This is a genomic window from Flaviaestuariibacter flavus (assembly GCF_004337505.1).
GTDB lineage: Bacteria > Bacteroidota > Bacteroidia > Chitinophagales > Chitinophagaceae > Flavisolibacter > Flavisolibacter flavus.
Genome location: NZ_SJZI01000008.1, coordinates 180,318 through 237,988, shown reverse-complemented (window position 1 = coordinate 237,988; position 57,671 = coordinate 180,318). Strand labels below are relative to the sequence as shown.

The following is a 57,671-nucleotide window of genomic DNA, read 5'->3' as shown; positions in this document are numbered from 1 at the left end:
ATGATCGACCGGGTGGTGGACGGCGTGCCGGTAGCGCCGGGGCTCAACCGCCTGAAAGGCGAGGGGGTATGGTTTGCAAACGCCTTTGCCTCGGGCGACCGGACCGACAAGGGCGTGCCGGCCGTATTGAGCGGTTACCCGGCGCTTCCGCTATCGTCGATCATCCGCCTGCCCAATAAAGCACGCAAGCTGGCGACGCTGCCCGGGCTATACCGGCAGCAAGGCTATCACACCGCTTTTTATTAGGGCGGCGAGCCCGAGTTCGCCAACCTCAAAAGCTACCTGCTCGGAGCCGGCTTCGACCCGCTGGTGCAGAAAAGCGATTTCGCCGCAAAGGACCAGAACTCGAAGTGGGGCGCCCACGATGGGGTAGTGGCCGACCGGATCCTTTCCGACCTGTCGCGGCAGGACAAGCCTTTTTTCATCACCTGGCTCACCCTGAGTTCGCACGAGCCTTTCGAAACACCAGCGGCCCCCGCGATCCGGGGCGGGGACGATGTGCACCTGTTCCTGAATTCCCTGCATTATACCGACAGCGTTTTGTACCGCTTCGTACGCCACTGCCAGCAACTGCCCCTGTGGGACAACACGATCATCGCCATCGTGGCCGACCACGGCCATCCTTTACCGGAGACCGGCAGCCGGCTCGATAATTTCCGGATCCCGATCCTGCTGCTCGGGGCACACCTGCAGCCGCAGACCGTAACGCAAACCGTGTCGCAGCTCGACCTGGCGGCGACCTTCAACCCGGGGCTTCGCGCAGCCGGGCGCCCGCTTTTCCCTTTCGGCAACGACCTCTGGGCGCCCCCCGGCCGTGCTTTCTTCACCTTCAACAATGGCTTTGGCTACGTGCAGGACAGCAACTGGATCCTGTACGATAATATCGGGCGGCGCCCCCTCGGGCAAAGCCCCGGCGCCACACCCGCCATGCTCCGCGCCGGCCAGGCCCTGCAGCAGCAGACTTTCCAGGATTACCTGGCTAAATGATTGGTAACGAACGGCTCATCCCTTTATTACGCAGGCAGGACCGCTGCCCGTACCGCTCATCAGCTTTGCCGGGAGCCGCACCATTTTATTGACGCACCTTGCGTGCCCCGCCCTGAGATTTTCGCGCAGTTACCCAATCGTTAACAAAAACTAAAAGAAAAAAGTGTGTGACAAGCGGTAACTCCGAACGAGTTAGTACGTCTAATTTCGTAAATGACCTCCGGCGCATAAACCAAACACCGATGCTGAAACAGATATTTTGCTTGCTGCTGACGGCCACGTCACTTTTGGCCACTGCACAGAAAGAGCAGCGCAGGCTGCCCGCTACCCGCACGACCGCTTCTTTTAAGATCGACGGCGAACTCAACGAAGCCGCATGGAAGACCGCCGTGCCGGCAAAGGACTTTTTCGAATGGCGCCCCAATGCGGGTAAGCCCGAGGACCCTGCGACCGGCACCGAGGTCTATATCCTGTACGATAACTTTTCCATCTACATTGCCGGCATCTGTCACGAGCGCACCCGTGACTCGGTTAGCCGCGACCTGGTGGGACGCGACGTGGTAGGCGTGAACGACTTCGTAGGGGTGATCTTCGATACCTATAACGACAAGATCAACGCCTTCGGCTTTTATGTGACGCCCCACGGCGAGCAGTTTGACGCGAAGTACTCGACCACCAATGGCGAGGATCCCACCTGGAGCGCCGTATGGAACAGCGCCGCCAAGATCACCGACGGCGGCTGGACCTTCGAGATGGAGATCCCGTACTCGGCCCTTCGTTTCGTGAGCAAGCCGAACCAGACCTGGGGCCTCAACATCACGCGGCAGCGCCGCAAGAGCGGCAAGCAGTATATGTGGAACCCGATCGACCCGCAGGTGAACGGCTTTGTAAACCAGGAAGGTCTCTGGACCGGCATCGAGCAGATCAAGGCGCCGCTGCGTCTTTCCCTGTCGCCCTACCTGGGCGTGTATGCCACCAACAATTCAAAACCCGACCCGGGCAAGAAACCCTGGAATACCTCGGTGACGGGCGGTATGGACGTGAAGTGGGGCGTATCCGACGCCTTTACCCTCGACATGACGCTGGTCCCGGACTTCGGCCAGGTACGCTCCGACAACCTCGTACTCAATATCTCACCGTTTGAGCAACGCTACCAGGAAAACCGACCCTTCTTTACCGAAGGCACCGAACTGTTCAACAAAGGCAACCTGTTTTACTCGCGCCGTGTGGGTATTGACCCCGGCCCCCTCCATACTGATCGCGCCGACGATCTCGCCGCAAGCCTGAATGGTGAGGTGATCGACAACCCGGCGCAAGCAAAATTGATCAACGCCACCAAGTTCTCCGGCCGTACCTCTAAAGGCCTCGGCATCGGGGTGTTCAATGCCGTGGAGCGGCGGACCTATGCGACCGTTACCGACGCAACCGGTAAGGAGCGCATCAAGGTAGAGACCTCGCCGCTCACCAACTACAACGTGTTCGTGCTCGACCAGACGCTGAAGAACAACTCCTCGGTGTCGCTGATCAACACCAACGTGCTCCGCGACGGCAACGAGACCGACGCCAACGTCAGCGCCTTCCTGTTCGACTTCAACAACAAGAAGAATACCTACAACTGGAACGGCAACGTTTCGGTAAGCAACCGCTTTTTCCCGGGCCAGGTGGAAACCGGCTACGCGCATGTGCTGGGCTTTGGTAAAACCGGCGGCCGCTTCAATTTCCAGCTGGGGCAGGAGCTGTACGACGACAAGTACAACAAGCGCGACCTCGGCTTCATGAACAACAACAACTATCTCGATCACTATATGTGGGTGGGTTACAAATGGGTGAAGCCCACCAGGCATTTCAACTCACTTTACCTAAACTTCAACCAGGGTTACAGTATGCGCTACAACCCGCAAACCTACCAGCAGTACTGGGTGAACGTAAATGCAAACGGGCAGCTGAAAAACCTCTGGTATGTAGGCATGTACGTGGGCTGGAATGCCGATGGTCATGACAACTACGAGGCGCGCGATTACCAGCAGAAGGTGCCCCAGTTCTTCCTGGCGGAAAGCAAGCTGATGACGAACTTCTGGTTTGAAACCAACAGTGCCAAGAAGTACAAGGTGAACGTTAATGCCGGCGTGGATTTCAATGAGCAGTTCGGCGGCCATCGCTTCGACTTCTCCGTCTTCCAGCGCTACCGCTTCTCCGACCGGTTCACCATCGACCACAACATCTTTTACAATCCCTGGATCGACAACGCGGGCTATCATAGCTTTTATTTCCCGATCAATCCGCTCACCAATAAGCCGGAGCCCTATTACACGGATATCCTGTTCTCGCGCCGCAACCGCAACACGATCGAAAACACGCTCAACCTGAAGTACAGCTTCTCCAACCGTTCCTTCATTAACTTCAACGCCCGCCATTACTGGAGCGATGTCGAAGTGAAGGAGCTCTTCGACCTTCAGCCGGACGGCAGCCTGGCACCGACGAAGCATAATGATGTGGCGAAGCGTAGCAACAACGTGAACTTCTTTAATATCAACGCTACGTATACACTTCAGTTCGCGCCCGGCTCCTTCCTCAACATCATGTGGAAGAACCAGGTGGAGGACTTTATGTTCCTCGACTACCAGAGCCGCTATGGCAAGAACCTGGGCCGCACCTTCGAGGCGCCGATGCTCAATAACTTCTCGGCCAAGGTGATCTGGTATATCGATTACCTCGACTTCAAGAAGTGGGGCCGGAAGAAGCGTGCACCGATAACGGGGGCAGACCTGCCGCAACAACTGCAGCAGAGCGGTCCGCAGAACGGGCGGAACCGGTAAAGAAAAAGCCCTCACCAACGTGAGGGCTTTTTGTATGCCTAAACGCGCTTATTTTTTTCCGAACATTTCTTCAATCCAGGAAGTGCCTTCGGAAACAAGCAGGCGCTTCGTGATCTTTTGTGAAAGGTCAACAGAAACGTACATCCGCGCCGTGCCATTACCCTCGTAGCCGTTGTTTATTCCGGTAGGGTCATGAAAAACCTGGTCGGCGCAAAGGCTGTCGATCTCGAAGGAAAGGTGATCGTAGCCGGGGGAGGTGACTTCAACGTCGAAGTGGAGGAAATAGGTGATGCCGTCAACCGGATAGGGATTGCGCGGCGTGGTCATCGTCGCCACGGCCGCGCTGCTTCCGTCGGTGAGCAGGAGGGTGGCCATACCCGGTTGTGGTACGCCTTCCTGCGGCACCACTCCGGCTTCGGTCAGCGCGTAGTTGGAAAGACAGAAGCCGCCGGCGAACTGCATGTCCTGCAACATCCAGGTAACGCTCCCGCCGCCCTGGCGGGCAAACACACCGTATTCATGATCCATCCAGGTAGTGCCCTTTACAGCGTACACTTCGCCATCGATGGTAATGTTGCCCCGGGCGGCCAGGTTGGTAAAGGAGTAATAGTAGTTGTATTGTTCCACCGGCGTTTTGCCCTCGGGGTTGATCATGGGGCTTCGGCCGGTGCCCCAAACCAGCATTTCCTTACCCTGCTGCTGCAGGTCGAGCGAGACGCTGCAAGCTTTGCCGGTCTTCGCGTCCACAAAGCTTGCCTGCACGGCCATATGCCGCACATCGCCGTCAACCGATTGCATGGCGATCCGGCCGTTGTCGCCGCCGCCTTTGCCGGGAATGCTGACGGTCCAGGGCTTCGACGTATCGGCCTCCGCCCAGTTGGCGGGCAGTGGCTGGGTGAAGTTGACCAGCTGGTAGTGCTGCTGTTGCTGCACGTCGGTGATGGACAGGGCCGCCATCGTACCGCTCATTACCGATACATCAATTCCGCAACCGTTCACTTCGAAGCCAAAGCGGCGCCCTTCGGCGGTTACAAGGGTACCGATATGCCACCACCATTCGGTCGGTGCACCGGGATGACGGTAGTGGTCGTCGGGCAGGTTGATAAAGCCCGTTTCAGTTGTGGGTGCGAGGGTTTGTTCTGCGATCATGGTTTTGATTTTTGTGATTGATATTTCCAGATTTTTTGATGCTGACTATGTTCCGGGCAGGCGGAGGTTTCGGTCGTGCCTGTATTTATACAATACGAGCCCAATGCCGCTCAGGCCTTTGAAAAGACTCAGATTGTCCAGCGGTAACGTTGTTCCAGGTATAGTGTTGAAGTTGGTGTATCGCTCGTACTGCCCAAAAAGCTCATTCAGGACTCGGTCAGCGCCGGCTTGTAACATCTTGGATTGCAGCACCTCGGCTGCGTCCAGAAGAAAGCCAAGCCGACCGGCGCTACCGCAGCAGTAGGAACCGGAATGCGCCGGGGGAGCAGCGACGATGGCTGCCGCAGCTGCGCGCGCATCATCCAGCAGGGATGGCGTCTGAAGGATGCGGTAGGCCGACAGGCGCGCAGAACCGATACCTGCAGCGCCATGGCACCAGGCGTGGGCGAATCCCCCCGACTGCTTGCGCAGATCACGCCAATTCCCGGTTTTTGTACAAAAGTGTTGTTGCTCGAAACGCACCGAGTCAAGATATGCGTCCAGGTATCTGCCATCCCTGCTGAGCTCCCAAAAGCGCAGCAGTGCAAGACCAATTCCCGCGGCTCCATGCGCCATGCCGGTGAGTCGCTGGCCGCCAATACCTGTCCACCACCGTGTTTTAGTTTTCAAATCATAGTGTGACTGTGCGACAAGGTGTGCAGCGATGAGGCGGCATCCGTCCAGCACTTCGTTATCACCGGTAAGTCCATACAGTGTAGTCAGGGCTTGTAGTGTGCCGGCACTGCCGCCTATGATATCGGGCAGTCGGTTATTGTCCCGGAGCCGGAACCTATAGTAATGCGCCAACCGGAGCGCTTCGTCTATGTGATGAACCTGGCCGGCCTGGCAAAGTGAATCGATCAGGCCAGCGACCCCGGAACTCCAGGATGCGTCAGCCGACCGTGATAGCCGTTGGAAAAACCTTGCGTCGGCTGCAAGACTTTCCTGGGCAAGATCTGCGATTGCGCCCAGCCCTTTTCCACGGCCGGCGACTTCGAGGAAAAAGGCGATTCCGGTGCTTCCCAAATAAAGGTTGCGGGGCGCGAGCTGGTAGGCGATTGCCAGTCCATCCTGTACGGGTTGGCGCCAGACGGGGCCGGTACGGGTTAGCACCGCTGCCTGGCTCACCTGCGTTAAAAGCCGTTCAAGTTGAATGTCTGCACGCGTCGCCAGGGTCGATTCGGGTGCGGGAGAAAAGGCGGCTTGTTTTATTATGATGGGAGCCAGCGATGCTTCAATTAGACTCATCTCTTCTTCCGTGTCTTCGTCGCGGAGCATTTTCATTCTATCCTGCAACATGTCAATGGCTGGCCGTGAAAAAAAGCCGGGCAACTCCGGGCTGCTTCCGGATCGCAGGCCAGTGCTGTGGCTGTTCGCAGAAAAATAAGGGATGTCGCCGTTTTCAAGCGCTTCCAGTTCGAGCGCTACGATGGACTCTTCCAAGGCTTCATCACCACCCGGGTTGTAAAATCCGGATGTCAGGAGACGCGCCCGCAGCCAGTTGCGACGATGACCGGGCTCCAGTTGCGCCGGCATCAGTGAACCGTTGAGCAGATCGTAATAATATTGGGTAGGGCGTAGGATGACACGGTGCTCGCAGGCGCTCAGTGCTTTTATCAATGAGCCGCAATCTTTTTGCTCCCGCAGCCAGTTTGCTGCGATGCGGAATCCTGAAATTAGTTGCAGTTGGTAGTCGGCCGGTGCGATCGGGTTGCTATGTAGGCGGGGCTGATTGTAACGTGCTTCGTAATAGCCGCTGCTGCGCACCAGATTCACCGCGTCGGTACCGGCGTCTATCCATTTCCAGGTTTTGTGGGGCGCTTCCTTTCGGCCTTGGGCTCCCAGCCCGCTCATGTCTACCAAACGTCCGTCAGGAAGGAAATAGCAGTACGGAAGCAGACCCGTATCGGTAACCCGAAATGGTGCCTGGTCAGCATAGTGAAACAAGCCTTCCAAGTCAATAAGAACCGGGTTGCTACCCTGTGCGATAATATTTTCAAAATGAAGGTCTGTGCCTTTATTTAAGTGAACAAAAGCGAGAAGTGCACCGGCTTTTTCATAGTACGTGCTTACTTCGGCGTCTGAGCTACACGCGTCCGGCTCAACAAAGGCACACCAGCAATAGGCGCCGCGGTCGACCACTACCGGCAATTCAATTGACGGCAACCGTCCGCTGCGGTTGAATTGCGCGATCCACTGGTGAAAGCCGGCATCAAGGGCACCGGAACGGGGCTTGTAAACAATTTTTTTGCCCGAGTGAAATTGCAGGACAGTGGTTGCCCGGCCGCCGTTATGGAGGTCGCCGGCAACCGTTACCTCGAGGAGCGGCTCACCGGCATTGATGTTAAATATCTTTTCAAGAAGGGCGGCGTCGGAAAGCAGACGTGCTTCGCGTTCCTTCGCCGCTGCGACAGATACAGTGATTTTTTCCTTGGCCAGGTGTTGCAGGAGTGGATATTTCCCGAAGAATGCTGCCAGGTCGAAGCGGGAGTCGAATTGGTGGTACAGCTCTTGTGAGCCGCGTAGGTGCGCACGCATGGAGTCGAACATCGCGGCCAGCGGATAGTGCTTGGAAAGCAGATCGGTGTATTCGTGATTCAGGGCGAAGCGAAACAGGTTGGCTAACGCAGGGTCGGTACGGTTGGCAGGCGCGGCACCGGCGGGAAGGGCAGGGGAGCAGCGCCTTACATAATCGCTGATGGCCCGGCTGATCGCGGGAAAAGGTAGCAGGGACTCATTCATGGCATAGGAAGGAGGAGCGAAGAAAAGGAAGGTCCCTGCGGACCTTCCTCGGTGCTTTAGGCAGTGCAAACGGCTGTCCACAGCGTGCTCACGCAATCCGCGGCGGAGCTTACACTGGCGCCGCCCGACTGGGCCGGGAGGGAGAGGTTGTGTTTTTGAGCAATTTGCTGGATCGCCTGGGCTACTTCTTGCTGGAGGCCTTTGTCTGTTTTGATGGCTTCCTGGAACGATTGGTTTTGCATGTTCATGCGTTTTTTGTGGTGAATAATGAGTGAAAAAATCCGATAGTTGGTGATCGCCCTTCCATATCGGCATAGCGGAACAGGTCCGGCATCATGGCCCGATCATGTGGAACAGCGAAAGAAAAAGGAGGTGGTTTAAGGTTGCAGTTGGTATTTTTCAATATCCCGAAAATGAACCGGGATTGGGACAACAGGACAAGATTACGACGATCTAATGACGACCACAAGAGTATTAATACTGAATTTTTTGTACCCTTTTTCAGTATTTATACCTAGTATTTATACGGAAGGAAAGCTATATAGTATGTGAGCTGATTCCGCAGCCGGCACCCATCACCCTGCCCGGAGCCACCGCCCGCCGCAGGCGGTTCAGGGTCCCCGACGCGCAAGGCCAACGGCGCGGAGGGGCTACCCGGGGGCCTTCTTAACAAAAAAAGTCCGGTTTGCTGAGTGAATTCACCGAGTGAATCGTTACCTTTGCGCTCCCAAAAGTTAGTTCTTTCCCGTCCTGTAACAGGGACAAACTGAGAAAAAGCCGCCGAAACCCCGGTGGAAGCGGCTTGGAAGATGAACTTGGGAGACTTCTGTGTCGCTGAGATGCCGGAGTCGCTTGAACCAATAAATCACGTAGAAAATGGCTAAAGAAATCACGGGCTATGTAAAGCTCCAGTGCAAGGGTGGCCAGGCCAACCCCGCACCCCCGATCGGTCCTGCCCTCGGTTCCAAAGGTGTCAACATCATGGAATTCTGCAAGCAGTTTAACGCCCGCACGCAAGACAAGCAGGGCAAGGTACTCCCCGTACTGCTGACCGTTTATTCCGACAAGTCGTTCGACTTCGTTATCAAAACGCCCCCGGCTGCCGTTCAGCTGAAGGATGCCGCCAAGATCCAGAGCGGTTCCAAAGAGCCCAACCGCAACAAGGTAGGCAAGGTAACCTGGGATCAGGTAAAGGCAATCGCCGAAGACAAGATGGCCGACCTGAACGCCTTCACCCTCGACAGCGCCATGAGCATGGTTGCCGGCACCGCCCGCTCCATGGGCCTGACCGTAGAAGGTGACGCTCCCTGGGCAAACAAGTAATTGAAGTCAGAACTACTTAAAAGAATTTACAATGGCATTCGTTCCTAAAAAAAGAAAGGCAGTCAACGGCAAGGTTGACGCCAATAAAGCTTACTCCCTGCGCGAGGCTTCGACCCTGGTGAAGGAAGTGGTTACCTGCAAGTTCGACGCTTCCGTTGACCTGCACATCCGCCTCGGTGTAGACCCCAAGAAGGCCGACCAGGCAATCCGCGGTACCGTTACCCTGCCCCACGGCACCGGTAAGACCAAGAAGGTACTTGTTCTCTGCGGCCCCGACCAGGAAGCTGCAGCGAAAGGCGCCGGCGCCGACTATGTTGGCCTCGACGAATTCATCCAGAAGATCGACGGCGGCTGGACCGACGTTGACGTGATCATCGCTACCCCCGCGGTAATGCCGAAGATCGGCCGCCTCGGTAAGGTGCTCGGTCCCCGCAACCTGATGCCGAACCCCAAGACCGGTACCGTTACCAACGACGTAGCCGGTGCTGTGAACGAGGTTAAAGGTGGTAAGATCGCCTTCAAGGTGGACAAGGCTGGTATCATCCACGCCTCTATCGGCCGCGTAAGCTTTACCCCCGAGAAGATCGCCGGTAACGCCCAGGAGCTGATCAACGCCATCATCAAGGCCAAGCCGTCTACCGCCAAGGGTACCTACCTGAAAGGCCTGACGATCGCCGCCACGATGAGCCCCGGTATCAGCGTCGACACCAAATCGTTCGTTCAATAAGAAAGCCCCTCCGCAGGCCTCAGCCGAAAGGGTGGGGGCTTTGAGGAGTGTAACAATAACACTCAAAAGCGTTTAAAATGACCAAAGAGCAAAAGAATGAAGTCATTGCCGCACTGAAAGAGAAATTCTCGCAGTACGACAACTTCTATGTAACCAATACCGAGAGCCTCTCCGTAGAGCAGGTTTCGAGCCTCCGTCGCGCCTGCTTCAACAAGAAGGTGGAAATGAAGGTGGCCAAGAACACCCTCATCCGCAAGGCCCTCGAAGGTCTCGACGAGCAGCGTTACAGCGGCATGTTCGAGAGCCTCAACAACGTAACCGCCCTCCTGTTCTCCGAGAACCCGAAGGAGCCGGCCCTGATCATCTCCTCGTTCCGCGACGCCGCCAAAGGCGAGAAGCCGGAGCTGAAGGCGGCCTTCATCAACGGTGATATCTACACCGGCGACAACAACCTGAAGACCCTCACGAAGATCAAGACCAAGAACGAGCTTATCGGCGAAGTTATCGGCCTGCTGCAGTCGCCCGCATCGCGTGTACTGGCTGCCCTGCAGAACTTCCATGAGACCGGCGGCGTTATCCGCAAGCCGGGCGAAGAAGCCGCTGCACCTGCTGCTGAAGCTGCCGCCCCGGCCGCTGAAGCACCCGCTGCCCCGGAAGCTTCCGCGGGAGCTCCTGCTGCTGAAGGCGAAACGCCCGCAGCTGAATAAGACCCATCCCCAAACCTTCCCAAAGGGAAGGGAGCAAGATACTCCTGCCTTTTCCCTTCCGCCAGCTGCCGGAGAGGGCCAGGGTGGGGGCCCAGGCCCGAGGGAAAATAAAGGCAGAATTTTTTTAAACCCTCCGACGGATCCCCTCCTTAAACCGGGGAGATGAAGCCGGAAAAAATTTTAAACAAAATGGCAGACGTTAAAAATCTCGCAGAACAACTGGTAGGCCTCACCGTTAAAGAAGTACAAGAGCTGGCCGATTTCCTGAAATCCGAATACGGCATCGAGCCCGCAGCTGCTGCTGTAGTGGTATCGGGTGACGGTGGCGGCGGTGCTGCTGCTGTTGAAGAGAAGACTTCCTTCAACGTAATCCTGAAGAGCGGTGGTGCTTCCAAGCTCAACGTGGTTAAGATCGTTAAAGATCTGACCGGCCTGGGTCTGAAAGAAGCCAAAGACCTCGTTGACGGCGCTCCGAAGCCCGTTAAAGAAGGTGTTGACAAGGCTACTGCCGAAGACATCGCCAACAAGCTGAAAGAAGCTGGTGCTGACGTAGAGATCGCTTAATTGCATCCCACGTTCAAACGATAAAGAGCCCCGACGGAAACGTCGGGGTTTTTTATTGCGCCTTGGCTTCGGCTGCGCCCAGCCTGACAGCGGATTGTCATCCTGAGCGAAGCGTAGCGTAGCCGAAGGGTGCCCCCGGGTGGCATTACCCCAGGCCCTTAGCTTTCGGGTCGGGGACCCTGAACCGCCTTCGGCGGGGTATCCCTGGCCCGGGGAAGGCCCTCTCCTGGCCTCCCGCCTCTGGTGGCACAGGCTCATCTCTGAGGAAATGGGAGAAGAGTCTCTCAACTAACGCAATACGCACCTGTACTCCCGCACAGCGATAACGTCTTGGGGACTCCGCAGGTATCGTAAAGATGATGCCGACGCGCCCCGTTGGAAGGCCGTTTAAGAGCCTGAGGTTACCAGTGGGTACGATGAAAGGCGCATCCCTCCGGGATGCCTTATCAACCACCTTTGCTGTACAATGTGTTCCTAAGCTTTTGCCGCAGTCGAGGGCGAAGGTTGCACGCGTAGCGCCGCTGGGCTGAGGGTCCGCCCGCTCCAAACACCGGCCCAAACCCCGGCGGGGTCCTGGCCCGTCCCGGCAGCCGGACCGATTGTTGCTGTTTTTATAGGGTTATGGAAGCACGCCCGATCAACTCCCGGCTGGTCCCGATCCTGTTGCTGCACCTCCCGCTGGCGGGTTCTTATATGGTGCTGACGGGCTTTGCCTTCGTGGTGATGGCGGTACCCAACCCCGTGCTGATCGGCATCATCCAGGGCGCCTGCATCGGTCTTCACCTGGCCCTTACCCCCTGGCTTTGCTTCCGCCTACAGGTAGCCCGCTCCCTCGTAATGGCTCACCTGGCCACCGTCTTCCTGGTCATTGCAGTGCTGCAACTGACGAACCACGCCTATTGGAACATGCTCTGGCAACTACGCCATTCGTGACATCCTGGCATAAGTACGGGCATCCTGATATACCCATCTTTCCTTCCGTTCCGCGCAGGGGGTCGTGTTTATCCAGATTCAAAAAGCTTTCCCACGCCAGGAGTTTGTTCAACTTTAAGTGCATCAGGATGGCGTTTGAGGAAATCCGAAGATGTTTATTGGACCAGGTAGGAGGGAGGTGTTTTCCAATTTTCCGTCGAATTATGGTTGCGCATCCTGGTCGCTGTATTGGCGCGCCAACGGCAATGTGCACAAAAGTGCACTTTTCCTCAATTTAACCTAATCGTTTGTAAATCAACATCTAGTTGATGATGACGTTAATTGGCACTGCCAGGTGTGAAACATGATATTTAATCACGTACATCCGGTGTGGAACTACTGTTAATCAGTACAATATAAAAATAATTGTTGATTTTTAAGCCTTAGGAAAGTTAGGATGACACAGGAAACCGGGCAAGCCATCATCAAAGCGAGGCCTGGCAAGGATGAAGCGGCAATTACCACTGCTATCTGATCAACTTTTAATCGAGTAGCCTGGAAAACGAGCCGGGTCCATTTTTCTGCGCTTTTGATGGATGTGAAAATAAGGTGTCCGTTATTATATCATGAAAATGAGGTGTTTATGAAAGGATTAAAAAAAATCGACATTTTTCGGGGTGATTTCTCTTCACATTCGTTGATCAAACTGGATTTAGTAAAGCTATATAGTTGTCCTGATGTTCAGGATATTAGGTTATTCAACAGTGAAATAGGGAGCTATGCGTTCGTAAAGGGAATCTGACACCAAAAGGACCTTTTTGAGATCGGCTACTGACTGGAAGTTTCCATGCCGGTTCCGGTACTCAATGAGGGCATTTACCAGGTTCCACCGCAGGTAAGGGTGTACTTTCAATTCTTCTTTAGTTGCAGAATTCAAATTAAACTTCCGAACGCCCGGGTGACTTCCACTTAAAGTTAAGTAGGGCTGAATCCGCCGGAAGGTGCTGTCGGGCAACCCCCAGGTTTCGGCAACCTGCTCCACCCGGTGGAAGCCGCCGAGCCGATCGCGGAAGCGGATGATACGGGATGCCAGTTTGGCACCGATGCCCGGGAGGCGTTCGAGAGCTGCCGAGTCGGCTTCATTGAGTGCCACCGGTCGTGGTCCCTCCCGCCCGGCGGGCGGACGGTGCTCCGAAAAGGCGGTGCGCAACCCCGGGGCTTCCGCGCCCGCGATCCGGATATAAGGTGCCACCTCCTCATAGAAGCCCGGCGGCAGGCTCCAGATCTTTCTGAGGTCTTCGGGCCGGCGGAAGCGCCCGCCCCGGTCCCGGTATTTCAGGATCGTGCCGGCCACCCGCCCGGGAAGACCCAGCCGAACCCAGCCGGCAGCGTCGAGCTCATTCGGGTCGAAGGGGAAGCGCTCCGTCACCCGCGGCGGCCCGGGCCGATGCCCTACCTGCCGGGGCGCCCATGCCGGCTCCTCTGGCTCCTCCCCGGGAGTGCGGCCCGCCCGCACCGACACCAGCGAGTCGGGGAGGGGCTGCAGCACCGGTGGCCGGTCGGGCATCAGATAGGGTAGTCCGATCAGTCCGCCCAAAACCAGGAGCAGGGCGCCGGCCGCCAGCCTGTCTTTGCGGCTGAAGGTGAAATAGTCTTTGACAGGGTGGGTCTTTTTCATATTGTGAGCCGTTAGTGGCAACCAGGCCGATATCCTAATAGTTGAAGACAAGGCCAGGGCGTTGCTGACCACTAAAGCTCAGAACTGGTGTCAACCCCGCCATGATGTTTTACCACACGATTTGTGGTTTTTTCCCGCGGCTCCGATGACCGGATGCATTCCGATAGGGTTTGCTCTTCAGGAAAGGGGGCACGGTTTACGGCTCCCGGGTCTCGTTCCTGATAGGGCATTCTCACAATAAAGTCAAAAAATTTATCGGCACATTCTTTGCGAAGCGCGAAAACTTGTTTGTAACGGCTTTTTCATTACTTTTGCCCTCCTTAAGTTTTGGCCAAAAACAATTTTGACGTCGGTAATTCAAGCTTAATTCATTGAAAATCATCGCTTTTTTCGTTTCTACGAAAGAGGCCTGGTAGCTTATTGTCCGCGTCTGAAACTCATTAAACCGGTTTTTTACTTATGCCCGCAGCACAAACGAAAGAACGGATCAATTTCGGGAAGATTGGCAACATCGCCGAAACCCCTGACTTGCTCGCCGTTCAGATTCAGTCGTTCAAAGAGTTCTTCCAGTTAGAGACCACGCCGGATAAGCGCAACGTAGAAGGCCTCTTCCGCGTGTTCAAGGAAAATTTCCCGATTACCGATACCCGTAACATCTTCGTCCTGGAGTTCCTGGACTACTTCATCGACCCGCCGCGCTATACCATTGAAGAGTGTATGGAGCGCGGGCTTACCTATGCCGTTCCGCTGAAGGCGAAACTCCGCCTGAGCTGTAACGACGAGGAGCACATTGACTTCCAGACGATCGTGCAGGACGTGTTCCTGGGCAACATCCCCTACATGACCCCGCGCGGTACCTTTGTGATCAATGGCGCCGAGCGTGTTGTCGTTTCCCAGCTGCACCGCTCCCCCGGTGTATTCTTCGGTCAGTCGGTGCACCCCAACGGCACGAAGATCTATTCCGCCCGCGTGATCCCCTTCAAGGGCGCCTGGATGGAATTCGCCACCGACATCAACAACGTGATGTATGCCTACATCGACCGCAAGAAGAAGTTCCCCGTAACGACCCTTCTGCGTTCGATCGGCTTTGAAACCGATAAAGACATCCTCGAGCTCTTCGGCATGGCCGACGAGGTAAAGGGTGAGAAAAAAGCCCTCTCCGCATTCCTGGGCCGCCGCCTGGCCGCCCGCGTGCTGCGCAGCTGGGTGGAAGACTTCGTGGATGAGGACACCGGTGAAGTGGTGTCGATCGAGCGGAACGAGGTGATCCTCGAGCGCGACTCGATCCTCGACGAAGAAGCCATCGACACCATCTCTGAAATGGACATCAAATCGGTGTTCGTTCAGAAAGAGGATGTTGGCGGCGATTACGCTATTATCTATAATACCCTCAACAAGGATACTTCGAACTCCGAGCTCGAGGCCGTGCAGGTGATCTATCGCCAGCTCCGCGGCGCCGACGCTCCGGACAACGAAACCGCCCGCGGTATCATCGACAAGCTGTTCTTCTCCGACAAGCGCTACGACCTTGGCGAAGTAGGCCGCTACAAGATCAACCGCAAGCTCGGTCTCAACTCCGCCATGGAGCAGAAGACCCTGACGAAGGAAGACATCATCGAGATCATCAAGTACCTCGTACGCCTTACCAACGGTAAAGCGGAGATCGATGACATCGATCACCTGTCGAACCGCCGCGTACGTACGGTAGGCGAGCAGCTCTACGCCCAGTTCGGCGTGGGCCTTGCCCGTATGGCCCGCACCATCCGCGAGCGGATGAACGTGCGTGACAATGAAGTGTTCACCCCGGTGGACCTCATCAACGCCCGTACGCTGAGCTCCGTGATCAACTCCTTCTTCGGCACCTCGCAGCTGTCGCAGTTCCTCGACCAGACCAACCCCCTGTCGGAGATCACGCACAAGCGTCGTATCTCGGCACTCGGACCGGGCGGTCTCTCCCGCGAGCGCGCCGGCTTCGAAGTACGTGACGTACACTACTCCCACTACGGCCGCCTCTGCACCATCGAAACCCCGGAAGGTCCGAACATTGGTCTGATCTCGACCCTTTGCGTTCACGCCAAGATCAACGAGATGGGCTTTATCGAGACGCCCTACCGCAAGGTGGACAATGGCAAGGTGAACATGAAGGAACTGACCTTCCTGAGCGCCGAAGAAGAAGATACCGCCAAGATCGCCCAGGCCAACGTGCCGCTCGACAAGAACGGCGCCTTCGCCGAAGAGCGCATCGTTTCCCGCGAGACCGGTGACTTCCCGATCCTCGACCGCGCCGAGGTACAGTACATGGACGTAGCCCCCAACCAGATCGTAGGTCTGTCGGCTTCGCTCATTCCGTTCCTCGAGCACGATGACGCCAACCGTGCGCTCATGGGATCGAACATGCAACGCCAGGCCGTTCCGCTGCTGCGCCCCGATGTTCCGACCGTAGGTACGGGCCTCGAAGGCAAGGCTGCCCGCGACGCGCGGATCCAGATCCACGCCGAAGGCGAGGGCGTAGTTGAGTTCGTGGATGCCAACGAGATCCACGTGCGCTACAACCGCAACGAAGACCAGCGTCTTGTTTCTTTTGAAGAAGACCTGAAAGTATACAACCTCACCAAGTTCATCAAGACCAACCAGGAAACGTCCATCAACCTGAAGCCTGCCGTTAAGAAAGGCCAGAAGGTGAAGGAAGGCGACTTCCTCACGGAAGGTTACGCTACCAAGCAAGGTGAGCTGGCGCTCGGTAAGAACCTGAAAGTGGCCTTCATGCCCTGGAAAGGTTACAACTTCGAGGATGCCATCGTGATCTCCGAGCGCGTCGTAAAAGAAGACATGTTCACCTCGGTGCACATCTCCGAATACGAGCTCGAGGTGCGCGACACCAAGCTCGGTGAAGAAGAACTGACGCCGGATATCCCGAACGTTTCGGAAGAGGCCACCAAAGACCTCGACGAGAACGGTATCATCCGCATCGGTGCCCACATCAAGGAAGGCGACATCCTGATCGGTAAGATCACCCCCAAAGGTGAGAGCGACCCGACGCCGGAAGAGAAGCTGCTCCGCGCCATCTTCGGCGACAAGGCCGGTGATGCGAAAGACGCCTCGCTGAAAGCACCCAACGGTGTGGAAGGTGTGGTGATCGGCAAGAAGCTGTTCCAGCGCGCCAAGAAAGACAAGAATGCCAAGGTACGTGAGAAGGCCGCCCTCGAGAAGCTCGAGAAAGTTCACGAGAAGAACGAGAGCGACCTGAAGGAAGTGCTGATGGACAAGCTGCTGACCCTGCTGAAGGACCGCCCGTCGACCGGCGTGAGCAACAACTTCGGCGAAATGCTGATCGGCAAGGGTGCCCGCTTTACCCAGAAGAACCTCTCCGGCCTCGACTACCAGAACGTGAACCCGCTCGGCTGGACCGGCGACGCCAAGGTTGACGAGCAGATCAACATCCTGCTGCACAACTACAGCATCAAGTACAACGAAGAGCTCGGTCGCTACAAGCGCGAGAAATTCAATATCTCGATCGGTGACGAACTGCCCGCGGGCGTTCTGAAGCTGGCCAAGGTTTACATCGCCGTGAAGCGTAAGCTGAAGGTGGGTGATAAGATGGCCGGTCGCCACGGTAACAAAGGTATCGTTGCCAAGATCGTACGTGCCGAAGACATGCCGTTCCTCGAGGATGGTACTCCGGTAGACATCGTACTGAACCCGCTTGGTGTACCCTCGCGTATGAACCTGGGCCAGATTTACGAGACCGTTCTCGGCTGGGCAGGGGAGAAGCTGGGTCTGCGCTTCGCCACGCCGATCTTCGACGGGGCGAGCACGGAAGACATCGCCGGATACATCGAGCAGGCGGGCCTCCCGACCTTCGGTCACACGCATCTCTACGACGGTGAAACCGGCGAGCGCTTCCACCAGAAGGCTACCGTGGGTATCATCTACGTGATCAAGCTGCACCACATGGTGGACGACAAGATGCACGCCCGTTCGATCGGACCCTACTCGCTCATCACGCAGCAGCCCCTCGGCGGTAAAGCCCAGTTCGGTGGCCAGCGTTTCGGTGAGATGGAGGTATGGGCACTTGAGGCTTACGGTGCTGCCAACATCCTGCAGGAGCTGCTCACGATCAAGTCGGATGACATCATCGGCCGCGCGAAGACCTACGAGGCGATCGTGAAGGGCGAGAACATCCCGCGTGCCGGCCTGCCGGAGTCGTTCAACGTACTCGTGCACGAACTGCGCGGACTTGGTCTGGACCTGAACTTCCACGACTAGGCTTCGGCAAGCTCAGCCTGACAAGCTTGTCATCCTGAGCAAAGCGTAGCGAAGTCGAAGGGTGACGCACGTTTTGAGAAAAGTTCTTTTGAAATAACAGTCAGATAGCCCGCGGCGTGAAAGCGTCGTGGGCGAATCTGAAATCTGACATCTGAGATCTGACATTAAATCAGGCATCAGACATCAAACATCAAGAAATCTTCTTTATGGCTTTTAATAAAAAAGACAATCGTCCGAGACCGCAATTCTCCAAGATTACGATCGGACTGGCCTCTCCCGACAGCATCCTCGAGAAGAGCTTCGGTGAGGTGCTCAAGCCGGAGACCATCAACTACCGCACGTACAAGCCCGAGCGCGACGGCCTGTTCTGCGAGCGGATCTTCGGCCCCGTAAAGGATTACGAATGCGCCTGCGGCAAGTACAAGCGTATCCGTTATAAAGGCATCGTGTGCGACCGCTGCGGTGTGGAAGTAACCGAGAAGAAGGTGCGTCGCGAGCGCATGGGCCACATCAAGCTCGTGGTGCCCGTAGTGCACATCTGGTACTTCAAGTCGCTGCCGAACAAGATCGGCTACCTGCTCGGTATGAGCTCCAAGAAGCTCGAGAGCATCATCTACTATGAGCGCTTCGTGGTGATCCAGAGCGGCCTCCGCGCCGAGAAGGGTCAGAACTACGGCGACCTGCTCACGGAAGAGGAGTACCTCGACATCCTGGACGCCCTGCCGAAGGACAACCAGTACCTCCCCGACGAGGACCCCAACAAGTTCATCGCCAAGATGGGTGCCGAGGCCGTGCACGACCTGCTCAGCCGCATCGATCTCGACCAGCTCTCCTTCGACCTGCGCAACGCCGCTGCCACCGAAACCTCGCAGCAGCGTAAGGCCGACGCCCTCAAGCGCCTGTCGGTAGTAGAAAGCTTCCGCGATGCACAAACCCGCATTTCCAACCGTCCCGAGTGGATGGTGATGCAATACATTCCCGTGATCCCGCCGGAACTGCGCCCGCTCGTTCCCCTGGATGGCGGCCGTTTCGCGTCTTCCGACCTGAACGACCTCTATCGCCGCGTGATCATCCGCAACAACCGTCTCAAGCGCCTGCTGGAGATCAAGGCCCCCGAGGTGATCCTGCGTAACGAAAAGCGTATGCTGCAGGAAGCCGTCGACTCCCTGTTCGACAACAGCCGTAAGAGCAATGCGGTGAAGGCCGAAGGCGGCCGCGCGCTGAAGTCGCTCTCCGACGTGCTGAAAGGCAAGCAGGGCCGCTTCCGCCAGAACCTTCTCGGTAAGCGTGTCGACTACTCCGGCCGTTCGGTAATCGTAGTAGGCCCCGAGCTGAAGATCCACGAGTGCGGTCTGCCGAAAGACATGGCCGCCGAGCTGTTCAAGCCGTTCATCATCCGCAAGCTCATTGAGCGCGGTATCGTGAAGACGGTAAAGAGCGCCCGCAAGCTCGTTGACAAGAAGGAAGCCGTGATCTGGGATATCCTGGAAAACATCCTGAAAGGTCACCCGGTGATGCTCAACCGCGCCCCGACGCTGCACCGCCTCTCCATCCAGGCCTTCCAGCCCAAGCTGGTAGAAGGCAAGGCCATCCAGCTGCACCCGCTCGTAACGACGGCCTTCAACGCCGACTTCGACGGTGACCAGATGGCCGTGCACGTGCCCCTCAGCAACGCCGCCGTGCTCGAAGCTCAGCTCCTGATGCTGGCCGCACACAACATCCTCAACCCCCAGAACGGTACGCCGATCACCCTGCCTTCACAGGACATGGTACTCGGTCTGTATTATATTTCGAAAGGCAAGAAATCCACTGAAACCGAGAAGGTGCGTGGCGAAGGCAAGGCCTTCTACAGCGCCGAAGAGGTGATCATCGCCTACAACGAAGGCGTGGTGGACCTGCATGCCCACATCAAGGTGCGCACCAACGTGCGTATCGATGGCCAGCTGCAGTACAAGCTGATCGAAACCACCGTGGGCCGCGTGATCTTCAACCAGCACGTGCCCAAGGAAGTAGGCTTCGTAAACGCCCTGCTGACGAAGAAGAACCTCCGCGAGATCATCGGCGACATCATCCGCATCACGAATGTGCCGAAGACCGCCAAGTTCCTCGACGATATCAAGCAGCTCGGTTTCCGCACCGCCTTCCAGGGTGGTCTCTCGTTCTCGATCAACGACCTCATCATCCCGGACATCAAGCAGGAGCTGGTGGACAACGCGAAGGTGGAAGTTGACGAGGTGTGGGAGAACTACAATATGGGTCTCATCACCAACAACGAACGCTACAACCAGACGGTAGACATCTGGTCGCGCGTGGATACCCGCATCACCGAAACGCTGATCCGCGAGCTCGCTGCCGACAAGCAAGGCTTCAACTCCGTGTTCATGATGCTTGACTCCGGCGCCCGTGGATCGAAGCAGCAGATCAAGCAGCTTGCCGGTATCCGGGGACTGATGGCCAAGCCGCGTAAGAGCGGTTCCACCGGTTCGGAGATCATCGAAAACCCGATCCTTTCCAACTTCAAGGGCGGCCTGAACGTACTGGACTACTTCATCTCCACCCACGGTGCCCGTAAGGGTCTGGCGGATACGGCCCTTAAGACGGCCGACGCCGGTTACCTCACCCGCCGTCTGGTAGACGTTGCCCAGGACGTGGTTGTTACGGAAGAAGACTGCGGCACCCTCCGTGGTATCGCCACTTCGGCCCTGAAAGACAACGAAGACGTTATCGAGCCGCTGGCCGACCGTATTGAAGGTCGTACCTCGCTTCACAACGTATATGACCCGATCTCTGACGAGCTGCTCGTAGAAGCGGGTTCCGAGATCACCGCCGACATCGCCGAGAAGATCGAGGAGCGCGGCATCGAAACGGTGGAAATCCGCTCGGTGCTCACCTGCGAAGCCAAGCGCGGTACCTGCGTGAAGTGCTACGGCCGCAACCTGGCAACAGGCGCGGTGGCCCAGCGCGGCGACGCCGTCGGTATCATCGCCGCCCAGTCGATCGGTGAACCGGGTACGCAGCTGACCCTCCGTACCTTCCACGTGGGTGGTGTGGCCGGCTCGGCTTCGGTAGAATCGACCCTGCAGGCCAAGTTCGACGGTACCATCCAGTTCGACGGCGTGCGCTCGGTAACCACTACCAATAATGAAGGTGAAAAAGTCCAGGTCGTTATTGGCCGTACGGGTGAAGTGCGGATCGTGGACGAGAAGAACGACCGCCTGCTGATCACCAACAACGTTCCTTATGGCGCGACCCTCAATGTGAAGGACGGCCAGAAGATCAAGAAGGGCGACGTGATCTGCACGTGGGACCCCTTCAACAACGTGATCATCGCCGAGATCAACGGTTCCATCAAGTTTGAAAATATCATCGAGGGTGTTACCTACCGCGAAGAGGCCGACGAACAGACCGGTCACCGCGAGAAGGTGGTAATCGAAACCCGCGACAAGACCAAGATCCCGTCCATCCTCGTTGGTGGCAAGGAGATCAAGTCGTACAACCTCCCCACGGGCTCGCACATCGTTGTGGAGAACGAGGAGGAAGTAAAAGCCGGCCAGGTGATCGTGAAGATCCCGCGCGTGCTCGGCAAGCTTCGCGACATCACCGGTGGTCTGCCGCGTGTAACGGAACTCTTCGAAGCCCGTAACCCGAGCAACCCCGCCATCGTATCCGAGATCGACGGTGTGGTGACCATGGGTGCCGTGAAGCGTGGTAACCGCGAGATCATCATTGAAGCAAAAGATGGTGTGACCCGCAAGTACCTCGTTCCCCTGACCCGCCAGATCCTGGCGCAGGACGGTGACTTCGTGAAAGCCGGCTCGGCCATGTCCGACGGCCAGATCGCACCGCAGGACATCCTCAACATCCAGGGTCCCTTCGCCGTACAGCAGTACGTGGTGAACGAGATCCAGGAAGTGTACCGACTCCAGGGTGTAAAGATCAACGACAAGCACATCGAGGTGATCGTTCGCCAGATGATGCGCAAGGTGTCGATCGTAGACCCGGGCGATACCAAGTTCCTCGAGGAAGACCTCGTAGACAAGTTCGAGTTCCTGGAAGAGAACGACTATATCTTCGACAAGAAGGTGGTGACCGAGTCTGGCGCTTCTACCAAGATGCGCGCCGGCCAGATCGTTAGCCTCCGCGAGCTGCGCGAAGAGAACTCCACGCTCCGCCGCAACGACATGCAGCTGGTAGAATACCGCGACGCCAAGCCGGCCACCTCGGCCCCGACGCTGCTCGGTATCACCAAGGCATCGCTGGGTGTAACGAGCTGGATCTCCGCCGCATCGTTCCAGGAAACGACCAAGGTGCTTTCTTCGGCAGCCATCCAGGGCAAGACCGACGACATGCTCGGCCTGAAGGAGAACGTGATCACCGGTCACCTCATCCCGGCCGGTACCGGTCTGCGCGACTTCGAGAACATGATCGTAGGCTCGAAGGAAGAGTACGAACTCCTCCAGACGACCCGCGAGGCGATGTCTTTCGACGAAGAAGAGTAAGGAATATTGAATATCGATCAAGGAATATCGAAATAAGAAGTAAGGCCGCTCCTTCCGGAGCGGCCTTTTTATGTTTGGATTATTGCCGGTTGCGGCGTAATGACCAAAGGCCCGCACGGCGGGCCTTTGGTTTATTTCCGTTATTTACGCGTTTTTCTGCGATCCTAATCCCGGCGTCTTCCGGACACAGCGCCCCAGATAATGAGCGCCAGGAAGGCGCCGCCGGTTGCCACCAGGATGCTGTAGAGGTTAAACCCGTTGACCGTGCCCCAGCCCAGCATCGTGGCGATCCAGCCACCGAGAATAGCACCCACGATACCGATGATCATCGTTACGATACAGCCTTGCGGATCTCGTCCGGGCTTGAGCGCCTTGGCGATGGCGCCGGCCACAAGGCCGAGGAGGATCCATGATAGAATGCCCATAGCTATTGATTTTCGCTACGAAAAGCAAAGTCCGTACCCGCTGTTAATCGTTTGAAAAAGTTGACGCAAACCCCTGCCACTCCGGCTTTTGCCCTTTAATTTGCACAAAAATTCCCTTCATGAAGAATGGCCTGCTTGTCCTGAATCTCGTTCTGCTGGTTGCCGTCGGTGTCCTTTTCTGGCTGCATTTCTCCAAACCTGCCGCCGTTGCCGCCGCTAACCTGCCGCAGGCGCGTACAGAAGGCGGAACCGCAGGTCAGTGCCGCATTGCTTATTTTGAAATGGACTCGATCGAGAACGCCTTTTCGATGGTTAAGGATGTGAAGTCGGAGCTCGACCGCAAGGAAGGCCAGATGCGCAACGAGCTCGGCCGCATGGAGAAGGAATACCGCAACAAGGCCCAGCAGTACCAGGCCCAGGCGGTCAACATGAACCAGACCCAGTCGGAGCTTGCCCAGCGCGATATGCTGCAGACCCAGCAGGTGATGCAGTCACGCGAGCAGCAGCTCAAGCAGGAATACCAGGACTTGCAGATGCGGAAGCTCCAGGATGTGCGCAGCAAGATCGAGGCCTTCCTGAAAGAATACAACCGCAACGGTGCCTACAGCTATATCGTTTCCTATGAGCCCGGCCTCATCTTCTTCAAAGATTCCGCTTACAATATCACCGGCGACCTCATCAAAGGACTGAACGCGGAATACAAGACCGCTGCCACAAAAAAATAACTGACTTCATTGCAAGCCAAAGAGCCCCGACTGCTGTCGGGGCTTTTTCTTTATCTTGACGCCAAATCATCGCTATGGCCGAATTGCTTGTAGAAAAACCGGAAGCCACCATCGAAGACACCTCTTTTAAGCGCTCGCTGGGCCTGCTCGACGCCACCATGATCGTGGCAGGATCGATGATCGGCTCAGGTATTTTTATCGTCAGCGCCGACATTACCCGCAACGTGGGCAGCGCGGGCTGGCTCATCGCCGTGTGGCTCATCACCGGCTTTATGACGCTCACCGCGGCACTGAGCTATGGCGAGCTCAGCGGCATGTTCCCCAAGGCAGGCGGCCAGTACGTTTACCTGAAAGAGGCCTACAACCCCCTGATCGGATTCCTGTATGGCTGGAGCTTTTTCGCGGTGATACAAACCGCCACCATCGCTGCCGTAGGCGTCGCATTCGCGAAGTTTACCGCTTACCTGGTGCCGGCCTTCAGCGAAGACAATATCGTACTCAACCTGGGCTTCCGTACCATATCGGCTGCGCAGCTGCTCTCCATTGTGGTAATCGTATTGCTCACGTGGATCAACAGCCGCGGAGTGAAGAACGGGAAACTGATACAAACGACCTTCACCCTCACGAAGCTGCTGAGCCTTTTCGGGCTGATCGCCTTCGGACTCATCCTCGCCAAGGGTGATGTATGGAAGGCCAACTGGAGCGATGCCTGGAACCTGCATCACCTGAATGCCGACGGTTCGGTGGCGCCCTATGTAACGGCCGCCGCCATGGGCGCTATTGCCTCCGCCATGGTCGGGTCGATCTTTTCGTCGGACGCCTGGAACAACGTGACCTTTATCGCTGGCGAGATCAAGAACCCCGGCCGCAATATCGGGCTCAGCCTCTTTCTCGGAACCCTGATCGTGACCGTGATATATGTCACTGCCAACGTGATGTATACGGCCGTGCTCCCGCTCCAGGAGATCGCGTCGGTGGAGAAAGACCGCGTGGCCGTGGCGGCCTCCAACGCCATATTCGGAAATATCGGCACCGTAGTGATCGCGCTGATGATCATGATCTCGACATTCGGATGTAACAACGGCCTCATTCTCGCCGGTGCTCGTGTGTACTACACCATGGCGCAGGATGGCCTCTTCTTCCGCCAGGCGGGTACGCTCAACCGGAACGCCGTTCCGGGTCTTGCTCTTTGGGTGCAATGCATTGCCGCTTCGCTGTGGAGCCTCAGCGGCTCGTACGGGCAGCTGCTCGATATGATCTCGTTCGTGGTGGTTGTGTTTTACATGCTGACCATCGTCGGCATCTTCATCCTCCGCCGTACACGCCCCGACCTGCCGCGCCCCTACAAGGCCTTTGGCTACCCGGTGATGCCGATCCTGTATATCCTGATGGGACTGGCATTTTGCACCCTGCTGATCATTTACAAACCCGAATTCACCTGGCCCGGATTGATCATCGTGCTGGCGGGAATCCCGATCTATTACCTGGCTTTGTCGCGTAGAAGGAGTCGCCGGTAAGCGAAGTTGTTGCTGAAATTGACATTGCATTAGCGATCCGGCTCGTGTTTGGCCCGGAATCGGATACCATTTTGCAGGATAATATCATTTGAACAGATGCCTTTATTTACGATTGCAATACACGGCGGCGCGGGTACCATCCTGCGTGCGGATATGACGCCGGAGCTGGAAACAGAATACACCCAGGGACTTGGCGCGGCGCTTTCCGCCGGCTATGCGGTGCTCGAAAAGGGGGGGAACGCTACCGACGCCGTTGTGGCCGCGTCGGTGGTACTTGAAGACCACGTGCTCTTTAACGCCGGCCGCGGCTCGGTCTTTACCCGCGAAGGCCGTCACGAAATGGATGCCGCGGTGATGGAAGGACTCGGCCGTGGCGCTGGTGCCATTACCGGTGTGCGCAACCTGCGCAACCCCGTCCTGCTGGCGCAGCGCGTGATGACCGAAACGCAGCACGTATTCCTGAGCGGCGAAGGCGCCATGGAGTTTGCCCGCGAGCAGGGGATGGATTTCGAAGCCGACGAGTACTTCTTCTCGCAAACGCGGTGGGAGCAGTGGCAGAGTGTGCGGCATACCGACCGCGTGCTCATCGATCATACCAATGAATACAAGGAAGAGTATCCCGATAAAAAGTTCGGCACCATCGGCGCCGTCGCCTGCGATGCACAGGGTAATATCGCGGCGGCCACGTCGACAGGTGGTATGACCAACAAGCAGTGGGGGCGCATAGGCGACAGCCCCATCATTGGCGCGGGCACCTGGGCCGACAACCACACCTGCGCCATCTCCTGCACGGGGCATGGCGAGCTGTTCATCAAAGCGGTGGCCGCCTACGATGTAGCCTGCCTCATGGAATATAAGGGGATGAGCCTGCAGCAAGCGATGGATACCGTTGTCAACGACAAGCTGGTGAAGATTGGCGGCGAGGGCGGCATGATCGGGGTGGACGCACAGGGCAACCATGCGCTCCTGTTCAACTCCGACGGCATGTACCGCGGCGTCTGGAACAGCGCCGGGCTGCGGGAGATTGGTATCTATAAATAATGCGGTAATGTGATAATGCGGTAATGCGGTAAACCTGTATGCCAAAGGCTTCAGGCGGCTTTATTACCACATTCTCACATTACCGCATTACCGCATTCCCCCGCTATCTTTGCCCTCCTTTCAACCTTCCCCTCTCATGAACAAATTCGCGATCATCGTGGCCGGCGGCACCGGTACCCGCATGGGCAGCAGCACCCCGAAGCAGTTTTTGCTGCTTGGCGACAAGCCCGTGCTTTACCATACCATCAAAACCTTCCTGGAAGCTTACGACGACCTGCAGATCATCCTGGTGTTGCCGGAAGACTATACCGATATGGGCCGCGAGATCATCGATGCCTATTTCGATTACAAGCGCATCCGCGTCACCGCCGGTGGTGAAACGCGCTTTCACTCGGTGCAGCGAGGCCTGCAGCTGGTGGATGCCGACGGCATCGTGTTCGTGCACGACGGCGTGCGCTGCCTGCTCAGCAAAGAGCTGATTCACCGCTGCCACGACAAGGCCCTGGAGAACGGCAGCGCCATTCCCGTAGTGCCCTCGCGCGACTCGGTGCGCCTGCTGTCGGGAGCCGAGAACGAAGCCCTCGAGCGCAGCCGCGTGGTGCTGGTGCAAACCCCCCAGACCTTTCACAGCCGCATCCTCCAGCCCGCCTTTGCCATCGACTACAAAGAACGCTTTACCGACGAGGCCACCGTGGTGGAAGCCTATGGCCTCAAGATCGAGCTCGTGGAAGGCGAGGAAGACAATATCAAGATCACGCGCCCGGCAGACCTGGTGGTTGCCGGGGAGATCCTGCGTAGTCGTGAATCGTGAATCCGCGATACGCGGTAAAACAACGTCCCGCCGAAAGCGGGACGTTGTTTTGTCATAAGGCGTCGGCCCTGCATAATTGCGACCAATCTTATAGATATGAAAGCCACCATTGCTTATGTGTCTTCTTGTAATTGCTGAACCAGCGGCATAGCGGATAAAGTGCAGCTACGGTGCCCAGCCAGGCTACGTAGGTCAGCGTCAATGAAAGGCCTTCGCCGGGCGCGGTAAAGCGGAAGGGGCCTGCCGTGGGGTGCATGCCTTCGTAGACGCTATGCCCGCGACCCAGGAACAGCACAGCCGCCAGCAGGTGCAGCACATAGAAATGCAGCACGAAATAGAAAAACGGTACGCTGCCATAAACGGAAATGATATCCGCAACGCGGCCCTTTGCTTTACTGAAAAAGGCAAGGAACAGCAGTGCGGGCCCGATGGTGATACAAAGGAACAGGAGGGAAGGCGGGTACTTCGTTACGTTGATGAAAGAAAGCACGGTGCGCCCCGCATTAGCCTGCGTCATCCAGGGGCTTGGGTCGCCATAGGCGTTCGTCCATCGCACCACTATAAACAAAGCAATTGCTGCTAATCCGAGCCAGAGCAGCCGGCTGCGTCGCACCTCGTCGGGTTGCGTCACCAAGCGGCCAAAACAGTAGCCGAGCAGCATCACACCGGTCCACGGCAGGAATGGATAGACACTGAAAATGAGGTGGTCTTTGCTGAGCGGTATCGGCACCTGGCGGTGCATAATGCTATACCAGAGCGGCAGGTCGGTGCGACCTTTTTCATAGAAGTCGAGCGCATTGTGCCCGAACACAATGATCAGCCCGATGGCCAGTAGGACGCGGAAGGGAAGGTGCACGGCAAGCCCGAGCAGCACCATGCTGATGCCGATGGCCCAGATCGTTTGCAAAAAGATGATGGACAGTCCCGGGTCGAAGGTGAGCCCGAAGTTGACGAAGGTGAGCTCCGCCAGGATGAGCCACAGCCCCCGTTTTACGAGGAAAGAAGACAGCACGCCCCGCGACTTGCGCTGTGCCTGCAGCCAGGCCGAGGTGCCGGCGAGGAACACGAAAACCGGCGCGCAGAAATGGGTGACGAAGCGCGTCAGGAAGAGCGCCGGCGTTGTCGTCTGCAGGTTGAGCGGGTCTTCTGTGAGCGCGCCGCGGTGCAGCAGGTCGCGGGCATGGTCGAGGGCCATCACGATCATCACGAGCCCGCGCAGCAGGTCGATGGAGCGGATGCGGGACGCGGGAGCGGGCACCGGCACAGTTCCGGGGATGGATACAGGCGGTCTTGAATCAATACGGGCAACAGGCATTGCAAAAACGTTGACGGGTTATAAATGTCAGGCAGTGGCTTCGGAGGAGCCTTCTTCCTCTTCTTTTGGCGGGAGTATGGCCTCCGGTAAGTACCACAGCGGCCGGGTAAGCGGCGCGGGCGCATCGGGCGTTCGGCGAACCGGCAGGAGGGGGCCAATGGGCGCCGAAGCCAGCGGAGGCAAAGGCGGAACGTCGCGTACCGTTTCCATGCCGATCATTCCCATGGTCGCCTCCAGCACCGATACTGAAACCAGCGGATCGTATTTTAATATAGAGCACCTGGTCGTCCCGGCAGACGGAAAGTAAATGGACATGTTCAGGTCGAGGCTGGCAAAGACCGGGGTGCCCATGGCAACGCCGCTATCGCTTATTTCCGGCAACACCGAATCGCCAGCGAGGGTGCGCACACTGTCTGCACGGGCCGGCAGCATCGCATCCCAGCTTTCGCCGCAGGGCGCATCAATCCGTACCAGTGAAGCTTTTGCGGGCATAGGCGGCAGGTTTGTTTAAATATACGACAGACAAACCGTTGTACCCACGGCCTTGGATAAGCGGCGCAACCGCCGGTATCGTGTTTCTTCTTTATTTATCTTTCGCGTGAAACCGTCACCATGCAACCCAAACTGCTCCTTTTCGCAGGCCTCCTGCCGCTCCTCTGTTTCTCCTGCACAAAGAATGATACGGAAGTGCCGGCACCCGGGCCGGCACGCAACACCACGCTCTCCGGCAATTACTCAACGGGATCCGATATACGCATGAGCGCACCTGCGCTGATCACGGCGTCCGGTATAACTACGGACACGGCGCTCATCGGCGCCTTCCTGCGCCGGCAGTGGTCGGCCGATCCCTACGCCGCGCCGGTGATGACAGCCTTCCAGCTTACCGGCACGCCGCAGATGACGACACCGGCGAACGCTGCTTTTAACTTCGGTACAAACGATACCGTGCGCTATAGCTATGCCGGCGGGACGCTGCGCATGCTGACCATCCGGCGCAGCGCTTCCGAAATGCTGCTGGAAACGATCGATTCGTTTACCACCACGCTCGGTGCGGGACGTACCTGGGAGCTGGGGCAACTGATCGACCGTTATCCCGACTCTGCGGGCCTTTATATCCAGGGGGCCTCGGGGCCGGGGGTACGCCTCGGAAAGCGCCGCTTCTTACTTCAGCTCGAAAACGGCCAGCCGCTTCTTCCGCAGGCCATTGCTTATTATGGTCACTATACCCCGAATGTTTATGTCGGCAGTTCCTGGAAGGTCAATATCGGCCAGGACTTTATCCCCTATGCACAGATTCGCAGCCAGCTTATTCCCAACGACACGGTGGTGGTGCAGCTGAAGCAGATGAAGCTGGTGCAATAGGTTCGATTCCTTTCTGGGTCCTTCGCTTACCGCGCTTTAAAAAGCGGCAGGTTGTTGAACAGCGCGATCTGCGCCTGCGCGCGGCTGCGTGTTTCCTGGATCTGGTTCATCATCCCGATCTCCAGGCGGATGTCTTGTGAAAACTGGTAACCGAGTGCGCCGTAGATGCGGTCGCGGTCGAACAGCGGCGCGCGCGCGTTGACGAAGATCTCGTTGTAAGCAGACAGGTAGAAAGCGCCCTTCGTCATCTCGGGCTTGTTGATCGGCAGGTTGAGCGACAGGAAATAGCGGAAGCGAACGCGCGCGTCCTGGTCACCAATAAAGCGTTCCTCGATGCGGTACCGGTGCTGCAGGTAAAAGCGGCCCGTACGCTGGCGGGTGATAAACTGCTGGAAGATCCGGTGCTCGTTGACTTCGCTCTTCTTGCCCGAGGCATCATAGGGCTCGCTGTGAATATAGCCGTAGCCGAGCAGCAGGTTGTTGTTGTTCTCACTCAGGTCGTAGCCGATGCCGGTGCGGAGGAGCAGCTGCTCCAGGTCGCCGCCGAAATTGTAGTTGCGGTACTGCACCTCGTTGTGCCAGTTCCAGCGCTTGGAGATCTTATTGCTGCCGAAATACTGGAACCAGTTGCCGGTGCGGTTCTTTTGGGCGCCGGCGGTAGCTGCCGACAGCAGCAGAAAAATGGTCAGGATGCGTTTCATATGGGCAGCAAAGGTAAAGGCTGCTACCGCGCTTTCAGCTGCTTCATGAACTCGCTTTCCCGTATGTTTTCCGTGCGGTTTCCCTGGGAGCCGAAAGATAGCACACCGGTTACCTCGATCTTCTGATTAAGGAAGGCAACCCAGGTGCGTTCGTAGCTTCTCCCGTTGATTTTCTCGCTGCCGGTCTGCAGCCTGCCGGCAGCTTCGTAAAGCTCGCCCGAAAGCTGGGCCAGGTCGTACCTGCTGCGCAGGAGTGGCAGGAGGAGGCGTAGCACTGCTGCGTTCGATGCAAGGCCTTCGTCGAACACGTGCGGCAGCAGCACCGATATGGCGCGGGCCGTGTCGCCCAGGCCGCAATAGGCCCGCGCATACATGGTGGCGAGGTAGTAATCGAAGGCCTTGTATTCATTCCCGCAGAAATGCTGGTAGGGATATTCTACGTCGAACTTGCGGATGTATTCGAGGGCAAGGCCGTAATCGGATTCCTTCAGCGCGATCGTCGCCAGCATCTCGCAGGAATTATGCTTGTACTGTGCATAGGGCTCCCCCATGATGCCTTCTCCGCGGCCGCCGCGATCAAATTCATCGAGATCGAAAAACAGCAGGCGCCGGAAGCATTCCTTTGCCGAATCGGGCAGGTTGCGCCGGTAATAGGTGACACCGAGATTATAGAGGGCATGACCGAAAAGCGCGTCGTTGCCGGTACGCCGCGCCACGGTGCGGTATAGCTTTGTGGCTGCAACGAAATTGCTGTCGTTGAATTGACGGTCCGCCTCTTCCTGCATACGTTCCCACTTCCCTTGCGCGCGCGCCGGCACCAGGGAAAAGAGTGCGAGCGCTGCGGTAATAAAACGCCGGTACATAACGTGCTTTCAGGGATAGACCGATCTGCCGGTCAGCCTGCTGCATGTACCGACGCTTCTCTTATCTTTTTGAGGCTCTTGTCAATAGCCTGCGCGCACCGTCTTGCCGGCCTCGAGGCTGATGGCCGCACGGTGCAGCAGCAGCCGGTGGTTGTCTTTGTCCATCGACACTTCCACCCAGCCGTTGAAGCGCCCGTTGCCACGCTCCACCTGCACGGGCAGGTACTGGCGGCGCACGTTGCGCCAGAGGCCTTCCCACCAGGTGTCGGTGTTGCCGATGCGTTGCTCCGCCAGTACTGTTTCGCTGATCTGCCACCAGTTGAAGCCGGGGTGCGACAGGGTGATGCTGTCGTACTGCCGCAGCACCGGCGACTCGTCCTGGTCATTGAGCAACAGGTTGCGCCCGATGCCGGAGGTAGCGTTGTACTGCACCTTGTCGATGGCGAGCTGCGGGTCGCCGACGCGCTGTACGTAGAAAACGAAATCGTAGGAGCCGTTGCCGTCGATGTCGAGCCCCTTGCTGCGCTGCGCCGTCACGGCGAAGTCGTTGAGATCGGTGTAGCGCATCTGCGGGTGATTGGTGATGGGAGCGGGAGCCGGTACGGGCGTGGGCGCCGGAGGCGTGTCCGACTTTTTGCAGGCTGCAAATAAAAGAAGGCCAGGGAGGAGGAAGAAGGTGTTTTTCATTTCTTTCTTTTCCTGCCCTGACCCCGGAAGACGCTCCCGCGTTGCATGGTGGTATGAACTTGCGGATGAAGCCGCGGATTGTTCTGATGAATTGTCGTTCAGCTCGTTTTCCGCACCGGCTTGCGGCCGAAGGGGATCACGCGGGCGCTCTCGGCTTCGCGCAGCGTGAACTGCAGGTCGGGCTGCGGGGCGCCGCCCACCACTTCTTCAAGTGTTGCGTAGCCGCGTGCCGACACCCGCAGGCAGAGCGGGCCGTTGCAGAGGCGCAGCGGCACGTGCAACAGGAAGTGCCCGGCCGCATTGGTGGCGCTTTCGTAGCGGGTTCCTTTGAGGGTTACCGAGGCGAAGGCGATGGGCTCGCCGGCGGCGCTCAGCACGCTGCCGCCGAAAAGCACTTCGGGTTCCGAAAAGGTGAAGGTGGCCAGCAGCCATTGCCGCAGGCGGGCAAAGCGGGCGGTCCATAATGTCGTTTGCAAAACAGCCATGTCCGATGTTGGTTTGAGGTGAAAAAGGGGAAGTTTCATGGTTAGCGCTTTGATAATAAGACCGGATCAGCATCCAAATCGCTGCATGCCGGCACCGGAATTTCACGGGCGGCCATTGCGGTTTTGCGGCATCTCAACCACGCGGTCTATCTTGGAGCAAATAAACCAGCTATGAGCTCCCTGCTTGTGCCGGCCCTTGCGTTCGCTGCCGCTGCCTCCGCTTTGATTGCCTGCAAAAAGAGTACAGCTGCTGATGACGCCGCCGCCTTGTTTTGCGGCACCTACACCGCCGCGCCTTCGGTTGCGGTAGAACCGGCGCGGATGTACATAAGCAGTAGCGTCATTACCGATACGGCGCTCATCGGGGCTTTCGTGCGCCGGATCCCGGTTCCCGGCCCGCCGGCTGTGCCGGCCTTTCAGCTGGTGGGAAGCACCGGGGCTTTTCCTTATCCCGACCGGCCGCGCATCGCCTTTTCGGGTAGCGGCGGCACCCTGGAGCTGGTCGCCGGATCCTTCCTGTCTTTCGACCTGCTTTCGCAAAGTGCCACCGGAGCGCTGCTCGTCCGCCGCGATAGTGTCACCAGCATTTCCAGCACCGGAACTTCCTGCCCGGCGCTCGCCCGGGGCGCCCTGCGCAAATATTCCGATTCCCTTTGCGGCCCCGACCGTCCCGGCCTGATGGCCTGCCGCTTCCGCGCGGTAGTGCCCCTGGAAATTGATCGTGGCGTCCTTTACCTGCCCCTCGTATCGGTCGCCGCGCGCAACGGGGACGGTTGCGTTGGCACCTACAGTAATGTCTTTAATTATTTGGAGCCGGCTATGCTCCCGCAGCTCGGTGCCAACGATACACTCGTGGTGCAGCGCAAGCGCGCGGGTTTGGTGCGGCAGTAGCAATCCGATGATTCAAATTTCATAAATCTGGTAACAAGAAAGAGAAAGCCTCCATCCGGAGGCTTTCTCTTTTATCAGTAATCATTTCCCGATTTATCCTTGTTCTTCTTCCCGCCAAACAGCTTGCGGAAGAAGCCTTTCTTTTCGGGCTCCTGCGGGGTGCTGGCTTCACCGATGCGCGGTGCCGCGCTGGTGTCCTTTTTATTAGGCTTCGAAGGTTTCACGGGTGCGCCGTCTTCTACCGGTGCCTGCGACTCGGGCGGGATGTTGGAGCCCGCCGTATCGAGCTGGAAGTCCTTGGCCGAGCCGGTGCCCATGTCTTCGCCTTCGGCGTTGGGAATGGTGTCGGTGATGATATCGCTCACGTCGCCGGAGATGGCGGCATTGTCCATGTCGGCGGGGCGGGCGAAGGTGGCTGCCCGGTCGATGCCGAGGGAGCGGTCGTTGTATACTTTCGAGAAGAAGGTCTGCCAGATGGGACGCGCCGCGGTGCCGCCATAGCCCTGCGCGCTTTCGATGCGGATAAAGCGGTCGTCGCAGCCTACCCACACACCGGCCACCAGCTGCGGCGTATAGCCCATGAACCAGGCGTCGGCGTTGTCGTTGGTGGTGCCGGTCTTGCCGCCCATTTCGGTGGCGCCCAGTGCCTGCATGAGGCCGGCGGCGGTGCCCTTGGTTACGGGGCCTTCCATAAGGCGAGTCATATTATAGGCTGTCACCTCGGAGATCGCTTCCTTACGGTCGGCACTCATGTCGACGCGCTTGATGACGTTGCCGTTGCGGTCTTCGATGCGGGTGATCAGCTTGGGACGCGTGCTGTAGCCGCGGCCCGGGAAGATGGTATAGCCCCACATCATTTCGAAGAGCGACAGGTCGCAGGAGCCGAGGGCGATGGAGGGGAAGGGCTCCACCTTGGTGGGAATGTTGATGCGCTGGAGGAAGTTGGCAAACTGGTCGGGGCCCACCTGCTTCATGATGTAGGCCGTGGCGCAGTTCTTCGACCAGGCGAGGGCCGAGGCCATCGTCATGGTGCGGCCCGAGCAGCTCTTGCTGGTGGCGGGAACCTTCTGGTCTTTGCCGAAGGTCTGCTGCACGTCTTCCACCATTGTTTCGGCAGTGAAGCCGCGCTCTTCCATCGCCTGTGCATACAGGAACGGCTTGATGGACGAACCTACCTGGCGCTTCGTGCCGATATCGGCGTGATCGTATTTATACGTTTTGAAATCAATGCCACCAACATAGGCTTTCACCTCGCCTGAAATGGGATCCATCACCATGAATGCCGTCTGCATCATCTGGCGGTGGTACTTCACCGAGTCGAGCGGGCTCATAACGGTGTCGCGGCTGCGCTTTTCGTTCCAGGCGAAGATCTTCATGGGCACCTTCACACGGAAGGCGGCGCGGATCTCCTCGTCGGTGGCGCCTTCTTCTTTCATGGCCTTCCAGCGGTCGGTGGCTTTCATGGCCGCCACCAGCACGTTCTCATGGCCTTCCCAGACGGAGCCGGTCTTTACGTTCCGCTGCGCGTTGAGCGAGCGCTGCAGCATCGGCATCTGTGCGGCGATGGCTTCTTCGGCATAGCTCTGCATGCGGGTGTTGATGGTGGTGTACACACGGAGGCCGTCGTCGTAAATATTGTAGGGATCGCCCTCGGCATTGGTGAGGCCTTTCAGCGCTTCCTTGATCTCGTCTTTCAGTGCCTCGCGGAAGTAGGGCGCGTAACCCGCGTTCTCATCGAGCTTCTGGTATTGCAGGGCGATGGGCGTTGCCTTGTAGCGCGCCGCTTCGGCAGGAGCGAGGTACTCTGCTTTTTCCATCTGGTTGAGCACGACGTTTTTCCGCTTGAAGGCGGCCACCATGTGGGTACGCGGGTTGTAGATGGAGTTGCCTTTCAGCATACCTACCAGTACGGCCGATTCATTGGGATCGAGGCGGTCGGGCTCTTTCGAGAAGAAGGTGCGCGCCGCGTTGCGGATGCCGTATACGTTGTCGCCATAAGGTACCGCGTTGAGATAGAGCGCGAGGATCTCTTCCTTGGTGAAGTTGCGCTCGAGGCGTACGGCGATGATGTATTCCTTCAGCTTTTCAATGGAGCGCGCCATGAAGTTCTTGCTGCCCTGCCCAAGCAGCGCTTTGGCGAGCTGCTGGGTGATGGTGGAGCCGCCACCATCGGCGCCGAGCGTTACAAAGGCCTTGGCGGTGCGCTTCCAGTCGATACCCGAGTGGTTGTAAAAGCGAACGTCTTCGGTAGCCACAAGCGCATGGATCACGTGGGGCGAGATGTCGCGGTAGTCAACGTTGCTGCGGTTGCCGCGCTCACGGTAATACTTGCCCATAAGGGTGCCATCGGCGGAATATACTTCCGAAGACTGCAGCAGGCTTGGGTTTTCGAGTTGCTTCAGCGAGGGCATTTTTCCGAAAACGCCGGTAAGCGCCAGGATCACAATGAGCAGGAGCACGCCGAAGCCGCCCAGGAACAGGCGCCAGAAAATGCGCACGCTGCGCTTTGTTTGCGGGGCTCCTTTGGGCTGCTGCTTCCCGGCCGGCGGAGGGGTATTTGCCTTATTCATAGATGGTCTTATGGATGAGCAAACATTGTACCTAATGTTGCTGGTCAAAGCTAAACTAAAAAGGGGCACGCAGAAACCGCGGAAGCCGGAAACACCTTCTTATTCGCAGAGCGAAAAAGAAGGTGTCATTGCGAGCGCAGCGAAGCAAACTCCGCATTTACGCAGGGTGCTTCGCAACCGCAAGATTTTCGACCTGAACGCATCTCGGTCCATGACCTGTCTTTAGGTCACGGAGTTTGCTTCGCTTCGCTCGCAATGACGGCCAGAGGCCGTCGCGCAAGCGACGCTTCCGGCGTTAATCTGTCCTGCGAACTAAACGAATCATAGCTTCACCGGCAGCGTCTTATCCAGGAAGTCGCGGTAAGCATCGATGCTCTTCGCGTTCTTCACCGCATTGAGGTTGCCGTTGGAGATGATGCTGTAGGAGTAGCTGCCCGCCTTGAGCCAGGGCACGATCTGTGATGCCGCGATGGGTTTTACTGTCAGCACATAGTTGGCGGCGTCGGTGGCATTGGCGAAGGGCCCGATGAGCAGCAGCTTGGTGGCATCGTTTACCGGCTCGATGCGGCTGTCGAAGTTGCGTCCCTGGCTGCTGTTGTAGCGGCTGAAGGCATTACGGGCTTCGTTACCGTAAACGATGTCGACATTGCTCAGCACCACCACGGCCCAGTGTGCCGAATCGGGGCTGAAGCGGAAGGGGCTGTTGGGTGCCGGCGGTACGAGCACCGGTTTGCGCAGCGCAGCGGTATCGATGCCCGAAGGCTTTTTGGGAAGCGTCTTCACCACGGCGATGGTGTCTTTGCGCGGCGCCACGATCGTTTGCTGCTGCACGTCCTTGGCAACGGGCATCGGCTCCACGTACAGCGTGTCTTCTTTCGGGCGCTCCACCTGCAGGTTGCGCAGCTCCTCTTCGATCTGCTTGCGGCGACCAAGCACGCGCACCATCGTCTGGGCTTTGTCGGCGATTACCGTTTTCGGGTTTTGCGCAATGAGGGTGCTGAGGGTGCGCAGTGCGAGGCTATCCTGCTGTTGTTTGATCTGGGCCACTGCCTGGATGTACAGCAGTTGCGGGTTCCAGGTGTTGGTGCGGTACTGGCTGTCGGCACGCTGCTTCGCGGCTTCGGCTTCCGCAAAGCGGCCCGAGAGGTACATATCGTAGATCTCTTCGTATGCCTGCGTGGTGGCCGCCAGCTGCTGCCTGCCCGAGTTCGGGTCCAGTCCGGTAGTGGCGATTGCGGTATAGCGGCCTTTGGGAAACTGCTGCTGCAGGAGGCGCTTCATTTCTTCGGCCTTCGCGGTATTACCGGTGCGTGTGTAGCCATGGTAAAGACCGAAGAGTACCTGCTCGAGGCTGTCGGGCTGGGGGTAGCGACGGCGCAGGGCTTCCAGTGTTTCTACGGAAGCGGCATAGTCGTTCATATCGCCTGCGTAGAGCTGCGCAAGGCCGCGGAGTGCATACTGTATGCTGTCGTTGGAGCGCTTCATCGCGTCGGGTGTCAGCGGAATGTCTTCCACCAATGCTTCATAGGAGAGCGGATCTTCGGCTTTGGCGGCGGAGCCTGCCTTGGCGGTATTGCGGGTAGCTTCGGGCTGGCGTGAGCGGAGCTGCGCCGCCACGTCGGTGGCGCGGCGCCAGTTGTCTACGTTGGGCCGGTCGCCCCAGATGGCGCGGAAGTTGGCAAGGCCGGTCTTCCGCGCGTTGTCATTGTAGAAATACCATTCACCCTTTGTTGCGGGGCCGGCGCCAAACATATCGGGTGCCGGTGCCGCGGCGCGGGAGGCCTGCGCGTTGGCTTCGTCCTTGAGGCCCTTGGCGCGGCGCAGCTGGCGCACGATCTTGCGGATAAAGTCTTTGCGCTCGTCGTCACTCATGGCGGCGATGCGCTGCAGGCTGTCCTGGCGGTCGACGGTGCCGGCGAAATAAACGAGGCGGGTGAGCACGGGGCGGCGCTCCAGCACCCGGAGCGAGTCGGGCGCATCAAGGCCTTCGAGCTTCACACTGTCGTAGAAAAAGGCAGCCTGCCGGTACTGCCGGCTGTCGTAGGTGCGGTCGGCGAGGGCGAGGTAGGCATCGTTGTTGGCGGTGGCATTGTCGGCCTTGTACCTGCCCGATTTTTTCAGGTACTCCTGTGCCGCAACAAAGTTGCCCCGCTCCAGCTCCATCTGTGCGAGCATCGAGTAGATGACGTCGCGGTACTCGGCGTATTTGTCTTTGCGGGCCATCTTCACCAGGGTGGCCACGTTGCGGTCGATATAGTTATCACCGCCCTCCTTGTTGATGCGGATCAGGTTGAGGCGTGCATAAACGTCCATCACCGGGTCGGTGGTGTGATCGATCGATTTATTATACCAGGACTTGGCCTCCTCGGTATGGCCGGTGCGCTCGAACAGCTGCGCGGCCAGGAATTCCCAGCGGGCGCGCTCCTGCCTGGTGCCGGCGGCGTTGAGTGCATTAACGAGGTGGTAGGCAGAAGAGTCCCATACCTGCTGCATGTAATACCAGTGCGCCTGCACTTCTTCGAGTTCGGGCTTCAGGCGTGCCGGGAAGGCGGGGTCGTTGCGCAGCGCGCTGATAAGTGAGCCCGACTCCACGTAGGCGCCCTGGCGGATGAGCGTGCGTACCTGCCATACGAGGGCATCGTTGCGGGAGGGCGGCTCGTTGAAGGCGCGGCGGGGGAGCGTTTCCTTCTTTTCGGGAGAAGAGATCTGGTTGGGATTGTTGCGGTCCAGGCTGGAGCCGATGTAGCGGTAGTAGCCGTCTTTTTCCTTGTCGGCAAAGGCCCAGTTGATGAACTGGAACATATTGTAGGCCGAATCGAATTTCTTTTCGAAGTAGTAGGCGGCGCCCCAAAGCAGGTAAAGGTTGTCTACCCAGTCGTTGCGCAGGTCGTGGAGCACGATGCCCGTCTTCGACTTGATGATGACGGAGTCGAGCACGGCGGCCTGGCCGGCGGTGGCATCAAGGGTATAATTGTAAAAGGGGAGGAGGCGGGTGTAATTGTCTTTGTGCTGGCTTTTGGCGGCCTCCATCACTTCATTCAGCTTCGCGTTGGCGTTGAAGAAGTAGTTGTAATGCGTCACCATGTTCTGCATGAGCCGCTTCGGTGTGTTGATCCGTTTGTCGGGTGTCTTTTCCGATTTGAGGGTGCGGTTGTCGAAAGGCTCCGGCTTTTTGATGTCAAGATTGAATCCGAGCTGGGCACGGGCGGGCAGGGCAAAAAAGCTGCCCAGCACCAGCAGGAGCTGGAGTAAACGTATTTGACGGTTCATGAACGGCACAACTAGTTGGATGGGTAACGCAATAACGGGCAAAATAGTATAAATAGGGAGATAATTAATAATCCCGGTGGGGCGAAGTATTTTTGGACGATCTGGAATCTATGCATCTGGAATCTGAAGGTATCATTTACCGGATTGCATACAAGCCAACAGATTCCCGATATTCAGATTCCAGATTATGTCAAAAATTGATCCCGGCTCAACCCTGAAGCGCCTGCAGAACCGTTACCGGCTGGTGGTAATGAATGAAGACACCTACGAGGAGGTGGTTACTTTCCGCCTGTCGCGGCGAAGCGTATACGTGCTGCTCAGCTCCGTGTTCGTGCTGCTGGTGATGCTCACGGTGGCTCTCATCGTTTTTACTCCATTGAAATATTACATCCCGGGCTACGGCTCCACGCAGGGCGGGCATGCTTACCGCCAGCTCAAATACAAGACTGACTCGCTCGAAAAAGCCGTCCGCATCCAGGGGCAGCAGCTCGAAAACCTCCGCATGGTGATCCAGGGCGGCGAGCCGCTCAAGCTCGATACGCAGTCCCTCAACCTGCCGGCGCCCGACCAGTCGACCGACTAACCGCGAATCCTCCGTCATGAACCGTCTTACCCTCCTTTTCCTGTTGCTGCTGGCGGCCGCCGGGGCTGCCGGCCAGGCACCCGCCTTTCGCTTCGCCTTTATCTCGGATACGCATATCGGCTCACCCAGCGGGCTTGCCGAGGAAGACCTGCGCCGCACCGTGGTCGACATCAACCGCCGCAGCGACGTCGCCTTCGTGGTGCTTACGGGCGACATCACCGAACTCGGCACGAACCGCCAGCTGGCCCTTGCAAAGCAGATCCTCGACTCGCTCCGCGTACCCTGGTACATCATCCCGGGCAACCACGATACCGGCTGGAGTGAAAGCGGCGGACTTGGCTTCGCATCAGTCTTCGGCACCGACCGCTTTCATTTCATACACAACGGAATTCACTTCCTTGGCTGCGCCTCCGGCCCCTACGTGCGCATGAGCGACGGGCACGTGCCCCGTGGCCATGTCAACTGGCTGCAATCGGAACTCAAAAAGATCGGCGCCGCGGAGCCCGTGGTTTTTCTCAATCATTACCCGCTCGACGAGGGCCTCGACAACTGGTATGAAGTGGTAGACCTGCTGAAGCGGAAGAATACCGTGCTTGCCCTTTGCGGCCACGGACACAGCAACCGCCCGGTAAAGGCCGAAGACATTCCGGCCGTGATGGGCCGCTCCAACCTGCGCGCCAAAGAAGCGGAGGGCGGCTACAACCTGGTGGATGTGCGCGACTCCTTCGTGTTTACCGAACGAAGGCCCCTCTCCGGCGCCGAGCGCCGGTGGACGGCCACTGCTTTTCAGAAGCAGCATTACGGTGCGGCCTACCCGCGCCCTTCCTTTGCCGTCAACGACAGCTTTGCCTCTGTGCACGAGTTGTGGCGGCGTGCCGCGCCTGCCAACGTGATTTCAACACCTGCCTATGCCAACGGGCTCGTATTTGCCGGCAACCAGGATGGCACGCTCGAAACCTTCGACCTGAAAACCGGCAGGCCCTCGTGGCGCTTTCAGACCGGTGGCCCCATTTTCTCCTCGCCGGCAACGGCAGGAGGGCGGGTGGTATTCGGCTCCGCTGATGGCAACGTTTATTGCCTCACGAATAAAGGCAGTCTGGCCTGGAAGTTAAAGGCCGACGCGGCCGTGCTCGGCAGCCCGCTGATCAGCGGCGACACCGTGTATATCGGGGCGAGCGACCACCGCTTCCGCGCCATCGACCTGCGGAACGGGCGCCTGCTCTGGAGCTTCGACAGCCTGCAGGGGCCCGTTACCAGCACGCCCGTGCGCGCCGGCAACTACCTGCTCTTCGGCGCCTGGGACCGCTACCTCTATGCCTGGAACCTGGCAAAGGGCGAGCTGGCCTGGAAGTGGAGCAACGGCTCGCCGGTGATCAACTATTCGCCGGCGGCCTGCATCCCCGTAGTGTCGGGCGGAACCGTGTTTGTGGTGGCGCCCGACCGCTACCTGAGCGCCATCGACCTGGAGACGGGTGCTACGCTTTGGCGGATCAACGAAAGCACCGTGCGCGAAAGCATCGGTATTTCGCCCGACGGGAAAACGATCTATGGAAAAACGATGCAGGATACGGTGGTGGCCTTTGCCGCCGCGCGCGAAAAGACGCCGGCACGCTGGAAGCTGAATGCCGGCTTCGGCTACGAACATGCGCCCTCGATGCTGGTGGCGGCCGACGGCCTCGTCTACTTCGGTACCCGCAACGGCGTCGTTTATGCCATTGACCCGGAATCCCGGGCGGTGCGCTGGGCACACAAGATCGACAACTCGATGGTGAATACGGTGCGCCCGCTTGGCAACGGCGCCGTGCTTGCCAGTACGATGGATGGGAAGATCGTGCTGCTGAAAGCGGGTCGCTAGCAAATTGCCGGATTTTCCTACCTTAACGGTCTTAATTCCAATCAAACCTCCGTCCTATGTTCAACCGCGACAAGCAATCTTCCGATGCGCCTTCCAACAAGGCGACCCTCATCTCCGCCGGCACCGAGGTGCGCGGCGACGTTCAGTCCGACCATGACCTCCGCATCGACGGCGCCGTTTACGGCCATGTGCGCAGCTCCGCCCGCATCGTGGTAGGGCCCAACGGCGTGGTAGAGGGCGATATTGAAAGCCAGCAGGCCGATATCACCGGCCGCGTGGTGGGCGACATCCGGGTGCGCGACCTGCTGCAGCTGCGCGGCGACTGCGTGGTGGAAGGAAATCTTAGCGCCGGTAAGCTGCAGATCGAGCCGACGGCCACATTCAACGGCCAGTGCCAGATGGGCGCCGGCACCATCGTTCAACTCAAAGCACATGAATCCCAGCGAGCAGCCGAAGTCTAGGAGCAATACATCGGAACTGATGCGCTACGCCGGTCTCGGCGCGCAGATCTTCGTCACCATCGGGCTGGCCGTGTTTGCGGGCTTCAAGCTCGACAAATGGCTGCGGATCTCCCTACCTTTGCTGGTGTGGCTGCTCCCGCTGCTGGCGGTGAGCGCCCTCATTTACAAACTGGTGAAGGATACCTCCAAAAGAAAATAACGTGAACCGACGCGCCCGAAAGCCCTATTTCTCCCTGTTGCTTGTTTTTGTCGTGCTGAATGGCTTTTTTATTTCGAGTAAAGGCCTGCTGACCCGCAACGGTTTCGACCAGGATGCGCTCGTGTGGGGCAATGTGGTGGTCTTCCTGATCACGCTCGGATCGTTCCTGCTGGCGCAGCGCGGTCTTAAAGACAAAAACCCGAACGCTTTCGTGCGGAGCGTGTACGGCAGTGTGATGCTGAAGCTGTTTCTCTGCATCATCGCCGCCTTCGCCTACATCGCCGTGGCGCAGAAGCATATCAACAAGCCCGCCCTCTTCACCCTGATGGGGCTTTACCTTGTTTATACCTTTATCGAAGTGTCGGCCCTCACGCGGCAGCTCCGTGGCCAGGGCAGCAACCCGCCGCCCGGAGCATGAGCAAGAAAGAAGCACCGCTGGCAGCCCTCGCGCATTTCCTGCCGCCCAATACCTATGAGCCTGTTGCGGTATACCTGCAGCAATACCACGTTCATCTTACGGTGACGCGTGCCCGCAAAAGCGTGCTGGGCGACTACCGCCACCGCTTCCGCGACCAGAATCACCGTATCTCCGTCAACGGCAACCTCAATCCCTACGCCTTCCTGATCACCCTGCTCCACGAGCTGGCCCACCTGCTTACGTTCGAGGAGTTCGGCAACCGCGTGTCGCCGCACGGCGCGGAGTGGAAGCGCACCTTCGGCGGGTTGCTGGCGCAGTTCATCCAGCACCATGTTTTTCCCGATGATATCCGCGCGGCGCTGCTGCGCTCCATCAACAATCCCGCAGCGTCGTCCTGCGCCGACGAGCTGCTGCTCCGCACCCTGCGCCGCTACGACCCGCAGCGCGAGGGCGTGGTGCTGATCGAAAGCCTGCCGCCCGGCGCCCTCTTCGAAACCTCCGACGGGCGTGTTTTTCAGAAAGGAGAAAAAGTGCGCAAGCGGCACCGGGGCACGGAAGTAAGTACGGGGAAGATTTATCTTTTCAGCCCGGTGTATGAGGTACGCCAGAGAGAGAATTGAAGGTGGATTACATGAATACAGATTACATGAGTACATGATTACATGATGGAAAGGGAGAAGTAAAAGCTAGGGAGGGTGCTTCACTTCTCTAATCATGTATTCATGTAATCTGTATTCATTTGCTCAGACCTCAAGTGTCTTTAACATCCAAAGCCCGCACCCGAAATGCCCGCTGTTGCCCATTGGGGCATCCAGGTATTTAAAGCCGAAGCGTTCGTAGGTGCTGAGCGCTTTCCGGAGCTCGGGCATCGATTCCAGGTAGATTTGTTTGTAGCCTGCATCGCCGGCCCAGTCGAGCACCGACTGGATGATGCGGCTGCCGAGGCCGATGCCGCGCACTTCGCGGCGCAGGTACATCTTCACCAGTTCGGCCGTGCCTTCGGGGAGGCCTTCGGTAGGGTAGATGCCGCCGCCGCCCACCACCTTGCCGTTGTGAAGGGCAACGAGATAGCAGGAGCCGGGCCTTTCAAAAACCTCCGAGAGACGGTCGGTGCTTTCGTCGTAATAAACAGTGCCGGGATGGTTGGCGCCGAACTCTTCGAGCGTGCTGCGGATCACCCGCGCCAGGGCCGCATTATCGGAAGGCATTATCGGGCGGAGCGTAATATCGGAAGGCGTAATGGGTGCAGTCATCGTATAAATACGGAGGTGATGTAAGGGTTAACGACTAGCAGGTGGCTATAATTCCAATTAATTGCTTTAAATTCGGCCCCTGCATTACCTGAAAACTGGTAGCGACAAATATATTTGAATTATCCGTCCCCTTTAATTCCAACCTAAGGCCTGTTTTTTATCCGAATCCTTTGAAAACAAAGAGGCACTGTTTCCGACAAAACAAAAAGCCAAAAGAAATCCCCCGCACTGCGGGGGATTTTGATTTTACGATCTCCGATGTCGGATGTCTGATTTGGCTGGCGCACGAAAAAGAAAAAGGATCGCCTCGCGATCCTTTTTCTGGTTCTATCCACTGATCTCCAAACAAATCCGACATCGGAGATCGGACATCAGCAAATGCTTATGCCACTGCTTTGTTCACCAGCTCCGCTGCCTCGCTGAGGAGGATGGCCGACTGAACCTTGAGGCCGCTTTCGTCGATGAGCTTTTTGGCTTCTTCGGCGTTGGTGCCCTGGAGGCGTACGATGATCGGGATTTCGATGTTGCCCATATTCTTGTAGGCGTCGATCACACCCTGCGCCACACGGTCGCAGCGAACGATACCGCCGAAGATGTTGATGAGGATGGCCTTCACCTTGGGGTCTTTCATGATGATGCGGAAGCCAGCTTCCACGGTCTGCGCGTTGGCGGTGCCGCCTACGTCGAGGAAGTTGGCGGGCTCGCCGCCGGAGAGCTGGATCATGTCCATGGTAGCCATGGCCAGGCCGGCGCCGTTTACCATGCAGCCCACGTTGCCGTCGAGCTTCACGAAGTTGAGGTTGAACTTGCCGGCTTCCACTTCCGTCGGGTCTTCTTCCGACGTGTCGCGGAGGGCGGCGAGGTCGGAGTGACGCATAAGGGCGTTGTCGTCGAGGCTCAGCTTGCAGTCAACGGCGACGATCTTGTCGTCGGCGGCCTTGAACAGCGGGTTGATCTCCATCATGGCCGCGTCGGTGCCCAGGTAAGCGTCGTAGAGGCGCGTTACGAACTTCACCATGTTCTTGAAGGCATCGCCCTTGAGGCCCAGGTTGAAGGCGATCTTGCGCGCCTGGAAGCCCTGGAGGGGGCCGCCGGGGTGTACCCACTCCTTGAAGATCTTCTCGGGGGTGTTGTGCGCTACTTCTTCGATATCCATACCACCTTCGGTGGAGTACATGATCACGTTCTGACCTTTTGTGCGGTCGAGCAGGATGGAGAGGTAAAACTCCTTGCGCTCGGAAGCACCATCGTAGTACATATCCTGTGCTACGTAGATCTTGTTCACCACCTTGCCGGCCTCGCCGGTCTGGATGGTCACGAGGGTACCGTTGAGTATCTTGGAGGAGAACTCGGTGATGTCTTCGAGGCTCTTGGCCACCTTCACACCGTTGATGCCGGTTTCCTTGATCTTACCCTTGCCGCGGCCGCCGGCGTGGATCTGCGCCTTCACTACGGCAAACGGGGAGCCGTAGGTGGTCTTGATCTGGCGGTAGGCTTCTTCGGCCTCGTGAACGGTGCTGCAGGCAAAGCCTTCCTGCACCGGCACTCCGTATTTCTTGAGGAGCTCCTTGGCCTGGTACTCGTGCAAATTCATGGATCTAAAAATTTAGTGCGGCAAAAATAGGGAAAGGGGCTTAAAGGTGCTGAGGTTCTGGGGTTTTGAGGTTCCGGGTTGGTTGGGGGCGTGAACCGTGAGCCGTGAACCGTGAGCGAGGGAGTGGTTGGCTGGTTGGAAAACGACGGGTGTAGCCGATCATCCAGCCAAAAAATTATCCCGCACCTCCCGGCAAGCCGTTCCCATCGCACGGAAATTGTCCCGGTATTTCCGGTACCCATTCCCGACGTCCGGAAAATCCTGCCGGTCCCGCCACCGCGCATTTTCAACCCCTGACCAACCCCGCCGGAGTCTCCGGCGCCCTTTGTCAGGTTCTGACCCGGCATCCCGGCCCGCCTGGCGCTCCTTATCGGAAGCCCGGTACCGCTCCCGGCATCCCCGGTGGATTTTGTCCGGTTTTTCCCGCCGCCGCCACTGGCTTTCAGCCCGCTATGCGGTTATGCACCCCCGGTGGATATCTGCGTTTCCGGTTACCGCCCGGTTTTTCTACCTTATGTACTTAAATCACCTGTCTATGTTCAGAAAGTCGTACATCGCCGTGTGGCCCAACGCCACCGTTCTCGGCTTCTTCGAGGGAGCCGCCATCCTGGTGCAACAAGGCACCGGAACCGTCAATCCCGTCCCGCCGCCTTTCGCCGCGGCGCAGGCGGCATACGAAGCACGCGTAGACGAACTTGGGGCCCTGTTCAAATCCAACGGCGCCTCGCCGCTTACCGGGCAACTCCGCTCTGTTGATGGACGCCGCGATGGCCTGTACACCGGCATGAGCCTGCTGGTGCGGGCTTATGCTTATCACCCCGACGCCGAGGTAGCCGGTGCTGCCACCCTAATAGAAGGCAGTATGAAATTGTATGGGCCCAACCTCACCCAGCAGCCTTATATGAGCCAAACAGTGGCTGTTGCCAACCTGCTCAAAGACTGGCGCGACAAGCGGGAACTCGCCGGCGCACTCAGCGCCCTGCCGGGCATCGAGGCTTACCGCGCCCCACTGGAAGCGGCGAACAATGAATTTCACGATCTCTACCTGAAACGCGTAAGCGAGCAGGCGAGCGCTCCCGATTTTAAGACCGCCGACAAGCAGGATGAAGTGGTCATTGCCTACGAGGCGTTACTGCGCAAGATCGGCGGCCTCATCGAGCTGTCGGCCGACCCGGCGCCCTGGGCTGCGCTGCAACGCAGGCTTGACGCGCTCTGGGAGCAATATGCCAATGCCGAGGCCATCCGCCAGGGCCGCGCAAAAGCCGGTGAAGTACAGGCCGCCGCTTCGTGATCAGCGCTCATAATCAATTAAAAAACGAGGACTTCCGGATCCTCGTTTTTTTATTGCGTGCCGTGATGGAGCTAAGAGCAAATGATCACAGATTACATGAATACATGATCATAGAGGTATTGTCCCCTCATGTAATCATGTACTCATGTAATCTGTATTCATGTAATCCTCAATCCCTCGTAGCAAGGGATTGCTCCAGGCCGGAGGAGAATGATGAGCAAATGATCACAGATTACATGAATACATGATCATAGAGGTATTGTCCCTTCATGTAATCTGTATTCATGTAATCCTCAATCCCTCGTAGCAAGGGATTGCTCCAGGCCGGAGGAGAATGATGAGCAAATGATCACAGATTACATGAATACATGATCATAGAGGTATTGTCCCTTCATGTAATCATGTACTCATGTAATCTGTATTCATGTAATCAACAATCCCTCCAGACAAAGGATTGCTCCTTGCCGGCAGGTGCTTACGGGCAATTGTAGAAATACCGGGCCGCCACCTGGCCGTTCACCTTGTGCTCGGCGAGGTTGCCCTTGTCATCGAGGCTATAGCTGTAAATGGTCGGCAGGCCACCGGTGGTTTGCCGCTCCAGCGCATGCTGCAGCTGTGTTTGCTCGAGAGCATCGATATCGCCGAATGCGGACAGCGGCCCGGCGGCCCAGAAGCGCGGGTTGATGGAAAGGAACCAGTTGGGATCGTTGTTTGTCTGGAGCGAAGTCCGGGTGGTGTCCACCGCGGCGCCGTTCCGGTATTCGATCTCACGGACCTCCGAGAGGTTGCCGCCGGTGTAGCTGTATTCCCTGCGGCGCGACAGCACCAGCGGTGCGGCGCCGCCGCTGCTGGTCCACTGGGAGAACCCGGTAAGCATGCTGCCGCTGTATTGAAGCGCGGTAGAGTCGCTCTGGTAGAATGCTCCGTTCATGTCTTTTTCAAAGCGGGCAAAGCGCGTCAGCTGTAACGACGGATTATAGCCGAATTGATCGTACTGGAAGGGCTGCGCTGCCGCACCGCTGTAAAAGGTGCGCCCAACCACTACGTTGCCGCTGTAGGCAAGGTCGTAATGCATGCTGCTGAGCGACACCCGGGTGATGTCGTTTCCGGTCCAGGTAAAGCGAGCCGTGTCCGACAAGGTACCGGTGGCCGGACCATAGAGGTACATAGTGCTGATCTTGCAGCCGTTGATTTGCGAGTTCAGCTTGTATTCTTCGAATTTCATGCAGCCGCTGAGCAGGGCAAGGAGGGCGGAGGCAAAAAGGAGTTTTTTCATGCGGTCAGTTCCGGGGCTTTTGTTTTGGTGCTCCAAGGTAGCCAAAAAAGCGAAACCGGCCACGCTGGGGGCCGGTTTCGGAGCGGAGCGCAATCAATATTTTACCAGCTTCAGCACGCGTTTCCAGCCGTCGGCAGCGCACTGCACTTCGGCCAGGTAATTGCCGGGAGGCAACCCCGAAAGCGAGACCGGGGCGCTCGCGGCGGCCGTGCGGATACGGGCCACCAGCACGCCGGAAGCGTGGTAGATGCGGATCTCCTTCATCTTGTTTCCGCCGAGGCGCAGGATGACCGTTCCCGTTGCCGGGTTGGGATAGGCGCTGATTTCAGGCCCTGTTGCCCCGATCTCCCGCACAGACGTCAGCACGCCCGTTGCGAAAATGCGGGCAATCCTATTCCGGCCCGTTCCGTTGTAGGCGCTGAAGTCGCCGCCCAGGAGGGCTTTGCCGTCCGCTTGTACCGCCATCACAAATACGGTGCTGTCGGCGCCGGTGCCATTGGTAAATGATGCGTCGGCGCTGCCGTCGGTGTTGAGGCGGGCCACGCCCCGGCGCGCCAGGCCGCCTGCCAGCCGGAAGCTGCCGCCGATCAGCAGCTGGTCATCAGCGAGCACCACCAGGTCTTCCACGTTACCGTCGACACCGGCGCCGGGGTCGAATCCCGTGTAGAGGCTGCCATCCGCGTTCAGAACCGCTACGCCTTTGCGGGCAACGCCGTTGTACTGCGTGAAGCTGCCGCCGATCGCGATCCTGCCATTTTGCAGCAGCCTTATCGAATAAACGGCACCGTTAGCGCCGCTTCCGCCGAAGGTGGCGTCGGGCGTGCCGTCGGCGTTCAGGCGCAGCAGGCCGGGCCGGCTGCTGCCATTGAAGGCACCGAAGCTGCCGCCGGCGAGGATCTTGCCGTCGGGCTGCAGGCAAAGCGCGTAAATGGTGGTGTCGCTGCCGGTAGCGGTGTTGAAGCTTCCGTCGATGCTGCCGTTGACATTGAGGCGCACCAGGTGGCGCACGGCCGAACCGTTATACTGCCGCAGGTTGCCGGCCGCCAGGATCTTGCCATCGGGTTGCACGGCTACCGCATAGATGGCGCTGTTGGCACCGGTGCCGCCGGCAAAGCCGGCATCCGTGCTGCCGTCCGTATTCAGGCGAACGATGCGGCCTGCCGCGATGCCGTTGAAGGTGGTGAAGCTGCCGCCGGCAACCAGTTTGCCGTCGGACTGCAGGGCCAGAGCCTCCACGTCGCCATTGGCGCCCGCGCCGGGTGCGAAGCCTGGGTCGACGGCGCCATTGGCCAGGAGCCGGGTGAGGTAGCTCCGCGCCGTATCATTAAAAGATGAAAAACTGCCACCGGCGTAGATACGGCCATCGCTCATCACCGCAAGGGCTTTAACGGTCGCGTTGGCGCCGCGTTGCGGGTTGAAGCTGCTGTCGAAGCGTCCGTTGTCGAGGATGCGCAGCACGTGGCCCCGGTTGCCGCCATTGTAGGAGGTGAGGTTGCCGCTGGCGATAATACGCCCGTTGCTGAGCACATGCAGGTTGCTGATGGGACCACCGGCGCCGCTGCCGGTAACGAAGCCGGCATCGACCGAGCCGGTACTGCCAAGCCGGACGATCTTGTTGGCCGTTGTTCCGTTGAAGCCCGTGAAGGAGCCGGTGACGATAATTTTCCCGTCGGGCTGCAGGGCCACGCCCGTTACGAAAGAGCTGCCGGTAGCGCCGGTGCCGATGACGAAGGTGTTATCGAGCGATCCGTCGGCATTCAGCCGCGCCACACCGCGGCGCGCCGTACCGTTGTAGGTATTGAAAATGCCGACGATGATCACTTTGCCATCGGGTTGTACGGCGTGCGCGGCCACACTTTGGGGAACAATGTTCTGGTACGTGTTAAAGCCGGCGTCATAGGAACCGTCGGCATTGAACCGTGCGATGGCCTGGCTTTGGTCGGCACCCGACGATGCGGAGATGCTGCCGGAAGCATAGAATTTATCACCCGGCAAAACCGTGAAATTACGGGCACCGCCGCTGCCGTTGAAGGCAAATGTGGCATCGCGGCTGCCGTTGGGGAGCAGGCGGATGAGGCTCGTGGCCGGTTGCCCGTTGTAGGTGGTGAAATTGCCACTCACGAAGATGTTTCCGGTAGATTGCACAGCCAGCCCGATGACGTCGCCATCGGCGCTGCCGCCGGTGCCGCTGCCGGTGTTGAACGACGGATCGATCGCGCCGCTGGCCAGCAGCCGCGCCAGGTGGTGTGCCGGCGTTCCGTTGTATACGTTGAACCAGCCGCCGATGAGAATTTTTCCGTCGGCCTGGAGGCAGAGTGCGTTGATGCTGGCATCGACGCCGCTCCCGGTGTGAAAGGAAGTGTCGCGCGTGCCATCGGCGTTGAGCCGTGCGAGGCCCGGGGTAAAGTAACCGTTATAACGATCGAAATAGCCCGCGATCAGGATCTTGCCATCGGGCTGAAGCACCGATCGGGCCACCTGGACGTCGGCGCCGATGCCGGTAGCGAAGCCGGCGTCGCCCGGGTTAAAGGTGGGGTCCAGGGTGCCGGGCTGGGCAGCTGCTCCACAAGGTAGCAGCACGAGGAGTAATCGCAGAATGCGTTTCATAAGCAGGTCAGGGTTATTGATGCTAACTAAAATAATGAATGCCGGTTAATCCGCTGAGGTAAAATTTGTATTTCCCCTCACCACCCGATATCTGCCTGCGCATCTATCTTTGCCGCGATGAACATGTACGACAAGATTCAGGAAGCCGCGCGCTTCCTTCAGCCCCACAACAAGGAGAACGCAACCATCGGTATCGTCCTCGGCTCCGGCCTCGGCAATTTCACCAACGAGATCGAGGTCACCGAAGCGATCCCCTACGGCGACATTCCGCACTTTCCCGTGTCTACTGTAGAAGGCCATTCCGGCAAACTGATCTTCGGTCATATCGCCGGCAAGCCGGTAGTGGCGATGGCCGGCCGCTTTCATTTCTACGAGGGCTACGAACCCAATGAAGTGGCCTTCCCCATCCGCGTGATGAAAGCCATTGGTGTGCAGACGCTGCTGCTTTCCAACGCAGCCGGCGGCGTCGACCCCAGCTGGAAAGTGGGCGATCTCATGATCATCACCGACCATATTTCCTTCGCCACCATCAACCCGCTGCTTGGCCGCAACGACGACCGCCTCGGGCCGCGGTTTCCGGATATGAGCGAGCCCTACAAAAAGACCTTGATTGCCAGAGCACGCGCCATCGCCGCTGCCAACAACATCCAGCTGCGCGAAGGCGTCTACTTCGGCGTTACCGGCCCCACCTTCGAAACCCGCGCCGAATACCGCCTCATTCACATCCTCGGCGGCCATGCCGTGGGTATGAGCACCGTGCAGGAGGTGATCGCCGCCCGCCACGCCGGGATGGATGTGTTCGGGATGAGCGTCATCACCGATATCGGCATCCGCGAGGAAGACAATGTCATCACCCACGAGGAGGTGCTCGAAGCAGCCCACGCGGCCGAGCCCAAGCTTACCCTGATTTTCCGCGAACTGATCGGAGGACTTTGATGCGCTCCCTATGCTTCCTTGCCGCCTTTTTGCTCGCCGCCCTGCTGGGTGCGGCACCCGCGCATGCCCAGCAGGGCATCCTGGGCAAGCTGCAGAATGGCTTTCCGCAGGGCAGCAGTGGCCCGGGCAACGACAGCCTGCGCAAGCGCAACAAGTTTGAAGACAGCCTCACGCTTACGTATCGCTACCTCGACACTGCAGGCCGCTACCGGCTCGATTCGGGTATCGTGGACTTCTATGCACGCTTCCCGGTGCCCTTCAACCACCAGTGGCTGGGCAACACCGGCGGCGCCTCCAAGCCCTTCGCCTTCAGCCCGCAGATGAGTACCGGCTTCGATCCCGGCTTTCACGCCTACGATGCCTACAAGCTCACGATGGACCGCGTGCGCTTTTTCACGGCCACGCGGCCCTACTCGGAGATCGGCTACGTGCTCGGCAGCAAGGGTCAGCAGGGCATCGACCTGCTGACGACGCAAAACCTGAAGGCGGGCTGGAACGTGTCGCTCCGCTACCGGCTGGTGAATTCGCTGGGCACCTTCAACAACCAGAACACCAACCACAACAACTACCTGCTTACCTCCTGGTACCAAAGCCCCAACCGGCGTTACAACAACTACCTGGTACTGCTCGGCAACAAGCTGCAGGCGGCCGAGAACGGCGGCATCGTGGCCGACTCGCTGCTCGACGACGTCGGCTTTTCCGACCGCTTCGGCATTCCCACGCGGCTGGCTACCGGTACCACGCGCAACGTCGGGCTGCTGGCCAACACGGCCATCAACACCGGCAACCGCTACTCGGAATTCACCGCGCTGATGCGCCAGCAATACGACCTGGGGCGCAAGGATTCGCTGGTGACGGATTCCACCGTTATCCCGCTGTTCTTTCCGCGGCTGCGGATCGAGCACACCTTTACGCTGGGCGACTACCGCTATACGTTTTCGGATGCCGTGGCCGACTCGGCATTTTACAAGGACGCCTACGGGCTGCAGCTCCCCGAGCCGGGTGCACGCGGTACCGTATGGTTCCGCGACCACTGGAAAGAGCTGACGAACGACCTGTCCATCTACCAGTTTCCCGACCCGAAAAACCTGAACCAGTATATCCGCGTTGGGGCTGCCTATCAATCGCTGAAAGGCCTTGTACAGGAGAAGCTGAGTTACGGCAACCTGTGGGTGCACGGCGAATACCGCAACCGCACCCGCAGCGGCAAGTGGGACCTGATGGCCAACGGCAAGCTGCACCTGGCGGGCTATAACAGCGGCGACTTTCATGCCTTTGCGAGCCTGCAGCGCCTCCTGGGCACGCGGCTCGGCAGCCTGCAGGTAGGCGGGGAGCTGAACAACCGGACGCCTTCCTTCATCTACGACAACCGGAGCAATTTTTACTTCGACGACCCTTCGAAAAAGTTCCTGAAAGAAAATACGCTCCGGCTCTTTGGTAACCTGTTTAACCCGAAGCTGAAGCTGCAGCTTGGTGCCGAGTATTTCCTGATCACCAACTACCTCTATGTTACGGGCTACCGAACGATGGAGCAGGAGAGCGACGTCTTCAACCTGCTGCGCCTCACCGCACGCAAGACCATTACGGTACGCCGCCGCCTTTTCCTCGACGCCGACGTGATGGTGCAGCAGCAGGCCGGTAACGCGGCCGTGCATGTGCCGCTGCTCTTTGGTATCGGTCGCCTGTATTACCAGGGCAACCTGGGCTTCCCCAACCTGACCCTGGCGGTGGGCCTCGAGAGCCGCTATGCAAGCCCGTACAAGGCGGATTCCTATTTGCCGGTGATCGGGCAATTCAGCTTCCAGGACAGTATGCAGTTGCGCAACCGCCCCGACCTGAACGCGTTCTTCCACTTCCGGATCCGCGGCTTCAAGGCCTTCCTCCGCGCCGAGAACCTCAACACCCTGCGCTTCCGCCAGCCGGCGGGCTTCCGGCAGCATAACTTCGGCGCGCCCAACTATCCGTACCCGGGACTGATCATCCGGTTTGGGATTTTCTGGAGCTTCGTGGGGTAAGAAGATTTTTAGGTAAAGAAGAGTTTTTCACCGCGAAGAAAGGAAGTTGAAAAAGCGTTTCGCAAAGAAATACATATAATAGGTCCCGGCTTGCCGGGACCTATTCGTTTAATCTTAGCGTAATAACTTCTTTCCTTATTCTCTTTGCGGCGAAAAACTCTTCTTTCCTTTTCCACCTTGTTAAAGTTCCCTTCCTGACCAGGATCAACCCCCGTGTTTCACGGCCTTTGTTATCTTTACCGCAGTAATGAAAAAAGCGCTCGCCATATTCGTGCTCCTGGCTTACTTCACGGTAAGCACGGGCTTCGTGGTGAACCTGCATTACTGCATGGACCGTTTTCATTCCTGGGAGCTTGGCGCTGATGCCCGGGAGCGCTGCGACACCTGCGGCATGAAGCTGGCCCTGAAAAAGAACAAATGCTGCCACGACGAGTTCAAGGTGGTGAAGGTGCAGCAGGATGTAACGGCGGCGAAATACTCGGTTTATGCCTTTTCGGTGCCGGCAATGGCACCTTCCTTTGCCTCGCTTTACCTCGTGCCCGAAACTGTGCCCCTTGCGCGTCCCGCGGCCCCGGCGCATGGCCCGCCACTATTGATCAGCCGGCAGGATACTTACCTGCGCAACGGTGTTTTCCGGATTTGATAAGCTGGACCAGGTGCACTGACGTGCATTGATGCGCGGCCATTGATTGCCACGCCTCCCGTTTATTTATTCATCCCGAAAACACAAATCATGAAAACCGTATTTTCTTTCGTTCTCTCTTTCGTTCTGCTGTTTGTTGCCTCCGCCACTTTTGCGCAGGCCAAAAAAGAATCCTTCAAAGTAGCCGGCGAGTGCGGCATGTGCCAGAAAAAGATCGAAGGTGCCGCCAAAAAGGCCGGTGCTTCTTTTGCTTCCTGGAACACTGAGTCCAAGGTGCTCACCGTTCGCTACAACAGTACTTCCTCCAACCCCGCTAAAATTCAGAAAGCCATTGCGGCCGCAGGTTACGACACTCCGGGTTTCAAGGCAAGCGATGCCGCCTATAACAGCCTCCACGACTGTTGCAAGTACGACCGCGGCGGCGCGACTGCTGCCTCCTGCTGCGACAGCGACAAGTGCACGAAAACCGCCTGCATGAAAGACGGCAAATGTGCACCCGATATGAGCTGCTGCAAAGAAGCCGGCTGTATTGAAAAAGACTGCTGCAAGAAATCCTGATACGGCACCATTAAAAGCAACAGAACATGAAATCGATCTATGCAATGCTGATCGCGCTGCTGCTCGGTGGCGGCGTGTCGGCCCAGGTTACACGCGTAAGCCTGCAGGCCAGCGGCCTTACCTGCTCCATGTGCTCCAAGGCGGTAAAGAACGCCCTCGAAAAAGTGAGCTTTGTGGATAAAGTGCAGGTAGACATCAAGAACCAGCAATATAACCTGACATTCAAAGAGGGCAGCACGCCCGACTTCGACGCGCTCGCCGGGGCCGTGGAAGGCGCCGGCTTTTCCGTGGCGGCACTCAAAGTGACCGCCGACCTGCCGGCCGCGGCCACGCTTGCCAAAGACGAGCACCTCCAGATCGGCGGGCAGACCTTTCACTTCCTGAATGCGGCTAACCAGTCCGTATCCGGGTCTGTTACTTTCAGCCTCGTTGACAAAAATTTCGTGGCGGCGAAGGAATACAAGAAGTGGAGCGCCTTGTCGAAGATGGCCTGTGTTAAGACCGGACGCATGGCGTCCTGCTGCACCAAGGGCGGCGCTGAGGCGCGCATTTTCCATGCGATCATCTAAAAGCAATGGCCGCCGATGGTAACGTCGGCGGCCTTTTTTCTTATGCGACAAATAATACTGACGCTGCTGACGGCGGCTGCCTTCGGGCGCCTGTCGGCGCAGGAGCTGTATCCCTATACCGAGCCGGCTTCGAATATGCCCACCGGCTCCATCAGCACCAAACTCGCGGGCATGTATATGCGCTCGGTGCATGACGACAAAGTCAAGCAACGCTATGTTCCCGAAGTGATGCTGGGGCTCAACCGCAAATGGATGGTACATGGCGCTTTGCTCTTTTCCGATATGCATGGCGAGCGCTTTATGATGGAGGGTGCACGGGCCTATGCGAAGTACCGCTTTCTCAGCAACGATGATGTGCACCAGCATTTCCGGATGGCCGCCTTCGGTGCCGCCACCTGGAGCCGTAATCATCTCGATCATAACGACATCAACCTCTGGGGAGACCAGAGCGGGGTGCAGGGCGGGATCATTGCCACGCAACTGATCAACCGCTGGGCCTTTTCGGCCACGGCCGACGTGATCCAGCTGCTGCCGAAGGAGCGCTGGGAAAAGCCGGCCACCGATCGCTATGCCTTCCAGGCGCTGCAGTATGCACTATCCGCCGGTGTGCTCGTATTGCCGCGTACGTACACCGACTACCGGCAAACGAACCTGAATCTCTACCTGGAGCTGCTTGGCCACCGCAACCTCAATTTCAGCCGTGAGCAATATTACGTCGACCTCGCGCCGGCCGTACAGCTCATTTTCAACAGCACCGGCAAGCTGAATTTCGGTTACCGTTTCGAGCTCGCGAGCGATATCTACCGGTTCTCGAGAGGGCAGTTCATGGTGAGCTATGAGCATATCTTTCTCGATGCGATCAGGCACAGGAAGAAAGGATCGATGTCAAACTAGTAGTATAAGTGGGAAAGCATGTAGTGGATTTCTCGCAAAGGAGATTAAGCGTTTCACAGAGGGCACGGAGGCTTTTTCTACGATTACAGTTTTTGGGGGGCAGTCTGACTGGCAGGGCGATGTCCTACAATTCAGGGCGGTGGGTTGCGGGAGCTTTGCCTGCCTGTGGCAGGCCTCCGGTAATTAGCGGGAAGGAGGAAATCAGCATCGGGTAGCTATACCGCTACCAAAATGCACACCGGGTGCCCCTGGGCGCCCGGCCCCACTTAGCGCCTTCCGCATCCACGAATTTTAAGACTCACCGCTCTTTCCGAAGTAGCAGAATGAATGAAACCTAGTCCACCTCCCTAAAAATATCCTTAGCGTAAAAAACTCACCGCCGTCAGGCAAATCCGACATCCGACATCGGAGATCATCAAATCGAAAAGGCCCCTGGAAAGGGGCCTTCGTCGTATCGATTGCTTGATGTCTAATCTTTAGCGGATAAACAGGAGCTCACGGTATTTCGGGAGCGTCCACTCGGCGTCGTCTACCAGTTGCTCGAGCTTATCGGCATGGTAGCGCAGCTTGTCAAACCAGGCTTCCTTCACCTCGGTGCAGTAGGCGATCGCCATCTCGCGGGTGTCGGCGATGTTGTTGCACTTCTTGCGGGCTTCCACCATGGCGTCTACAGCCTTGCTGGCTTCCTCGATGTGGCGGGTGAGCTTCTCGAGGTTGCTGCGGGTGCACGAAGAGCTGCCGTCGAGGCCGAGTTCCTTGAGACCGCGCAGGTTGCTGATCAGCGAGCTCTGGTAGCGCACCGCGGCCGGGATGATTTGGGTAGAGGCCAGCTCTACCATCAGGCGGCTTTCGATCTGCACTTTCTTGATATACTTCTCCAGCTCGATCTCGTGGCGGGCCTCGAGCTCAGCGTGGGTGTAAATGTTGTTGTCTTCAAAAAGCTTCAGCGCTTTATCGGTCACCATGGCGTCGAGGGCAAGCGGTGTGGTCTTCACGTTGGGCAGGCCGCGGCGCTCCGCTTCTTTTGCCCACTCCTCGCTGTAGCCGTCGCCTTCGAAGAGTACGCGCTCCGATGAAACGATGTACTCGCGGATGGTGTGCAGGATGGCGATCTCTTTCTTTTCACCCTTCTCGATGAGTCCGTCCACATCTTTCTTGAACTGCCTCAGGGTTTCGGCCATAATGGTGTTGAGCACCGTCATCGGGTTGGCGCAGTTGGCGGTGGAGCCTACGGCGCGGAACTCGAACTTGTTGCCGGTGAAGGCGAAAGGCGAGGTGCGGTTGCGGTCGGTATTGTCCTGCAGCAGCTCGGGGATGGAGCGGTGGATGTCCATCTTCAGCATGCTTTCATCCTGCTCGTCGAACTTGTCGCCCACACGCTCCTTCACATCGTTGAGCACCTTGGACAGGTACTGGCCCACGAACACCGAGATAATGGCCGGGGGGG

At 58.0% G+C, this 57,671-nt stretch carries 45 protein-coding genes and 1 pseudogene (2 of these 46 cut by a window edge); 28 read left to right on the top strand and 18 right to left on the bottom strand.

Annotation, left to right across the window (positions count from 1 at the left end; translation table 11 throughout):
* Together EPD60_RS17335 and EPD60_RS05325 are read left to right on the top strand one after the other, a co-directional pair.
* Positions 1–987: pseudogene (locus EPD60_RS17335) on the top strand (LTA synthase family protein); it begins 846 nt to the left of the window's first position.
* Positions 988–1,229: 242 nt separating this feature from the next.
* Positions 1,230–3,803, top strand: a complete 2,574-nt coding sequence (locus tag EPD60_RS05325) for a DUF5916 domain-containing protein (RefSeq protein ID WP_131447605.1) — start codon at positions 1,230–1,232, stop codon at positions 3,801–3,803.
* 48 nt (positions 3,804–3,851) lie between these two features.
* On the opposite strand, the gene EPD60_RS05320 is transcribed toward EPD60_RS05325, so the two are convergent.
* Genes EPD60_RS05320 through EPD60_RS16850 form a run of 3 tightly spaced genes read right to left on the bottom strand, consistent with a single transcriptional unit; the run spans position 3,852 to position 7,975 of the window.
* Positions 3,852–4,952, bottom strand: coding sequence for a lipocalin-like domain-containing protein (locus EPD60_RS05320; RefSeq protein WP_131447603.1), 1,101 nt, complete (start codon positions 4,950–4,952; stop codon positions 3,852–3,854).
* 45 nt (positions 4,953–4,997) lie between these two features.
* Positions 4,998–7,733, bottom strand: coding sequence for a type 2 lanthipeptide synthetase LanM (gene lanM, locus EPD60_RS05315; RefSeq protein WP_165871419.1), 2,736 nt, complete (start codon positions 7,731–7,733; stop codon positions 4,998–5,000).
* 56 nt (positions 7,734–7,789) lie between these two features.
* Positions 7,790–7,975 carry a hypothetical protein gene (locus tag EPD60_RS16850; protein ID WP_165871418.1) on the bottom strand — a complete coding sequence of 62 codons (186 nt, stop codon included), beginning with the start codon at positions 7,973–7,975 and terminating at the stop codon, positions 7,790–7,792.
* Between the two features lie 634 nt (positions 7,976–8,609).
* Here EPD60_RS16850 and rplK point away from each other — a divergent pair.
* The 5 genes from rplK (at position 8,610) to EPD60_RS05290 (ending at position 11,987) form a co-directional block, all read left to right on the top strand.
* On the top strand, positions 8,610–9,056 hold the full coding sequence (rplK, locus tag EPD60_RS05310) for a 50S ribosomal protein L11 (protein WP_131447599.1): 447 nt from the start codon (positions 8,610–8,612) through the stop codon (positions 9,054–9,056).
* Positions 9,057–9,087: 31 nt separating this feature from the next.
* Positions 9,088–9,783, top strand: coding sequence for a 50S ribosomal protein L1 (rplA, locus tag EPD60_RS05305; RefSeq protein WP_131447597.1), 696 nt, complete (start codon positions 9,088–9,090; stop codon positions 9,781–9,783).
* A 77-nt stretch (positions 9,784–9,860) separates the two neighbouring features.
* On the top strand, positions 9,861–10,490 hold the full coding sequence (rplJ, locus tag EPD60_RS05300; protein WP_131447595.1) for a 50S ribosomal protein L10: 630 nt from the start codon (positions 9,861–9,863) through the stop codon (positions 10,488–10,490).
* Positions 10,491–10,679: 189 nt separating this feature from the next.
* A complete protein-coding gene (gene rplL, locus EPD60_RS05295; protein ID WP_131447593.1) occupies positions 10,680–11,054 on the top strand; it encodes a 50S ribosomal protein L7/L12 in 375 nt (124 codons plus the stop codon).
* Positions 11,055–11,675: 621 nt separating this feature from the next.
* Positions 11,676–11,987 (top strand): hypothetical protein, encoded by a 312-nt coding sequence (locus EPD60_RS05290; RefSeq protein WP_131447591.1) that lies wholly within the window; start codon positions 11,676–11,678, stop codon positions 11,985–11,987.
* 733 nt (positions 11,988–12,720) lie between these two features.
* Here EPD60_RS05290 and EPD60_RS05285 read toward each other — a convergent pair.
* Positions 12,721–13,644: a ComEA family DNA-binding protein gene (locus tag EPD60_RS05285; RefSeq protein ID WP_131447589.1), complete on the bottom strand. Its 924-nt coding sequence runs from the start codon at positions 13,642–13,644 to the stop codon at positions 12,721–12,723.
* A 459-nt stretch (positions 13,645–14,103) separates the two neighbouring features.
* Between EPD60_RS05285 and rpoB the strand changes: the two genes are divergently transcribed.
* On the top strand, positions 14,104–17,910 hold the full coding sequence (gene rpoB, locus EPD60_RS05280; RefSeq protein WP_131447587.1) for a DNA-directed RNA polymerase subunit beta: 3,807 nt from the start codon (positions 14,104–14,106) through the stop codon (positions 17,908–17,910).
* 206 nt (positions 17,911–18,116) lie between these two features.
* Entirely contained in the window at positions 18,117–22,409 is a 4,293-nt protein-coding gene (gene rpoC / locus EPD60_RS05275) for a DNA-directed RNA polymerase subunit beta' (protein WP_131447585.1), read from the top strand.
* Positions 22,410–22,573: 164 nt separating this feature from the next.
* Here rpoC and EPD60_RS05270 read toward each other — a convergent pair whose 3' ends face one another.
* Positions 22,574–22,834: a GlsB/YeaQ/YmgE family stress response membrane protein gene (locus tag EPD60_RS05270; RefSeq protein ID WP_131447583.1), complete on the bottom strand. Its 261-nt coding sequence runs from the start codon at positions 22,832–22,834 to the stop codon at positions 22,574–22,576.
* A 119-nt stretch (positions 22,835–22,953) separates the two neighbouring features.
* Between EPD60_RS05270 and EPD60_RS05265 the strand changes: the two genes are divergently transcribed.
* From EPD60_RS05265 to EPD60_RS05250, 4 genes are all read left to right on the top strand, one after another.
* Entirely contained in the window at positions 22,954–23,559 is a 606-nt protein-coding gene (locus tag EPD60_RS05265; RefSeq protein ID WP_131447581.1) for an OmpH/Skp family outer membrane protein, read from the top strand.
* A gap of 74 nt (positions 23,560–23,633) precedes the next feature.
* Positions 23,634–25,076, top strand: coding sequence for an APC family permease (locus tag EPD60_RS05260; protein ID WP_131447579.1), 1,443 nt, complete (start codon positions 23,634–23,636; stop codon positions 25,074–25,076).
* 96 nt (positions 25,077–25,172) lie between these two features.
* On the top strand, positions 25,173–26,117 hold the full coding sequence (locus EPD60_RS05255; RefSeq protein WP_131447577.1) for an isoaspartyl peptidase/L-asparaginase family protein: 945 nt from the start codon (positions 25,173–25,175) through the stop codon (positions 26,115–26,117).
* 136 nt (positions 26,118–26,253) lie between these two features.
* Positions 26,254–26,928, top strand: a complete 675-nt coding sequence (locus EPD60_RS05250; RefSeq protein ID WP_131447575.1) for a 2-C-methyl-D-erythritol 4-phosphate cytidylyltransferase — start codon at positions 26,254–26,256, stop codon at positions 26,926–26,928.
* Between the two features lie 88 nt (positions 26,929–27,016).
* Here the strand turns inward: EPD60_RS05250 and EPD60_RS05245 are convergent, their stop codons facing one another.
* Together EPD60_RS05245 and EPD60_RS05240 are read right to left on the bottom strand one after the other, a co-directional pair.
* Positions 27,017–28,243: an acetyltransferase domain-containing protein gene (locus EPD60_RS05245; RefSeq protein ID WP_131447573.1), complete on the bottom strand. Its 1,227-nt coding sequence runs from the start codon at positions 28,241–28,243 to the stop codon at positions 27,017–27,019.
* Between the two features lie 27 nt (positions 28,244–28,270).
* Positions 28,271–28,735, bottom strand: coding sequence for a hypothetical protein (locus EPD60_RS05240; RefSeq protein WP_131447571.1), 465 nt, complete (start codon positions 28,733–28,735; stop codon positions 28,271–28,273).
* 120 nt (positions 28,736–28,855) lie between these two features.
* On the opposite strand from EPD60_RS05240, the gene EPD60_RS05235 reads away from it, so the two are divergent.
* A complete protein-coding gene (locus tag EPD60_RS05235) occupies positions 28,856–29,605 on the top strand; it encodes a hypothetical protein (RefSeq protein ID WP_131447569.1) in 750 nt (249 codons plus the stop codon).
* A 26-nt stretch (positions 29,606–29,631) separates the two neighbouring features.
* Here EPD60_RS05235 and EPD60_RS05230 read toward each other — a convergent pair whose 3' ends face one another.
* From EPD60_RS05230 to EPD60_RS05215, 4 genes are all read right to left on the bottom strand, one after another.
* Entirely contained in the window at positions 29,632–30,306 is a 675-nt protein-coding gene (locus EPD60_RS05230; protein ID WP_131447567.1) for a DUF2490 domain-containing protein, read from the bottom strand.
* Positions 30,307–30,329: 23 nt separating this feature from the next.
* Complete coding sequence (locus tag EPD60_RS05225) at positions 30,330–31,169, bottom strand: tetratricopeptide repeat protein (RefSeq protein WP_131447565.1); 840 nt, start codon at positions 31,167–31,169, stop codon at positions 30,330–30,332.
* Between the two features lie 81 nt (positions 31,170–31,250).
* The gene (locus tag EPD60_RS05220) at positions 31,251–31,856 is read right to left on the bottom strand and encodes a hypothetical protein (protein WP_131447563.1); all 606 of its coding nucleotides are present in this window, start codon (positions 31,854–31,856) and stop codon (positions 31,251–31,253) included.
* A gap of 98 nt (positions 31,857–31,954) precedes the next feature.
* A complete protein-coding gene (locus tag EPD60_RS05215) occupies positions 31,955–32,341 on the bottom strand; it encodes a carboxypeptidase-like regulatory domain-containing protein (RefSeq protein WP_165871417.1) in 387 nt (128 codons plus the stop codon).
* Positions 32,342–32,512: 171 nt separating this feature from the next.
* Here EPD60_RS05215 and EPD60_RS05210 point away from each other — a divergent pair, with 171 nt between their 5' ends.
* Positions 32,513–33,232, top strand: a complete 720-nt coding sequence (locus tag EPD60_RS05210; protein ID WP_131447559.1) for a hypothetical protein — start codon at positions 32,513–32,515, stop codon at positions 33,230–33,232.
* A 74-nt stretch (positions 33,233–33,306) separates the two neighbouring features.
* Here EPD60_RS05210 and EPD60_RS05205 read toward each other — a convergent pair whose 3' ends face one another.
* Both EPD60_RS05205 and porW read right to left on the bottom strand, forming a co-directional pair.
* Positions 33,307–35,802 (bottom strand): transglycosylase domain-containing protein, encoded by a 2,496-nt coding sequence (locus EPD60_RS05205; RefSeq protein WP_131447557.1) that lies wholly within the window; start codon positions 35,800–35,802, stop codon positions 33,307–33,309.
* 321 nt (positions 35,803–36,123) lie between these two features.
* Positions 36,124–39,072: a type IX secretion system periplasmic lipoprotein PorW/SprE gene (gene porW, locus EPD60_RS05200; RefSeq protein WP_131447555.1), complete on the bottom strand. Its 2,949-nt coding sequence runs from the start codon at positions 39,070–39,072 to the stop codon at positions 36,124–36,126.
* 187 nt (positions 39,073–39,259) lie between these two features.
* On the opposite strand from porW, the gene EPD60_RS05195 reads away from it, so the two are divergent.
* From EPD60_RS05195 to EPD60_RS05170, 6 genes are read left to right on the top strand one after another with little or no spacing between them, the layout of a single operon-like run.
* Positions 39,260–39,655, top strand: a complete 396-nt coding sequence (locus tag EPD60_RS05195) for a hypothetical protein (RefSeq protein ID WP_131447553.1) — start codon at positions 39,260–39,262, stop codon at positions 39,653–39,655.
* 16 nt (positions 39,656–39,671) lie between these two features.
* The gene (locus tag EPD60_RS05190; protein WP_131447550.1) at positions 39,672–41,510 is read left to right on the top strand and encodes an outer membrane protein assembly factor BamB family protein; all 1,839 of its coding nucleotides are present in this window, start codon (positions 39,672–39,674) and stop codon (positions 41,508–41,510) included.
* Positions 41,511–41,566: 56 nt separating this feature from the next.
* Positions 41,567–41,971: a bactofilin family protein gene (locus EPD60_RS05185; RefSeq protein ID WP_131447548.1), complete on the top strand. Its 405-nt coding sequence runs from the start codon at positions 41,567–41,569 to the stop codon at positions 41,969–41,971.
* Positions 41,943–42,170: an AtpZ/AtpI family protein gene (locus EPD60_RS05180; RefSeq protein ID WP_131447546.1), complete on the top strand. Its 228-nt coding sequence runs from the start codon at positions 41,943–41,945 to the stop codon at positions 42,168–42,170. Before EPD60_RS05185 ends, EPD60_RS05180 begins: the two co-directional genes overlap by 29 nt.
* Position 42,171: 1 nt before the next feature.
* Complete coding sequence (locus tag EPD60_RS05175) at positions 42,172–42,588, top strand: hypothetical protein (protein ID WP_131447544.1); 417 nt, start codon at positions 42,172–42,174, stop codon at positions 42,586–42,588.
* Complete coding sequence (locus EPD60_RS05170; RefSeq protein WP_131447542.1) at positions 42,585–43,208, top strand: SprT-like domain-containing protein; 624 nt, start codon at positions 42,585–42,587, stop codon at positions 43,206–43,208. The genes EPD60_RS05175 and EPD60_RS05170 overlap by 4 nt, the downstream gene beginning before the upstream one ends.
* A gap of 123 nt (positions 43,209–43,331) precedes the next feature.
* On the opposite strand, the gene EPD60_RS05165 is transcribed toward EPD60_RS05170, so the two are convergent.
* Positions 43,332–43,841 (bottom strand): GNAT family N-acetyltransferase, encoded by a 510-nt coding sequence (locus EPD60_RS05165; RefSeq protein WP_131447540.1) that lies wholly within the window; start codon positions 43,839–43,841, stop codon positions 43,332–43,334.
* A gap of 382 nt (positions 43,842–44,223) precedes the next feature.
* Positions 44,224–45,435 (bottom strand): ADP-forming succinate--CoA ligase subunit beta, encoded by a 1,212-nt coding sequence (gene sucC / locus EPD60_RS05160; protein ID WP_131447538.1) that lies wholly within the window; start codon positions 45,433–45,435, stop codon positions 44,224–44,226.
* Between the two features lie 535 nt (positions 45,436–45,970).
* On the opposite strand from sucC, the gene EPD60_RS05155 reads away from it, so the two are divergent.
* A complete protein-coding gene (locus EPD60_RS05155; RefSeq protein WP_131447536.1) occupies positions 45,971–46,726 on the top strand; it encodes a DUF6261 family protein in 756 nt (251 codons plus the stop codon).
* A 475-nt stretch (positions 46,727–47,201) separates the two neighbouring features.
* Here the strand turns inward: EPD60_RS05155 and EPD60_RS05150 are convergent, their stop codons facing one another.
* Positions 47,202–48,002, bottom strand: coding sequence for a hypothetical protein (locus EPD60_RS05150; RefSeq protein ID WP_131447534.1), 801 nt, complete (start codon positions 48,000–48,002; stop codon positions 47,202–47,204).
* A 93-nt stretch (positions 48,003–48,095) separates the two neighbouring features.
* On the bottom strand, positions 48,096–50,609 hold the full coding sequence (locus EPD60_RS05145; RefSeq protein WP_131447532.1) for a T9SS type A sorting domain-containing protein: 2,514 nt from the start codon (positions 50,607–50,609) through the stop codon (positions 48,096–48,098).
* A gap of 123 nt (positions 50,610–50,732) precedes the next feature.
* Between EPD60_RS05145 and EPD60_RS05140 the strand changes: the two genes are divergently transcribed.
* The 6 genes from EPD60_RS05140 (at position 50,733) to EPD60_RS05115 (ending at position 56,224) form a co-directional block, all read left to right on the top strand.
* On the top strand, positions 50,733–51,545 hold the full coding sequence (locus tag EPD60_RS05140) for a purine-nucleoside phosphorylase (protein WP_131447530.1): 813 nt from the start codon (positions 50,733–50,735) through the stop codon (positions 51,543–51,545).
* Positions 51,545–53,560, top strand: a complete 2,016-nt coding sequence (locus EPD60_RS05135; protein ID WP_243647780.1) for a putative porin — start codon at positions 51,545–51,547, stop codon at positions 53,558–53,560. The genes EPD60_RS05140 and EPD60_RS05135 overlap by 1 nt, the downstream gene beginning before the upstream one ends.
* 247 nt (positions 53,561–53,807) lie before the next feature.
* On the top strand, positions 53,808–54,203 hold the full coding sequence (locus EPD60_RS05130) for an HYC_CC_PP family protein (protein WP_131447526.1): 396 nt from the start codon (positions 53,808–53,810) through the stop codon (positions 54,201–54,203).
* A 90-nt stretch (positions 54,204–54,293) separates the two neighbouring features.
* Positions 54,294–54,761 (top strand): cation transporter, encoded by a 468-nt coding sequence (locus tag EPD60_RS05125; protein ID WP_131447524.1) that lies wholly within the window; start codon positions 54,294–54,296, stop codon positions 54,759–54,761.
* A 26-nt stretch (positions 54,762–54,787) separates the two neighbouring features.
* Positions 54,788–55,330, top strand: a complete 543-nt coding sequence (locus EPD60_RS05120) for a heavy-metal-associated domain-containing protein (RefSeq protein ID WP_131447522.1) — start codon at positions 54,788–54,790, stop codon at positions 55,328–55,330.
* A gap of 42 nt (positions 55,331–55,372) precedes the next feature.
* A complete protein-coding gene (locus EPD60_RS05115) occupies positions 55,373–56,224 on the top strand; it encodes a hypothetical protein (protein WP_131447520.1) in 852 nt (283 codons plus the stop codon).
* 476 nt (positions 56,225–56,700) lie between these two features.
* On the opposite strand, the gene EPD60_RS05110 is transcribed toward EPD60_RS05115, so the two are convergent.
* Positions 56,701–57,671, bottom strand: the 3' end of a protein-coding gene (locus EPD60_RS05110; RefSeq protein ID WP_131447518.1) for a glutamine synthetase III family protein. It continues 1,216 nt past the right edge of the window; only the last 971 of its 2,187 coding nucleotides appear in the window; its start codon lies off the right edge, out of view; the stop codon is at positions 56,701–56,703.

What these genes read in the sequence shown, in the direction of transcription:
- EPD60_RS05325 (WP_131447605.1), top strand. Translation starts at nt 1,230, where the DNA reads ATGCTGAAACAGATATTTTGCTTGCTGCTGACGGCCACGTCACTTTTG.
- EPD60_RS05320 (WP_131447603.1), bottom strand. Translation starts at nt 4,952, where the DNA reads ATGATCGCAGAACAAACCCTCGCACCCACAACTGAAACGGGCTTTATC.
- lanM (WP_165871419.1), bottom strand. Translation starts at nt 7,733, where the DNA reads ATGAATGAGTCCCTGCTACCTTTTCCCGCGATCAGCCGGGCCATCAGC.
- EPD60_RS16850 (WP_165871418.1), bottom strand. Translation starts at nt 7,975, where the DNA reads ATGCAAAACCAATCGTTCCAGGAAGCCATCAAAACAGACAAAGGCCTC.
- rplK (WP_131447599.1), top strand. Translation starts at nt 8,610, where the DNA reads ATGGCTAAAGAAATCACGGGCTATGTAAAGCTCCAGTGCAAGGGTGGC.
- rplA (WP_131447597.1), top strand. Translation starts at nt 9,088, where the DNA reads ATGGCATTCGTTCCTAAAAAAAGAAAGGCAGTCAACGGCAAGGTTGAC.
- rplJ (WP_131447595.1), top strand. Translation starts at nt 9,861, where the DNA reads ATGACCAAAGAGCAAAAGAATGAAGTCATTGCCGCACTGAAAGAGAAA.
- rplL (WP_131447593.1), top strand. Translation starts at nt 10,680, where the DNA reads ATGGCAGACGTTAAAAATCTCGCAGAACAACTGGTAGGCCTCACCGTT.
- EPD60_RS05290 (WP_131447591.1), top strand. Translation starts at nt 11,676, where the DNA reads ATGGAAGCACGCCCGATCAACTCCCGGCTGGTCCCGATCCTGTTGCTG.
- EPD60_RS05285 (WP_131447589.1), bottom strand. Translation starts at nt 13,644, where the DNA reads ATGAAAAAGACCCACCCTGTCAAAGACTATTTCACCTTCAGCCGCAAA.
- rpoB (WP_131447587.1), top strand. Translation starts at nt 14,104, where the DNA reads ATGCCCGCAGCACAAACGAAAGAACGGATCAATTTCGGGAAGATTGGC.
- rpoC (WP_131447585.1), top strand. Translation starts at nt 18,117, where the DNA reads ATGGCTTTTAATAAAAAAGACAATCGTCCGAGACCGCAATTCTCCAAG.
- EPD60_RS05270 (WP_131447583.1), bottom strand. Translation starts at nt 22,834, where the DNA reads ATGGGCATTCTATCATGGATCCTCCTCGGCCTTGTGGCCGGCGCCATC.
- EPD60_RS05265 (WP_131447581.1), top strand. Translation starts at nt 22,954, where the DNA reads ATGAAGAATGGCCTGCTTGTCCTGAATCTCGTTCTGCTGGTTGCCGTC.
- EPD60_RS05260 (WP_131447579.1), top strand. Translation starts at nt 23,634, where the DNA reads ATGGCCGAATTGCTTGTAGAAAAACCGGAAGCCACCATCGAAGACACC.
- EPD60_RS05255 (WP_131447577.1), top strand. Translation starts at nt 25,173, where the DNA reads ATGCCTTTATTTACGATTGCAATACACGGCGGCGCGGGTACCATCCTG.
- EPD60_RS05250 (WP_131447575.1), top strand. Translation starts at nt 26,254, where the DNA reads ATGAACAAATTCGCGATCATCGTGGCCGGCGGCACCGGTACCCGCATG.
- EPD60_RS05245 (WP_131447573.1), bottom strand. Translation starts at nt 28,243, where the DNA reads ATGCCTGTTGCCCGTATTGATTCAAGACCGCCTGTATCCATCCCCGGA.
- EPD60_RS05240 (WP_131447571.1), bottom strand. Translation starts at nt 28,735, where the DNA reads ATGCCCGCAAAAGCTTCACTGGTACGGATTGATGCGCCCTGCGGCGAA.
- EPD60_RS05235 (WP_131447569.1), top strand. Translation starts at nt 28,856, where the DNA reads ATGCAACCCAAACTGCTCCTTTTCGCAGGCCTCCTGCCGCTCCTCTGT.
- EPD60_RS05230 (WP_131447567.1), bottom strand. Translation starts at nt 30,306, where the DNA reads ATGAAACGCATCCTGACCATTTTTCTGCTGCTGTCGGCAGCTACCGCC.
- EPD60_RS05225 (WP_131447565.1), bottom strand. Translation starts at nt 31,169, where the DNA reads ATGTACCGGCGTTTTATTACCGCAGCGCTCGCACTCTTTTCCCTGGTG.
- EPD60_RS05220 (WP_131447563.1), bottom strand. Translation starts at nt 31,856, where the DNA reads ATGAAAAACACCTTCTTCCTCCTCCCTGGCCTTCTTTTATTTGCAGCC.
- EPD60_RS05215 (WP_165871417.1), bottom strand. Translation starts at nt 32,341, where the DNA reads ATGGCTGTTTTGCAAACGACATTATGGACCGCCCGCTTTGCCCGCCTG.
- EPD60_RS05210 (WP_131447559.1), top strand. Translation starts at nt 32,513, where the DNA reads ATGAGCTCCCTGCTTGTGCCGGCCCTTGCGTTCGCTGCCGCTGCCTCC.
- EPD60_RS05205 (WP_131447557.1), bottom strand. Translation starts at nt 35,802, where the DNA reads ATGAATAAGGCAAATACCCCTCCGCCGGCCGGGAAGCAGCAGCCCAAA.
- porW (WP_131447555.1), bottom strand. Translation starts at nt 39,072, where the DNA reads ATGAACCGTCAAATACGTTTACTCCAGCTCCTGCTGGTGCTGGGCAGC.
- EPD60_RS05195 (WP_131447553.1), top strand. Translation starts at nt 39,260, where the DNA reads ATGTCAAAAATTGATCCCGGCTCAACCCTGAAGCGCCTGCAGAACCGT.
- EPD60_RS05190 (WP_131447550.1), top strand. Translation starts at nt 39,672, where the DNA reads ATGAACCGTCTTACCCTCCTTTTCCTGTTGCTGCTGGCGGCCGCCGGG.
- EPD60_RS05185 (WP_131447548.1), top strand. Translation starts at nt 41,567, where the DNA reads ATGTTCAACCGCGACAAGCAATCTTCCGATGCGCCTTCCAACAAGGCG.
- EPD60_RS05180 (WP_131447546.1), top strand. Translation starts at nt 41,943, where the DNA reads ATGAATCCCAGCGAGCAGCCGAAGTCTAGGAGCAATACATCGGAACTG.
- EPD60_RS05170 (WP_131447542.1), top strand. Translation starts at nt 42,585, where the DNA reads ATGAGCAAGAAAGAAGCACCGCTGGCAGCCCTCGCGCATTTCCTGCCG.
- EPD60_RS05165 (WP_131447540.1), bottom strand. Translation starts at nt 43,841, where the DNA reads ATGACTGCACCCATTACGCCTTCCGATATTACGCTCCGCCCGATAATG.
- sucC (WP_131447538.1), bottom strand. Translation starts at nt 45,435, where the DNA reads ATGAATTTGCACGAGTACCAGGCCAAGGAGCTCCTCAAGAAATACGGA.
- EPD60_RS05155 (WP_131447536.1), top strand. Translation starts at nt 45,971, where the DNA reads ATGTTCAGAAAGTCGTACATCGCCGTGTGGCCCAACGCCACCGTTCTC.
- EPD60_RS05150 (WP_131447534.1), bottom strand. Translation starts at nt 48,002, where the DNA reads ATGAAAAAACTCCTTTTTGCCTCCGCCCTCCTTGCCCTGCTCAGCGGC.
- EPD60_RS05145 (WP_131447532.1), bottom strand. Translation starts at nt 50,609, where the DNA reads ATGAAACGCATTCTGCGATTACTCCTCGTGCTGCTACCTTGTGGAGCA.
- EPD60_RS05140 (WP_131447530.1), top strand. Translation starts at nt 50,733, where the DNA reads ATGTACGACAAGATTCAGGAAGCCGCGCGCTTCCTTCAGCCCCACAAC.
- EPD60_RS05135 (WP_243647780.1), top strand. Translation starts at nt 51,545, where the DNA reads ATGCGCTCCCTATGCTTCCTTGCCGCCTTTTTGCTCGCCGCCCTGCTG.
- EPD60_RS05130 (WP_131447526.1), top strand. Translation starts at nt 53,808, where the DNA reads ATGAAAAAAGCGCTCGCCATATTCGTGCTCCTGGCTTACTTCACGGTA.
- EPD60_RS05125 (WP_131447524.1), top strand. Translation starts at nt 54,294, where the DNA reads ATGAAAACCGTATTTTCTTTCGTTCTCTCTTTCGTTCTGCTGTTTGTT.
- EPD60_RS05120 (WP_131447522.1), top strand. Translation starts at nt 54,788, where the DNA reads ATGAAATCGATCTATGCAATGCTGATCGCGCTGCTGCTCGGTGGCGGC.
- EPD60_RS05115 (WP_131447520.1), top strand. Translation starts at nt 55,373, where the DNA reads ATGCGACAAATAATACTGACGCTGCTGACGGCGGCTGCCTTCGGGCGC.